Origin of the sequence: Neoactinobaculum massilliense (assembly GCF_900604955.1) — a bacterium.
GTDB lineage: Bacteria > Actinomycetota > Actinomycetes > Actinomycetales > Actinomycetaceae > Neoactinobaculum > Neoactinobaculum massilliense.
The window spans coordinates 1,439,664-1,497,334 of record NZ_UWPE01000001.1; the positions used below are offsets into that span (position 1 = coordinate 1,439,664).

The window sequence follows — 57,671 nt, forward strand, 5'->3', positions numbered from 1 at the left end:
ATGTCCACAAATCCGTCCGAATTGCTCCGTACTACCGCTGCTCGCATTGCTGTTCTACTTTCTCCCGGGTAGGGCGCCGGGCTTTCCCCGGGTTGCCAGGGCTTTCACCCGGGCTGGATGCCCCGGGCTCTCTCACGAGTGGGCCGCCCCGGGTCGCTCCCAGGCGGATTGACACCCGAGCTTGCCGGGTTGTCAGGTGGCGGACCACCCGCACCCGGGTCGCTTTACCGAGTTCACCCAGGCGGTACTCCCACCCAAGGTTGTCTTCTTTGACTTCCTCGGCATCAGTACCGGGCACATCTCACGTTGTAGCCCGGCATCGCTGCCGATCAGCACCGCTGCCGCGCGTCACGGAAGCGCCACTGATTAGGGCCCCGCCGGATAACCATCGGTCATCAGGCCTGCTACCAGGTGTGGCCCCTTGGACATCTCAAACGTTACCGAGCTCAGGCAGGCCGACCCCGGCCGCCTAGTCCCAAGGCCGGTGGAATATGAGCCCGCGGGGACTCGCACCGCCACTACCGCGCCGCGACGCACTCGCCACCATGCCCAACCCCGCTGAGTTGACGGAAAACTTTTCACATGACGAAAAACCTCCGGTTTCCGCCCCAATCCGGCTCCCAAACCGAACAATTTCCGTCAACTCGAAAGAATACTTAGGTCTCAGCACACGCAGGCAGAACCACCAATACCTCAGCACGTCCGCGCAGACCAGGATCGCCAATAGTCGCAGCCGTACACCCGGCCCCAATACGAAAAGTCCCGCGGCACAATTCATGCCGCGGGACCCAGAGCGGTGGCGGCGGGATTTGAACCCGCGGTGGCTATTAACCACACATCATTTCGAGTGATGCACCTTCGGCCGCTCGGACACGCCACCGCCGAATATGGTACCGAAACCGCACGTCTCCGCCAAACCCCCAAACGCGGATGAGGGCAATCCCACGCGCACCGAATAGACAAGTGTGTCCCCCTACGAAACGTGGCCTTCGCCCACCTAGCCCACGGCGTTACACCGCGACCACCCGGAACCTGGACGAAACGAACGACGGTGCCGGCGTCGTCGGACATAAACGACAGCAACTACCTGCCGAAGAAGGCACGCAATTGCGCGGCGGCGCGGTCCTCGAGCACCCCGCCCACCACCTCCACCTGGTGATTGAGCCGGGAGTCGCGGACGACGTCGCGCAAGGAACCGGCGGCGCCCGCCTTCGGGTCCCACGCGCCGAACACCAGGCGGCGGATGCGCGCGGCCACGATCGCACCGGCGCACATGGTGCACGGCTCAAGCGAGACATACAGGTCCGCACCCTCCAGATTCCAGCCGCCAAGCGCCAGACCCGCACCCCGCAGCGCGTTAATCTCCGCGTGTCCGGTCGGGTCGGCGGCGGCCTCGCGCGTGTTCCACCCCTCGGCCACGATCCGGCCGTCTCGCACCACGAGGGCGCCAACGGGCACGTCGCCGGCCGCAGCCGCGCGCTCCGCCAGCTCAAACGTACGCAAAATCAAGGATTCCCGGGACACGCCCCCATCGTCGCACGCGCGCTGCCCGGGATCTAGGGCAGGCCGCGTACCCCGCGAGCTAAGGCCCGCGCGCAAGGACGACGTCGCCGTCCCACGTCCCGGCAGCCCCACGCAGCCCAACCCCGCGCAGCCCGCACCACTGCCCCGTGCCAGCCTCACCCCAGTCCCGCGTCCCAACAACCTCGCCCACCCCAACGCGCGCACTAGAGCCGACGAAACCGCAGCCGCCCTAATCACTCCACGCCCGCCCCACTTGCGCCCACCCCACGCACAAAGCACGTAATCCCGCCCAACCCCACACCGCGCAACCCGCGAATGCCCGCGCGGCTGCGGTACCTTTGAACTATGCAGATTCAGGTAGTTGATCACCCGCTGGTAGCCCACAAACTCTCAATTCTTCGCGACGCCCAAACGCCTTCTTCCACGTTCCGCCAGCTGGTGGACGAACTGGTCACGCTCCTCGCCTACGAGGCCACGCGCGACGTCCCCACCACCGAGGTGGAGGTGACCACGCCGATTACCACCACCGTCGGCCGCAAGATCGCCGATCCGGCACCCGTGGTGGTACCGATTCTCCGTGCCGGCCTGGGCATGCTGGACGGCATGATGAAGCTGCTGCCCACGGCGGAGGTCGGCTTCCTCGGCATGAAGCGCGACGAGGACACGCTGGACGTGGTCACGTACGCCAATCGCCTGCCCCAGGACCTCAACGGCCGCAAGTGCTTCATCGTGGACCCGATGCTCGCCACCGGCCACACGATGATCGCGGCCTCCAACTACCTGCTGGATCGCGGCGCCACGGACGTGACGGGCGTGTGCCTGCTCGGTGCGCCCGAGGGCCTGCGCGCCGTCGAAAGCGAAATTGGTTCGCGTGCGGACGTGAAGATTGTGATCGGCGCGGTGGACGAGCGCCTCAACGAGCACGGCTACATTGTGCCGGGCCTCGGCGACGCCGGCGACCGCCTCTACGGCGTGGTCGACTAGTTTGACGGCGTCATTCCGGGTGGGCTCCGGCGCGGTTTCATGCGCGCGCGGGGTCCGCTTCGTTTTTGGTGCAGGGGTTGGGGGCTCGGACTCTAGGGACAACGATGTCCGCACCGGTAGTGCGCGCTCTAGTAACGCGCCGGGCGGCACTAATAGTGAAAACGCGGGTGTTCGCGCGGGTTCGCACGACGCCGAAGCGCGTAGCTCGGTCACACGTAGTTCGGTAACACCCCCCGGTAGTGAGGACGACGCCGAAGCGGGGCGCGCAGCCACGCGGGTTACGGAACCGGAAGCCAAGCCGGTTGTGGAACGGGAATGCGCAGCCCTACCAATTGCGGAACAGAAAGCTTCGCCCATTACGGAACCAGGACACGGAGCCATGCCGGTTGCGGTAGTAATCCCGGCGAAGGACGAGGCAGATCGTATCGAAGCGACCGTGCGCGCCGCGGCAACACTGCCGGGCGTGGACACCGTGGTGGTGGTGGACGATGGGTCCACGGATAATACGGCAACGCAGGCAGAGCGCGCCGGAGCGCGCGTGGTGGAGCACCATCGGAATTATGGCAAGGCGGCCGCCATGGAGTCCGGCGCACGAGCGGTGGCGGAGGCGGATACGCGCAACGGTGCCACTCACCTGCTGCTGTTTGCCGACGCGGACCTGGGCGATTCGGCCGGTGCACTCGCCCCGCTCATTGGGCCGGTGCGGGCCGGCCGCGCGGATGTGACCGTGGCCGTGCTGCCGAAGCAGGCGGGTGCGGGTGGCCATGGCTTCGTGATGGGCCTGGGCCGGCGCGCCATTGAGCGGGCCACAGGCTGGGTGCCGGTGGCGCCGCTGTCCGGTCAACGCTGCATGACGCGGGCAGCCTTTGAAGCAGCCACTCCCCTGGCGCCGGGCTGGGGCGTAGAGGTGGGCATGTCTATCGACGTGCTGGCGAAGGGGTTCACCGTGCAGGAGGTGCGGTGCGAACTGCACCACCGCGCGACGGGTAATAATCTACGCGGCTATTTACACCGCGCCGCGCAGTATCGCGGGGTGCTGCGGGCTGTGATGATCCGGCGGCTGCGCGGAGTGACCGTACCTGCGGCGCTTCGTACGGGCATGGCCTCCACGCCGTTTGAGCCCTACCGGGCGCGGCGCTAAGAAAGTCGAGCCCACCCGGGTAGAGCGGTTAGTAGGCGTCACCCGCGCCGGTAGGCTGCTTTCATGCCCGGGTAGGATGGTTAGTTCTCCGCCTGCCTCACCGTGCCGTTCTCCTCCGGGGCCGCAACGCTGCTCGCTGCGACATGAGTACAGCCTCCCGCTCCACGCACGCGAACAGCGCTGGCAGGATGATGGACATGCCCATGGCCAGGATCATGAAGCCGGAGTCATTGGTGAAGCTGGCAACCAGGAGTGCCACCGCAGCGGCACTGACGCCGCCACGAATTTCCGGCCGCTCCCACATGAGTAGCTCGGGCGTGCGCCGCGAGAAGTCCACGTGCCTGGACACCCATACTCCCGCCACCACGATCGCCGCCAATATCACCACGGCAATAAGGAGCGCCCACGGCCAGGGGGCGCCGAACATGGCAGCCTCTAGCTTGCGAAAGATCGTGGCCAAAGCGCCGGAATTGCCGCTGGCCACCTCGGTGCCGAACTGGCCCACGTGGCTGGAGCCGCCCCGATCCGTCAGCATAAATAGCACCACGCTGGCCACGCCCGCGAGCGCCACCACCGCACACCGCCACCAGTTCAGCGGAATCCGCCAGGTGTAGAGCGCCAGCAGCCCAAATCCGATGACCAGCGGTAGTGGCCCACCGAAGTCGGCGCCAATTTGTGGCAGGCCGTCAATCAGCACGGTGACCACACCAAGCGCGATTACCACCCAGCCGGCCAGCCGGCGCCGGCCCACGCTATCTCCACCGTTGGTGCCGACTTGCGCCGCATCGCCCTCGCTACCTACCGCATTACCCGCGCCACCTACCGCAGGGCCGTCGCTACCTCCTACACCACCAGCGTTATCCGTCGCACCAGTGAGAGCACTCGCACGCGCACCAACCCGAGAGCCGAGGCTCCCCGACGCAATCCATTCGCCCAGCGCCCCGGCGGCCACCATGCTGCCCGCGGCAAAAAGAGCAAATACCAGGTTGGAGACGCCATAGAACCGGCCGCCAACCGTCGGCTGTGCCCCCTGCACCGCCGTAATAATGAGCCCGGGCCGCCCCGACACACCAGCCACCAGCGCATCCAGCCCAATGGCCAGGGTGGTCACGGCACCGATACGTACCACCGGCGCGGCCACCCAGTGTGCCGGCCGCGCCTTCATCAGCCCCACCAGCCCGATGATCGCGGCAATGAAGGCCACGCCGGCCCACAGCCCCAGTGCGGCTCGGCTAAACCGCCACCAGCCGGCGAGGTTCACCAGCAGCATGGCTATCGGTACCGCCGATGCAAATACGGCAAGTTGCACCCAGCCCTGCCGCCCGTCGCCAAATTCGCGCCGCACAATCCGGGCGATGCCCCACAGCACAATGCCCACGGCCAGGATTCCCCACGCGGCATACAGTGCGGAGTAGCTCCCATGCAGTAGCGCCGCATGCACGTCCGCGTCCACCAGCGCGGCGCGGGTGGACGTCTGTCCGGTAGCCGCAATCGGTGAACTACCACCGGTTAGACCGGCCTGCGCCGCGGCTGTCACGTCCGTGAGAGTCACCAGTCCGGCCGTGCGCGTGGTGGTAGACCGCGCGAGCCCGGCCTGCCCGCTCATTGCGAACACACCCAAGCGCTCCTGGCCGACGCCGGCCACGGTCACCACCAGAACCGTCGCGTTACCGGGAGCGGCCGCAAGAGCCGCCCCCACGTTCGCATCCACCGCGGCCAGTTGCTTCTCCCGCGCCGAAGCCGCACTACTCCGTACCGAAGCCGCACTACTCGCGCGCTCCGAACCGTTACTCGCCGTCGCGCTGCTCCCGGCGCCCGTAGCTTTCGAAACGGACGGCGCAGTCACGCTCGGCGACGCCTGCGCGCCCGCGGATTCTTCCGCCATAGCCGATCGGATATCCTCCGGGGCGGCCGCCGACCCGGGCGTGGTGACCGTACCGGCGTCGGCAACAACCAGCTGTTCACTCGCGCCGCCCAGCGCCTCAGCGAGCCCAGAATCGGTGGGGATCGGCGCATTCAAGCCAGCCGAATCCGCCACCGTCACACGCCCGCCAGCAGCGGATAAATCCCCGGCCGCAAGCCACGGCGCCAAGCCACCGACCAGCCGTGCGTTCTCTGCCGCGCCAACCAGCCGACCCAGCTGCGCGTGGAACGCGGACTCCTTATTACCTGTAACCGCGGCTGCCCCCGCGGACTTCGTGTAGGCGTCCGTACAGCCATCGGACGCCGCCGCGCGTTCCCCAGCCGACAGCGTGAGCCAGCCCGCCACCGGGCACGTGCCATTCGCGAGCGCGCGCGTGGAAATATTCGCCACGGACATACTTGCCAGTAGCCCAGCAAGGTTGGGCGTACGTGCCTCAGATACATCCGCCCAGGTCACGCCGGCCATACCGATGATCCACACGGGACCGGCCCCATTGGTGTCCGCCCGCGCCGATCCCGCGGGCACGCAGGCACCGCCTACTACCGCCACCAGCGCCACTATCCACAGCCACAGGCGTTTCACCATTAGCTCATCACCACCAGGGCACTCGGGTCCACACTCACCCGCACGCTGCGGGCAAAGCCGAGCACATCGCCGTCGGCCTCAATCGGCTCAAACTCCTCAGTGTCCACGCGCGCGGACTTGGTGCGCCGGAAGCGTAGAGATGCCAGGTCCCGGGCACGCGTACGCCCGCCGACCGCCCGCACCAGCACCTGCCGGGCCAGCTCCACCCAGCCCAGCAGGCCCCCGCGGACGCGCATGGTGCCCACATCCAACCAGCCGTCATCAATGCGTGCATCCGGCACCAGAGCAAGGCCCGTGGGTAGCGTGCCGCAGTTGGCGAAGAGGATGGAACGGTAGCGCCCCTGCCCAGCACCCGCTTCCCTCGCACTGCCCGTGCGCCCGCTCTCCGCCGCGTACGCGGGGCCGTGCGCATTCATCCCCAGCGTCACGGTGGCGCGCATCGATTCGCCGCGCAGGTTACGCAGGCCCGTCATGACGTAGGCCACCCAACCAACCCGCCGTTTGAGGTCTGAATCCGTCTCCGCCATAATCCGTGCGTCAAATCCGAGCCCACCGATCACCAGGAATGGCTCACGCCCGCTGAAACTGCCCCCGGCCTCGGGTTCGGGCACACCAATTTCCGCGGCGCGCCGCCTAATTTTTTGGACGCGCCGCCGCAGCCGCTCCGTCTGGACCGTATCCGCCGGTTCCTCCACGGCCTCGATCCAGCCGACATCAATAGCCCACGGCCGCCCCGTCACAGCCGTGGCCACCTGCTCCTCCAGCCCGGCGGGAAGCCCCAGGTTGAGCCCAAGGAGATTCCCGGTCCCCGCCGGCACGATCCCCAGCGGAATGCCGGTGCCGGCCAGTACACCACCTACCACGCGCACGGTGCCATCCCCACCGGCCGCAATCACGCGCGAGGCGCCCATCGCCACAGCACGCCGAGCCTGCCCGGCACCCGGATCATCCACTGATGTTTCCAGCCATTCCACGTGCGGCAAATTCGCCGCCGCGCTCACGGCCTCCACCGTGTGCCGGAGCGCCCCGAGGTCCGTCACCTTCACCGGGTTATAAATCACCACCACCGGGCCGGCCTCGGCCTCTTTTCCAGCGGCCACCCCGTTCCGACCGCCAGCCGCGCCGCCCTCATCCGCGCCGCCCACCAGATGTTCGAGCGCATCAACCCGCCGCCGCGCCGCCCGAAGCGCGCGGTGATTCTCCCAGGCACCCAGCACCGCCGCAACCGCGGTAACGAGCGAAATAAAGGCGATCCACGTGGTCATGCCGCAAGCATACGGCAGGGTTCCGACAGCTTTTGGTTCGACGCCGCTAAGATTGCCGCCACTAGCCACGCCGCTGCTAGACTCACCGCCTTATGCGTGCCGTCCTCGCCCGCGCCGCGCTGTTTCGCTCGCGGCCGGACCATTCACCTCGCCGCCCATGCCTCGCCGCCGAGCCCGCGCCCTCAGCTAGCCGCCTCGTGCAACTCGGCCCGGCCGTCGGCATGCGTCGCCGCCTTCCCATTCTTCCGCGTCCGCCACACCATGTAGCTGGCCGCCGTTATCCCCGCGGCAGCTCCGCCTAGCAGCCACCACATCCACCCTTGCAGGTGGAATCCGCCCGCGGCCGCCTGCGCGCTCTTATCGGCCGCAGGGTCATACGGAATCCGGTGCCCGCGCACTAGGAGTCGGTGTGTGTTGACGGCGTACGGCGTGCACGTGAACAGGGTCAAATAATCCTTGCCGGCCACGGGCTTGAGATCACCAAGTTCGGTCGGTAGCACCACTTTGATCTGGTCTACCTGGTAGGCGAGCGTGTGGCCATACACGTCCACGTACATGACGTCGCCCTTCTTCACCTGGTCCAGGTTGTCGAACAGTGTGGCCGTGGAGAGCCCGGTGTGCGACGTGAGCACCGCGTGCGTCCCCTTCCCGCCCACCGGCAGCGACGTGCCGTACAGGTGCCCGGCGCCCGTGGCCAGCACGTCCGCGCTGGTGTCATGCCGCACAGGCAGGTCAATCCCTACCGCGGGCACCCGCACCCGCGCCATGATGTCCAGCAGGTTGAGCTGACTCAGGTAATCGCGGTACGGCGCGGATTCTGGATCGCCGGATACCTGGTGGAGGTAGGGGTCCAGCACCGGCACGCCGGAGATACGCCCGTTGTATTCCTGGGCACGCTTGATCTCCGCGTCCTGCTGCGCATTACTGAGTTTGGCACTCTGGGTGGAGTATTGCTCAGCAAATTGGTGCTGACGCATGTTGTTGTAATTCGTGGACAGCACCGGGTACAGCAGCAGAAGCACACCCACCAGCACAATGAGCACGGGGATCACGAAGTGGCGCGCCCGGCGTTTCCCCTTCGCGTCTCGCGGTGCCGCAACAGTTTCGGACGCCATATGCTTCGCCATCTACTGCTCCCTTTCGTTGCGCTGTATCCCCGACGACGTCGCCCCGCCCGGTCCCGCACCGGTAACGCGAGTTGTGGTGCCCGGTGCGGTATTGCTAGACGCGCGGCTGGCCGCACCGCCCCGGCGCGTGGCCCGATCGCGGCGCACCCAGGAGGCCGCAAAGACCGCCAGCAGTACCAGGGCCACCCCCGCAATCGCGATGCGCGGCCACATCCACTGCTCAATGTTGACGCCGCTCGGCACACTCACCGCCGAGTCCGCACCAAGATCCGCCACGCCCTGGGTGGGAATACGCTCCCCCTGTACCACCAGCCGGTAATAGTTAAGCGGCCCGCCCTTGGGCGTAATGCACGTGACCAGGCTGACCAGGTCCTTGCCGGGCACGGGCGCGACGGCGTCAAGCTCGGTGGGGCGAATGAGTTTCGTGCTCACCACCCGGTAGGTGAGCACCTGCCCGGCCACGTGAATCATGAAATCGTCACCCGGCGCCAGTTCCTCCAGCCCGGTAAAGAATGTGTATCCGGGAAGCGTGTGATGCCCGGCCAGCACCGCGTTGGTACCTTTCCCGCCCACCGGCAGAGCACTCCCGAAGAAATGCCCCACCCCGGTTTTCAGTGCGGCCGCGGTAGTGCCGTGCACAATCGGCAGGTTCGCGCCGATCTTGGGAATAACAATCGTGGCCATCGGATCTGTCCCGCCCAGCTGGGTGAGGTATTCGGCGTACGCGGGCGTCTGGGTCACGTCACTGGACTCGCCCCACGGGTCCGTGAGGAGCCTCGGATCCAGGTGCGCGTTGTAGCGCTGCGCGGCCTTAAACTCCGCCGACGCCGCCCCGCTCACCCGTTGCTCACGTTCGTAGGTGAGAGCCTTCCCGGTCAGGGTGCGGTCATGGAGAAGCGTTTCACCCACCGGCCAGATGGTGATGAGGCAGCCGGCCAGGAGCAACAGCGTGACGATGAGCCGCGATACTCCCTTTTTCTTCCGCACTACTCCTCCTCACCTTGCCCGCTCCGGTACGGGAACGTCCCAGCACCGCCGCGCCCCGGCGTCGTACCGACCCGCAATAAGCGCGTAGGCGAATCACCGAAGCACCCGCGCGGCCCGGGACCGCACACGTGTGGGGCGAGGACTGCTCCCCGCCCCACAGCGCTAACTACGGCAACCGTAGTTATCTGTTAGGCGTCCTGCCGCCGCCGGCTGGAACGCACGTAGTAGGCCACACCACCCGCAATGAACAGCACGCCGAGTGCGGACACCAGGGCCACGCCCTGACCGCCGGTCAGCGGGAGCTTGTTGCCGAGGTTATCGAGCTGATCCACAACCTCAATGTTGCCGCCCGCGCTGTCCTTCGCATTCGCATCACGCTCGGCATCCGCGAACGCCGTGCTCAGATCCGTCACCGTGCCGGCCACGGTCAGATCGAATTCGATCGGATCGGCCAGCAGCTGATAGCCGGAGGGCGCCTTCGTCTCTACCAGGCAGTAGGAGTGGAAGTCCTTGGCGTCCGTGATTGCGCCGGAGGTCTCGCCGTCGTTGTACCAGTTGGAGAGCTGGAGGTTCTTGAAGGAAGCCAGACCGTTGGCGTCCGTGGTGGACGTAGCGATCGCCGTGTCACCAAGAGTCTCGCAGGTGAAGGCACCCGAGGCGTCCTTGGTGGCGCGGTACACCTTGAACTCAGCGTCCTTCAGAGCAACGCCGTTCTCGCCGATCTTGTGCAGCACAATATCGCCGTACTTGGATGTCACCGTGTTGGACGTGGGCGGGTTCTCCGGCTCATCCTTCGGGTTGTCGCCCGGCGTCGGCGCCGCGGTGCCCTGATCGGTCCAGTAGCTGTTGTTCGGCTCGAAGTAGGCCGTGTTGTCAATCAGCCCGGAGCCTGGAACAGCGGCAACCGTGGCCACAATGTCCGTCTGCACGAAACTGCCGGAGTGAGCAGCCAGCACATTGAGACCGGCGGAGGTGAAGGACACCTGGACCCGATCGCCGTCGGACGTCAGGTTGTAGTCCGTACCCTCCGTAAGCGTTGCCACTTGCGTACCGCTGGCGTCCACCACGGAGAGCGTGGCGGCCTTGTAATCCAGGTTGGTGGCATCCAGCTGATCATTGATGTAGTAGTACCCCAGGTCCGCACCATTCACCGTGTTGTCCTGGTTTGCATCCGTAGCCGTGATGGAGGTCTTGATGCGGTAGGTGAGATCCTGACCCACCGTGTAGCCGTCCTGGCCCGACGTACCCACATTGCCGTCCAGCACCTGCTTGGTGATGGTGGCCTGCTGGTTCTTCGGGTACACCATGACGTCATACATCCAGGAGTTCCGATTGTCCGGATTCGTCATGGGCAGCGTCACCAGGAACGGGGCCGCACCGGTCAGCTCGCCGGCCGTCACGGGCTTGCCGGTGGCGTTGTTGACGGGGCTGGAGGAGGCGAGGTTCTCCACCACCACGTAGAGGGCAACGCCGCCATCAAATGTGGCCGTCCCATCCTGGCCCGTGGTCACCGTGCCCTCCTTGGTCACGGTGTAGACCGTGTCATCCGTGGCGGTGATGGTGCCGCTCGAGGCAGTGGAGAGATTGGCGCCCTTCAGCTTGGCGGCCGCCTCCCACCCCGCATTCGTGGTGAGGTCTACTCCGCTCACCTTGTACACATCGAAGTTGACGCCCGAAAGGGAATCACGCCCGGTCATATTCTGTACCGTGCCGTTGTTGGGCAGGTTCGTGGTGTCACCGAGATACTTCGTAATAGTCAGTCGCGTGGAGGCGGCATCGTTGATCAGTGCCGGATCCCCGGCCTGCTGCGACACACCGTTCACACTCCCCTGATCCGTGGTGTCAGCCATTGCCGGCGCGGCGGCAAAGAACGACGCGCCCACCATGGCGCCCGCCGCAAGCAGCGAGGCTACCTTTCCTGTGAACTTCATCAGTTTCTCCTACTCATGGATTACCCGGTCCCGATCGGCTATGCCGCAGCGGCGAAAGCCATCAACGTTCCGATCGGAAGTTCCTCATCATTAGCCCGGCCCCCAGGGCCATCAGCGCGGCCCCCAACCAGGCCCAGCGCCCATACCCGCCGTCACCGCCGGCTTGCGGTAACGCCATGGGCGTTTGGTCAACGATCTCCAGCGTGTACGGCTGCGTGAGCGTCACGTATGCCGTCTCTTGAGCCTCCGTATGTACGCCGGAGAAGTCCAATGTCACCTGCACCGGTGTGGCCAGCAGATTGTGGCCCGCGGGTGCGCGTGTTTCCACCACCCAGTAGGTACCCGGGGTGAGCCCCGCCGCCGTAAAGACGGCCCCGGTGCTATCCGCCGTGAGCTCACTGGCAATCGGACTTGCGCCCGTGCTGGGATCCGCGTCATAGAGCGCGAACGCCGCGCCCGGCAGCGCGCATGTGGGCTGGTTGGTATCGCAGTTCGTGCCCAGCTTGGCCACCTGGAAGCTGAGGCTGGGCGGAGTGACGGGCACGCACGCCTCATTGTTGGCTGTGCCATCCGTGTCACCGTCCAGCGTGACGCTGTTGTGCAGGCCACGGCCCGGTGTGCATTCGGCAAGCTTGTTCCAGTCCGTCGACGCCGGAGTGGTCACCCGGTAGGTGACGCTCACCGTGTACGTGGTGGTTGCTCCCGGCGTGAGGCTCTGCGCGCTTGCCGGGATGGTGAACGTTGCCGCCTGGCCGGACTGTGCGATCTGAACAGCCGCGTTATTAACGGATATATCCGCCACCGTCAGCCCGTCCGGCACCGCCACCGTATCCGTCACGGATGGATGCGGCGCGGATACCTGGCCGGTGTTTGTAACCGTTACCTGGTAGGTGGCAACAAGTTGCGGACCGTTCGCTCCGTTCGTCACCTCGATGGCGCTGCCCGTCTCGTTCCAGCCGCTACCGGCCTGGGCCAGCTTCTGCACGGCGAATTGGGCGGGGTGAACGGTCCAGGTGTCCGCGTCCGTCACCGGTGTGCCGGAGAAGTAGCCGACGCCGTTAGCGGTAGCCGTATTTGTAACGTCCTCGCTCACGCCGGCATCCGTGGTGCACCGGTACAGCCACACTTCAGAGGGCTGCAACAGTCCGTCCTCATTGCGATCACCCACGTTGTACCCGGTTGTGTCCGTAACGCTCTGGACATTCGAGCACTTATCATCCGTGACCGTCACGTTCTTCAGCGGCTCGGCACCGACTTCCTTGGCCGGGCTGGGGTATGCACCGTAGGTGTCCGACGCCGCGTCATACGGCTCCATACCTTTCGGTTGGTTTGGATCCGTGGACACCTGGTAGAAGTAGGTGATGGGCGAACCGTCCGCGACTACCTGATTATTTTTGGCGTACTTGTTGATACCGATTTGCGGATTCTTTACGTCATAGCAGGTGGGATCAGCGCCGCCCTGAACGGCGGGATCGTCAGATTTTACAACCGCGAGGGCACCGACAAATGTAGCCGTCGCCTGGTTGCACACGTGCGTTTGACCCGCGAATGGCTTGGTATCGAAAGTAACGGTGAGCACCCCGCTCGTGCCGGTGGTGACCAGCCCGCTAAACCCTGTATCCGGCGAGTGCACATCCGCCGCGGAGGCGAAGGGGAACTGCCCGCCCGCACCGTCCGGTACGGTCTGGCCATTCATCTTCGTGCTGCCCGGAATATAGGTGATGCCCTGTGCGGCGAGATCATCTACCAGCTGCACACCCGTAGCCTCCAGCTGACCGAGGTTTGAGATGGTCACGGTGTAGGTGACCACGCCATCCCCAAGCGCCGCGGTCTTCTCCACAGCGAGCTCCGGTTTCGGGAGGGCGCAGGAGCCCAGATCCTCAATTTGGAAGTTGGAGTAGGCGGCCTTCTGCGTGGCCTTGCCGGTCACCTTATTCACCTGCCACAGCTTTGAACCGCCCGTTACGTTGCCGTTCTTGTCTACATCGCGTGTAGAGGCCCACAGCGTTCCATCCTCCATGAACGCAATGCCGTTGAACTCGCCCTTCCCCATGGAGCCCACCAACTGTGCCTTGGGCTCGTCGGATGCCAGTGACTCCTTGGACACCGTGTAGAGGAAAGCGGTGCCGTCACTCTGTCGGGAGCCGATGATCCACATATTGCCCAGGCCGTCAAAAGCGAGATCGCCGGACGCCAACGTCATGGCCTGGTTAGGCGCGAAAGTGTAGCCGTTCGATGTGGAAAGCACGGCACCACCGGTCCAATTGGTGCCCCCGCGCGCGTGCCTCCAGATTGCTCCCTGGTTGTCCACGATCCATTCGGTGCCCTCAGCATCAACACCCATACGCACGGTAAACGGAGTATCACGCCAGAGCGTGAGCTGATCACTGACGGTGTTCGTGACGGAGTTGTAGGCGTGCAAGCCGCCCATGTCATAACTGCCATCCTGGTACACGTAGCGGGGTGCAAAGTACACCTGGGTGGGGTCAAGAGGATCCACCGCCAGTGCCGCGGTACCCGTTGTGGTCATGGTTTCGTTCGTACCGGGGGTGGGATCCACCAATCGGTCAATGGTGTACTTACTGGTGGCCGCGTAGGTAGTCGGATCAATCGTGCCCACGCGCCCGAAGTCCCCGTTTGCCCGTTGGCCGGACCCGAACCAGAGCGTGTTGCAGGAGGCGGCACCAGACGTGCTGCCGATGCTTACGGTGACGGCCGCCTGCACCTGTCCGTGAATATTCGTTGCATGGTAATCGCTGTAGCGCAGGGTGGCCGTGCTTGTGGTGGTCACGGTGACGCGGCTGGTGCACGTGTAGGTAACCGTCCCGCCCGCCGCAAGCATGCCTGAACCCACCGAGAGATCGCCCGCGTCCTTGATATCCACCGGAGCGCAGCGGTTATCAGAGAAACCGTCGAGGAAAATCGAATGGGTGGCGAGGTTCGTCACCGTATACGTGTAGGTGACGTCACCGCCGCCCGCCGGCAACGAGGTAGTGCTGGCACTGATGGTCAGCTTGACCGTTCCGTTCGACGTCGAATTAGACAGTTGCGCAGCCGCCGCACTGACCTGCGCCCCTTGGGAGGACGTCACAGGGTCCGCCGTGGACGCGCTGAGCGGAGCAACGCCGGCAATCAGAGCCCCACAAAGCACAAAGACAAAGACCAGGGCCGTCACTGTTCTCGCATGTATCAGGCGCTTCATTCCATATCCTTTCCGGCAAGAGCCCATCTACACAACTCCGGCATTACAATCACTTAGTCCGTTAGTCCTTCTCTTTTGCTGATATATACAGGTATAAGTACGTGGGGAGGTAATGCAAAATTAACCAACATGGTTATTTTAAAATTATTAAATTTTCAACTGTTAAGACTGTGTGTGAAGTGTATTTATGCATGGAGCCCCCCCCCCGCGCGAAAGTGCGGCTTTAAGCCGATGAGGCGTCCGATTTAACAACAGAGAATGTTTGCGACACCCCGCAGAAAGTTACGAAACCACCCCAAATGTGATATATCTCACTTATTTTAGGGGACTTGTGGCCCAGATATATCCGCGTTGGGCAGATACCACGCTTGCGCTTCTTCATCCCACGCAGTGCGTGCCCACCCCGCACCACAAATCTGCGTTCTCCGGCGCACAGAAGACCGCCCAGCCCGCGTAAGCTGAACCCATGCTAGATATTCGCTTTGTCCGGGAAAACCCCGAAGTTGTACGCGAGTCCCAGCGTCGCCGCGGCAATGACCCCGCCAGCGTGGACGCGCTGCTGGCCGCCGACGACGCCCGGCGCACCTCCCTCCAAACGTTTGAGGCCAAGCGGGCCGAACAAAAGGAGGTGTCACGCTCCGTGGGGAAGGCGTCCAAGGAAGAACGCCCCGCCATCCTGGAAAAGGCCAAGGCACTGGCCGTGGAAGTAAAGACCCTCGAAGCAGAGGCGGCCGCCGCGGAAGAAGCCTACAAGAAGGCCAATATGGCCATCGAAAACATTGTGCTTGACGGCGTGCCGGCTGGCGGCGAAGACGACTACGAGGTTGTGGACGTTATTGGCACGCCACGCGATTTCGAGGCCGAGGGCTTCACCCCCAAAGATCACCTGGATGTGGCCGAAGGACTGGGCGCCGTGGACATGGAGCGCGGCGCAAAAGTGTCCGGCTCCCGCTTCTACTACCTGACGGGTATTGGCGCACGGCTGGAACTGGCCCTCCTCACCATGGCCTGGGACCAGGCAGAAGAGCACGGCTTCACCGTGATGACCACCCCCACGCTCGTCAACCCGGACATTATGTCCGGCACCGGATTCCTGGGCGAGCACTCCGATGAGATCTACTACCTGCCGGCGGACAACCAGTACCTGGTGGGCACCTCCGAGGTGGCGCTGGCCGGATTCCATAAGGACGAAATCCTCGACCTCTCGAATGGCCCCGAAAAGCTGTCCGGCTGGTCCGCCTGCTACCGCCGCGAAGCGGGCTCCTACGGCAAGGACACCCGCGGCATCATCCGCGTCCACCAGTTCAACAAGGTGGAAATGTTCGTCTACAGCCGCGAAGAAGATTCCGTGGCGTGCCACCAGAAGCTCCTCGCCATGGAAAAGGAGATGCTGGCCAAAGTGGAGCTCCCCTACCGCATTATCAACACGGCCGCCGGGGACCTGGGCTCCTCCGCCGCGCAGAAGTTTGATTGCGAGGCGTGGCTACCCACCCAGCACCGCTACCTGGAGCTCACCTCCACCTCCAATTGCACCACCTACCAGGCGCGCCGCCTGGGTATTCGCGAGCGCCGGGAGGATGGCTCCACCCACCAGGCGGCCACGCTCAACGGCACGCTGGCCACCACACGCTGGCTGGTAGCCATGCTGGAAAACCACCAGCAGGCTGACGGTTCGCTCTACATTCCTAAGGCGCTGCGGCCCTACCTGGGCGGGATTGAGAGCGTGGCGCCAATTAAGCGCGCGGGCAAGCAGGACGGCGCCAAGCCCGGCAGCACGTCCGGGGCCGCCAAGTAAGCCATATGCGGGATCCCTCGGCGCGCACCGCACCTCCCACCCGGGCGCAGGCACTGGCTCGGGTGGGTGAGGCGTTCGCCGTCGCCGGTATCCCCGGGGCGGGCCCGCACCTGCAGGTGTGCCTGGACGTGGATGGCACTATTTTTCCACGCCAGCGCACCATATCTCGGCGGGTCAAGCAGGCCATCGCGGATCACCTGGCCGCCGGCACGCACGTGGTCATCGCCACCGGGCGCGGACGGCAGGCCGCCCAGTTCATCCTGGATATGCTCCCATTCGATTCCACCGTCCTGGTGTGCTCGAATGGGGCGCAGACACTCTTTACCGGCTCCACCCGTATTCCCGGCGTGCCCGTGCGTGAGGTGTCCACGCCGGGCGTGCCGGATGGCACCCACCATGTGGCGAATCTTCACACGTTCCCGCAGGATGTCCTGGTACGCGCTATTGAGGGGGTGCGCCGCGCGCTGCCGCACAGTTTCCTGGCCGTGGAACCCATCGACGGCCTGCGCCGCGTCTCCCCGGGGCTCACCACCGGCTACCTGGTGGAACCGCCCTATCTTGAGGAACCCGATTCCGGCCTGGCGCTGCCGGACGTCATGCGCATGATCGTGGTGGATCCGGTACTGGATACACCCTCCATGCTGTCAGCCATCGCCGCGCAGCACCTCACCGGCGCGCTCTTCGCCGCCTCCGGCCCATCCTGGCTCGACGTGAGTCCAGCGGGCGTCACAAAGGCCAGCGCCGTGGAGCAATTACGCAGCCAGTTCGGGGTGGCCCCCACCGCCACCGTGGCTGTCGGAGATGGCGGGAACGACGTCGCCATGCTTCAGTGGGCACGCCTCGGCATTGCGATGGGCAGTGCACGGAACTACGTGAAGGACGCAGCGGATTTAGTGACCGCCACCGTTGAGGACGACGGCGCCGCGATCGTACTGGAGGCCCTCCTACAGCGCGCCTAGCCACCGGCAACATGCGGGGCGGATACCGGCGGATACCTTGACCGCGGGAATGCCGGACGCGCGGGTGGCGGCGTCGTCGGAATACCACGCCACGAAACGCGGGCCCGGACCCCTACTCGATGCTGAGCATGGACATCAGCGCCATATTCACAACGCCGTTGAGCACCCATGCAGCCACCAGCATGCCCACCCAGGCGCCGGCGAAGGGGCGGGACGTGCCGGAGTACCAGCGCTGACCCTGATAGCCCACCACGTAGCCCCAGATAATGATGGCGACCTCAGCGAACGCGGCCAATACCCCCAGAATCACCGCCAATGACGGCGAAACCAGGGCGGCCAGTGCAGCCAGGATGCTAGCCCCAACAACCAGGACAACCTCGAGCGGGATGATCAGTGCCATGACTCCCATCCAGATAGTGAGCGCATCCGTATATGTCACGTTCACGTGCTGGGCGCGAAGTGTCGCAAACACGGCGAGGGCAATGAGCAGCAGAGCCGCGACCCGCCCCAACCCCAGGTAGAGCATGCCGGTAACGGGAGTGAAACCGGCAAAAGCGTCAAAAAGCGGAGCCAGGGTGGGATCGAAATCCGCCTTAACACTCCACATGACGCCGGCCAGCAGGCCCGCGACGGCGTCGACCGCCACCACGATAGCGAACGCGATCCAGCTGAAGTTGCGGCCCGCGAACGCCCAGGCGAAACCCGTGCCCGTCCGGCCGTGGACCAGGTTGGTGAACACGTGCACCATGGCGGTCCAGGGCGAAACGGTGCCACGCTGCGGGGTGGAGGGGTCCACGTCCCACTTCGGGCCACGCAGCGGCGGATAGTAGAAGGGCTGCTGGTAGGCGGGGGCTGGCGGATAAGGCGCCGGGGGATACGGTGCTGGCGCGCCCGGGTAGGTGGGGCCGGATTGGGGTGCCGGGGCGGACTGGTACTGGGGCGTTGAACCAGGCTGGTACTGGGGCGCCTGGCCGGTCTGGTATCCGGTACCCGTGTAACCGGAGCCGCTATAGGAGCCGGCGTACCCGGAACCGGTTCCGTACGACGTCGAACCCGGCTGGTACGTAGGTCCCGCAGCAGGGCCGGACTGGTACGACGACGGACCGGCGGCAGAAACCGGGCCGGCCACATAGGGCGGATACTGCGCCGAGCCACCCGAATAGCCGCCGGTTGGAACACCCTGGTAGCCCGCACCATTCTGGTAGTTCTGACCGTTCGGGTAGGGCGAGCTCCCCGAGTATGCGGTGGTGCCCGGGTAGGACGGGAGGGACCCGCTACCTGTGGCGGACGAGCCGGCAGCGCCCGAACCGGTAGCTCCCGAATCCGCGGGCCCGGCGTTCGCTTCGCTATTGGGCATATCGCTCATGATGCTCCTTACCTCGTGGAATCGAGCCAAGCACCGCCTCGGCGATGCGTCAGGGCTGATTGTATCGACGCTCGCTGAACACAAGCTGTCCATAGCGCCTATCTTGCGTAACGGGTCCGACACTTCGGTGCGTGTGCCTTGCGTCGTGCCCACACTGCTCTCCGCCATCGAGACGGGCTCCACTCCGCATGGATCGATGCAACTCGGCTAAGATGGCCCAGCAGGAGAGTTGTCAGAGCGGCCGAATGAGACGGTCTTGAAAACCGTTATGCGGTTATCCGCATCGGGGGTTCGAATCCCCCACTCTCCGCCAACCACGGGCTCACCCTGACCCCGATTACCCACTGGAGAGACCTGTCCAGGCTCTTATACCCACTAGGGAGCCCACCGGGCTCGGATCCCCCGCTGAGCGGAGCTTGCCGGCCAGCGTGACCCGCTGAAACCGCAGAAAACTTTTCAGTTGACGCAAAACTTCCGCTTTCCGCCCCTCACAGGCCTCCAAACCGGAAGTTTTCCGTCAACTGAACAAAAAACCATCAACTCAACACACCCGCATGGCCCATCCACCCACTACTGCCGCCACATCCACCCACATTGGTCTGCCACCCAACTGCCCCATCGCCGCTCACCCGCCGTCTCATCCACACACTGCCAAAAGTAAGCGACTGAATAGCGAAAATTTTCGACGTACATAACTCACAACAGTTATAATCACTGTGTAAATATCCACGTCCAGGCACGAGAATCCGAGCATCACCACCGCGTTTTGCCCAAAATCTCATGCCTGGTGTTTCTGAAGGGACCTTCATGTCCACACCTGAAAACAATATTCCTACTCCCCCCCCGGGGTAGGCGACGGCACCCAGCCCGCCGACGGCGCGGCTAAGCAGCCCGAATTTGGTGCGGCACCTCAGTACGGCCAGCAAGCCCAGTACGGACAGAACCAGCAGCCGAAGCGCAGCGGTCTGGCGATCACAGCCCTGGTGCTCGGAATTATCACCCTACTACTCTGCTGGGTACCGATCTTCAATAACATCATTTTCATCGTTGCGATTGTGGGCCTCATATTCGGCATCATCGCAATGGTCATGGTAAAGAAGAACCCGACCAAGCGCCGCGGCTTCGGCATGGCCCTGGCAGGCCTAATTCTTTCAGTCGTCTCGATCGCGGGCGTGCTCATTACGCAATCCATCTACAGCAAGGCACTGGACGCAGCTTCCAAGGCGATCGATGACACCTACAGCAGCGCAGCAGCAGAAAATGCCCCCGGCAGCCTCTCCGGCCGCCACCGACACCGCATCCGGTAATGACGGAGGTGTCGCAATCGGTTACACATCCATGGTTCTTGGCCCGAACGATTATGAAGGGAAACCCACTGCTATTCTCACTTATACCGTGACGAATAACACCGATAAAACCTATGACATGCTAACCGAATTAGAGGTGCAGGCCTATCAGAACGGCACTTCGCTTGACAACTTCCCGATCTACACCACCGATCCAAAGGGCTATGACAGCAATTCAAGTCACCAGAAAATCCAGCCCGGTGCTACAGCAACTGTTACGCAGGCATTCGTGGTGAGCGACCCAGCGGCAACAGTAAAAGTTGAAGCAACGCCGCTTTTCGATTTTGACAACGAGGCCCAGCCCGTTTCCCAGGAGTTCAAGCTGCAGTAACTACTAACGACGACGCCGGGGCCCGAGTAATGAACTGCTCCTGTTTGTTGGACTGAGTAATTTTCCGATGAGCAGGGCAGTTCAAATCTCGGGCCCCGTTCGCATGTGTCAGCGGCTAAAAACGCGCCGCGAATGAGTAAGGCCGGTGGGAACCGGCCCTACCACTCCAGTATTTGAGCTTCTCCGATCATACCGGCCACCACTCCCCACAAGACCAGCGCCAGTGGCCCGGGCCCGAGCTCGGGCGACGCTCTTCAGCTTCCGAGGGCCACTCCCACAAGTCCCAAAGGCCGGCATGCGGGAACGAGAAAGCACGGGCCATTTCCCACGAGGCTCGAATCGGCCGTGCGCCAGAGACTAACCGTCGGGTAGCACAGGGGGCACGCGGCATTGCCGCGTGCCCCCCGCCTGCACTTTTTCTAGATCAGTTCAGATTCGGAGAATTCTCCTGGCAGCCACGGCCGCGCCTGGCCTGGACTACCCGCGGCATCCCCCGCAGCCCCAGTACCGAACCCACCGGTGAAACCAGCCGCAGACTGATCACCCGGCTGGCCAGAACCCGCCTGCGTGGCACTGGCCTTGCCAGCACCAGCTGCACCAGCGCTCACACCGAATGAGCCGCCAACCTGTCCGGTATCAGCGCCAAATTGCCCAGCCCCAGCGCCGGATCCAGTACCGGCCCCGGCGCCATCCGCCTGGAACTGTGCAGCGTTAGCCCGCTTTACCTTCGCCGCCCGCAGGGCAGCCGCGATCCTCTTGCGGAAGATCAGCACCAGCACAATGGCCGCGAGAACTAGTAGCGCCACCACACCCCAGATGATGAGCGGAATGAGCGTGATCCCGTTTCCAGCAGCAATCAGCGAAATGGAACCATCCACTGCCTTAAGGGCGCTGCCCGCAGTATCACCGCTCGCCGAAGCGCCACCGTCAGATGAACTGCCAGCTGTATCCGAGCCACCCGCGGCAGCCGAACCACTCGAGCCACCCGACGCACCGTCGCCCGCGGCGTCGCCGGAACCATCCGAGCTATCCCCGGCCTTGAACGTGGCCGTGCGGCCCTTGATGGTCCACCCGGATGCATTGGACTTATCCGCATCAAACCTGTTGCCGAACGGAAGGGTGACCGTGGCCTCAACGCTCCCCACAGAAGCATGCGGCACCAGGTCATACACATTGACGTTCCAGACAATCGCGTAATCCGCGATTGTCCGCCCCAGCTGCGTATACGGCTGCAGCAGCTGCCCGGCCGCCGACGAATCCGCCAGCCCCAGGTTCATGGTCAACAAATCGCTGACCGTATCCTTCCCCTTGGTGCCGGCCACGGAGACCGTGTAGGTGACGTTCTTCTTGTCGCTGTCCTGTTCGACGTCGTCCGCACCCGTGCTCTTCTTCAACGCGTCAGGAATCGCGTCCCCGAACGCATCCGCATCCTCCTGCGGCACCGTGAACTGGTACTCGCTGGTCAGGTTGCGGCTGAGGTCCATGGAGAGATCGGCCGTAAGCTTGCTGACCGACACGCCGCGCGTGAAGGAAGCAGTCCCACCGCCATCCAGCGTCACCTCGGTGCGGCCGGAATCATTCGCGCTACCATCCGCGGACGTCCAGCCGGCGGGTGCAACCACGTGAACGGCAAGATCGTCAGAACTGGACACTACGCCGGCGGCGTTCACGTGCACCGTGTAGTCCGTGCCGATCGTCAGCGCCTGTGCGTCCGGCTTCTTCTCCTTGACGGCCAGCGTGGCTGAGTCATCCCCCAGGGCCGTGCGGAGCCCCGCCTGCGCGGCCTTGAGATCGGCGGCGTCGAAGGAAATCGAGTAGCCGGCCGTGCCGTGGGGCGAATCCTGCTCGGACACGTCCGCACGTGTCCCGCCCTCCGGCGTGGCGCCCTTGAGGAACGTCTGCTGTGCCTCCTGCGCGGGACCGTTCACGTCATAGCTGGGCGTGTACACAACGACCACACCGTAGGTGCCGTTCTCCTTCACATCCAGCGTCACGTCCACGTACTTGAACGTGTAGTCCTTCGCGTCATCAACGCTCGCGGAATCCGTATCCGAGGCGGAGTACTCCTTGCCAGCGATGGTCACCACCGTTGAGCCGGGAGAATCAAATACGAGTGTCTCATTCTCCTGGTCCACAACGCCGTCGGCCACGAGGTATTGCGGTAGCCACGCGAGCAGATCACGAGAGGTGAAGTTCTCCTTCAGCGAGTCACCCTGGAGGAGGCCGTTATCTCCGGTTGAGAACGAAACCGTCGGCTCCGTATCATCGCCCGACGCCGCCAGCAGCGCGGCCGCCTTTTCCTGGTAGTCCGCGATCGAGCTGAATGTGAGCGTAAAGGTACCGGTGTAGTTGGTGCCGTCGTTCGTCATCCCCGAGTAGCTGAGCCCCGCCGGCACGTGCTGCTTAATCGAGGCGTCCACGGCGTCCATGCCACCGTGGATATATCCCGTGTCCGACGACGTCGCATCCGCCGCGTCCTGGGTGGACATGGTGAGTGTCATGACGCGCGAGCCGGCGCCCTTTTCATCGAGCGTGAGTTTGGTGTCCACTTTCGCGCCGCACGCCGTGAGGAGCACGAGTGCCAGCACGACGAGGAGGGCCAACGCGAGCTGCTTGACGCGTTGAGGAAGGGGACGGCCGGTATGTCCGCCGGCACGTTCAAGTCCGGCCACACCGCGAAAGAGCCCACTTCCACTTGCATTTCTAGTCATGATTCCCCCTAGAGCAGGCTGGAGACGGTGTTGATGCCCACCGCGTTCCAGCAGCCCATGGCCACCCGTACCTGAAGGATTACCTGAAGGATGATGACGCCGCTCCAACCGAGCACCATGGGGAGCATCGGAGAACGGGTGAGCCGCGCCGCGCGATTCATACCCACGTATGCGGTGAACACCTGGAAGAAGAACAGCGGCAGTGCGATCACGCCGAGCACCACCGCCATCACGACGGCTAAGCCAGCGGAGGACGTGAAGGCATAGACCAGGTCGGCCAGGATGTAGTAGGCGATGTACGGCGAGGATACCGCCGCCACAATCCGCAGTGCGTCACCGTAGGGAGTTTGAGCGCCGCGTACGCGCAACGCAAGGGTGATCACGCCGGCCAAGCCGAAGTAGCCGATCGCGCTCACCACCACCACGAGAAGAAAAATCTCCACGTTTGCACCGAAGGAGAGGCTCATATTGTAGGTGCCGCCGCCGAACTGAGACTTCACGGCGCGGATGCTCGCGGCCGTGATAAACGGTCCGAGCAGCCCCTGGAGCAGCCCCAGCAGAATCGCATTCACCCACCAGAAGTGGGGCGTGGCAAAGGCTTCGTGCAGCGCCTCCAGCGGCCTGCCGCTCACCACTCGAGCCAGCACCACGAATTGAGCCTTAAGCGCGGCCAGGAGCGTTGCGCCAACTGAGGGGCCTGCGGCGACGCCGGGGCGGCCCAGCTGGCCGAGTTGGCCCGGTTGACCTGGCTGCTGGCCAGGTTGGGCCGGGTGCTGGCCCGGCTGGCCGCTGAACTGGTTCGGCTGCGGATAAGGCGCGGCGTGGTTCGTTGGCTGTGGGTAGGGTGCGGTGGGCTGGCCAGGCTGCGGCATCTGACCAATCTGCTGCGGGAGGGGCTGCGTGCGCTGGTAGGCCGGCGGCAGCGGTGCCGTGGGCTGATAGTTTCCCGCCTGCTGCGCGTAGCCTCCCGGCTGAGGCGGGAGTGGGGCGGTGGGCTGGGTTCCCGGTTGCCCGTATACCTGCTGCGGGGTGCCCTGCGGTTGGAATACCGGCGGCTGCGAAACCGCCTCTTCCGATTGCGCTGGGTTCACCTGTGCTGGATTCGTTTGCGCCGAGTCCGATCGCTCGCCATCGCCCGCATTAGGTGGCGTGGAGGCGATTCCTTCGTTGTCGCCCATGGGATTTCCTTTCATTGCGTGGATTCAATAGTGGTGAGGCTATTGATGAGAGGAGGCCGCATCGTCACGGTGCGGGCAGTCCCCTATTCACTCTATGCCCTGCCGGTACAGCATCCTCAACACTTTCTTACCCCCATTTGTCCGCTATCTCGCGGCGCGTGCACATGCTGGACAGGTCGATTCGCGCCCGCCGCGGCGTCGTCGGAAACGGATCCCCGGAAGCACGGACCACAACGACGTCGGGAACAGACGGAAACCAGGCAGGAGAGACGGCGTCGAATGCACGGTTTATGCAACAGATTGCGCGCACAAATCCGCGCTACGGTCCGCGCCACGTACCTTGGCAATATGACCATGAACACACACCCGTACGGGGCAGGATCGCCGATCACAGTGTCGCTGGCCCCATATTCGCGGGATTTCGAGCGCTTTGAACAGGACCTCAACGGCGAGGCCATCAGTCCCATCCCCACCACGGTGCGGCGCATTGACCGGCTGGCCAAAGCACACGACGCCTCGCACTACCTCCTCATTCCACAGGGCATCGTCAAGCCAAAAAATGCGGAGGACGTGGCGGACATTATGCGCTCCGCCTTCCACACTGGCATGGGCGTGACGTTCCGGAGCGGGGGTACGTCGCTGTCGGGCCAGGCGCAGTCCGATCAGGTGCTGGTGGATACGCGGCAGAACTTCCGCGGCATCAAGGTGCTGGACGGCGGGGCGCGCGTGCGCGTACAACCGGGCGCCACCATCGGAATGGTGAACGCCGTGCTGGCGCGCTACAAGCGGAAGCTCGGGCCGGATCCGGCCAGCTCGGCGGCGTGCACCGTGGGCGGCGTGGTGGCCAACAACTCCTCGGGCATGCACTGCGGCACCCAGTTCAACACGTACAAAACGCTTGATTCCCTGGTATTTATTCTTCCCGACGGCACCATGATTGACACCGCGGATGCGGACGCCAATGCCCAGCTGCGCGCGAAGGAGCCGAAGCTGTTTGACGGCCTACTGCGCATTCGTAAAGAAATTCTGGCCAAGCCGGCGCTGGTAAAGAAAATCGAGCACCAGTACACGATGAAGAACACGATGGGCTACGGGATGAACTCGTTCCTCGATTATGAGGAACCCATCGATATCTTCGCCCACCTCCTCATTGGTTCCGAGGGGACACTCGCCTACATTGCCTCCGCCACCTTCAACACGCTGGAGATCAAGCCGAAGGTGTCCACCGGACTGCTGGTGTTCAACAACCTGATCGACGCCGCCTCCGCGGTGCCGCAGCTGGTCGCGGACGGCTTCGAGACCGCGGAACTGCTAGACGCAACATCCATCAAGGTGGCCCAGCGCAGCGGTGCGGTGGCCGAATCTCTCGCCAAGATCGACGTAACCGAGCAGGCCGCGCTGCTGGTGGAGTTCACCGGCGAATCCGAGGCGGAGCTGGCGGACCGGTTTGCTAAGGCGCGCCCGCACCTGGAGCGCATGCCGCTGAATTCTCCGGTGGATATGACGTCGGACCCGAAGGAGCGCACCCTCCTATGGGCCGCCCGCAATAGCCTGTACGCGGCCGTGGCCGGCGCCCGCCCCACCGGCACCAATGCACTCCTCGAGGATGTGGCCGTCCCGGTGGCGGAGCTGGGTGAAACCTGCCAGCAGCTCTCGGATCTGTTCACCGACCACAACTACCCGGGTTCCGTCATTTTCGGGCACGCAAAGGACGGCAACGTTCACTTCATGCTCAACGAGCAGTTCCGGGACGCGGAGAAGCTGCAGCGCTACCGCCGCTTCACCGAGGACATGGTGGATCTCATCCTCGGGCACGATGGTTCCCTCAAAGCCGAGCACGGCACCGGCCGCATCATGGCACCCTACGTGGAGCGTCAGTTCGGGCCGGAGCTGTACGGGATGATGCGGCACGTAAAGGCGCTCGCCGATCCGCACGGCATGCTCAACCCCGGCGTGATTATCACCGATGATCCAGATCTCTACGTGGAGCACCTCAAGGTGGCCGAGGAGATCGAAAAGGTGGCAGACCGCTGCGTGGAGTGCGGCTACTGCGAACCGGTGTGCCCGTCCCGCGATCTCACGCTCACCCCACGCCAGCGCATCGTGATCCGCCGTGAGATGGCCGCCGCGAAGATGCGTGGAGACACGGATACCTACAACGAACTGGCCAAGGACTGGCGCTACGACGGCGAGGACACCTGCGCGGTAGACGGCATGTGCCTCACCCGTTGCCCCGTGGGTATTAACACCGGTGATCTCATCCGCGAACTGCGGGCCAAGGATTCCTCCGCACTTGGAAACAAGGCCTGGGCCGCGATGGTGGGCGCCTGGAGCACCGCGAACCGGACGCTGGGCGGAGCGCTGTCCACCGCCGGCGCACTGCCTGCCGCCCTACCGACGACGGTCACGAAGCTGGCGCGCAAGGTGCTGCCCACCGAGCTGGTACCCCAGTATTCATCGCAGCTTCCGCGGGGTGGCACGGCTCGGCGCCCGCACCACGACGCCGAGCCCAGCTTCGTACTATTCCCCGCCTGCGTGAATTCCATGTTTGGCGGCGTGAATGGGCGCGGGGAGGCTAAGCGCATGAATGCCTCCGCAGCCCTAGAACGGTTGGCGCGGCGGGCCGGGATCCGGTATGAGATCCCCGACGGCATCGCCGGACTATGCTGCGGCACCCCATGGAAGTCCAAGGGCATGCTGGACGGCTACCACCTAATGAGTGACAAGGTGCTGGATGCACTGTGGACCGCCAGCCGCGGCGGCACGCTGCCCATCGTGTGCGACGCCGCCTCCTGCACCGAAGGGCTCATGGTCATGCGTAACACGGTCGCCGAGGCGATTAGGAGCGGTTCTGCCGCTCGCGGCGGGGCTGGGAGCGGCAGCGCGGAGGCCGCAGGCGGCTCCGGTTCCAGGCACGACGACGCCGCAGCACGCGCAACCACGGTAACAGGCGCCCCGGAGTCACGTAGTAGCCGTGGTGGCTCGGGCGACACGCGCGACTTCTCTAAGCTCCGCTTTGTGGATTCCGTGCAGTTCGCGCTGGAGGAACTGCTGCCCCGCCTGAAGATTCGGCGGAAGGTGCCCGTGCTCGCCCTCCACCCCACGTGCTCGCTCACGCACATGGGGCTGAACGACGTGCTGCAGAAGCTCGGCGACGCCGTCGCCGATCATGCGGAAGTCCCCGTCGGCTGGGGCTGCTGCGGGTATGCCGGTGATCGCGGCATGCTGCACCCCGAGCTGAACCACTCGGCCACCCGGCAGGAAGCGGCCGAACTGGCGCGGGATGAGGCCGAGGGCCACGGCTTTACGGCTTACGCGTCCGTCAACCGCACCTGCGAGCAGGGTATGACGGAGGCCACCGGCCACACCTACCAGAATCTGCTCCAGTTGCTGGAGTGGGCCACGCGCGAGCACGCGGACCTGGCCGAGATCCAGAGCAAGTAGGTAGTTGGCGCGGCGGGCGGCCGGCCGGGATTCCCTGGCTGGCCGCCCGCTTTGCGTTTGCAGGTGGTTAGGGTCGTTTGCAGGTGACCCAACCACCTGCAAAGGACATTAAAGGCCATTAAACCCGGTGTGGAAGGGGAGAGCCAGCCGGCAGAAGCACGTTGGCGGGCGGTTAGGGCCGTTTAAAGGTGACCCAACCACCCGCAAACAGCATTAAAGGCCTTTAAGGCAGTCATGATGAAGGCCACCAACCGCTTTAAAGGCCATTAAAGCGGCACAGAGAAACGGCGGCCGGACCAAGCAGCCCGGCCGGTGGGCTACCTGGCCCGGTGCGAGCAGACAGACTACTGGCCGGGTGGGGATTCCCCACCCGGCCAGTCCGCCATTCCGGGCCGTTAGCCCGTTCACCGTTCCGGGCCGTTAGCCTGCCCGGCCCAGGGCCTCAGTTACTTCCGCCGACGCCCGCTCAACGCAGCCGCCCCGGCGCACGCCAGCAGCAGTGCTCCCACGGCCAGCACCGGGCCAACGCCCGCGCCACCCATGTTGGGCAGATCGCCCTTGGTCACGTCGGCAATCCGCAGCGTTGCCGTACCGCCCCACGTGACAGTGGCGCTATCCACGCTCACGAACGGCTGGCTCGCGGCCGTTGCAACCACCAGCGTCCCGCCGGACTTCTCCATGACCGCCACGCTGGCCGTGCCGTTGCCGTTGTCCTTGATCTGGATGAACAGGGAGGACGGCAGCAGCGAGTAGCCCTCGGGCGCCTTCACCTCGTCAATGCCGTAGTAGCCGGCGCCGAGCTTGTAGCTCCCATCCGCCTCCACCGTCAGCGCGCTGGAATCCGTCTGGTTACCCTTCGCGTCCACCGCATACACCCGGAAGTCCGCACCCGCGAGCGCCGTGGCGACGTCGTCGGCAGAAACCTTCTGCAGCTGCAGCGACACGTCCTCGGGAGTGGAGGGCGGCTCAATGGGCACGCAATCCTCGTCCGTGTGGACCTTGGAATTGTTGACATCATTGAGGCTGGCCGTGTTGAACAGGCCTTCCTGTGCCGTGCCGGAGCCCTTCGCACCGATGCACTGCAGGTGGCCCCACTGGTTGGTGTCGCTCACCTTGGCCTCGGGCCGCATCGTGTAGAGGTAGACCACTTCCCAGTAGTCATTCGTGCCAGCTGCGAGCGTCATCTGGTCCGACGACGTCGTTCCCTTCTGCGCGTTGTAGGTACCGGTGATGGAGATCGGGTTACCCGTGGGATCAAACGCCGCACTGCCCGGATCATAGGCATCGCCGAGCGCGATGGTGCTGGACGTCCAGGTCACATTGGCGCCGGCACCGGCCGCGTCCTTCTTCTTGATGATGACGTAGGCGGGCTTCACGTCCTCGGTGAACTGCGGGGTATCCGTCAGGACGTACGGCAGTGCCGTATTGCCCGGGTTCTTGGCGATGAGGTCGTAGCGCACCGTCTGATAGGTGGTGCCGTTCACGGTCATGGTGCCCGCACTGTCACCGGTATCAATACCGCCCGAACCGTTGGCGTCCACGGCCTTCTTCTCCAGCCCCAGGCTGCATAGGCTCGCCTCGGAGGTGTTGTTGGCCGTAATGTCATCCGCATCATTCGGGATGAGCGTCATAACGTTCGTGACGCACTGGTTATCGGACGCCTCCATGGCCGCGCTGAACTCCACCTCCACCGTGTGGTGGGCGGGGAGACGCCCGAACTGAAGCTGCGCGGTGTATTGGTAGGTGACGCATCTCTTAATGAGCCACCCGGTGTATTCAGTACATACCGATGCACCGCTCGAAGTCATCGCCACGTCGAAGGTGGAATCCGTAATGTCCGTAGCACTACCCACCTGCACATCGCTGAAGCTCGAATCGAACTGGTCGTTTACCAGGAAACCGGAGGAACCGACGTCGGAATTATTGGTGACCGCCACCTTCCAGTACATCCGGCCGTTCTCATACCGTTCGGCTGTCTTCTCGATGCTGAGATCCGGGTTGAGGCCCGTCACCAGGCCGGTGCTGGTGCCGTCGGTGTTATATGACTTCGGCGCGTTGGACTGCACACCCACCAACTCGAATGTGGGCGTGGTGGCGGCCGGATTTGTCACCTTGATCTGGATACTGGTGGAGTTGGCGCCGCTGGAACCCGTACCGAATCCAAGGTTGCCGTTGCCGTAGGTCCACGCTTTGCCCCACTGGTACCCGGTGGGGATGCTCACTCCCGCTATTGTGGTCAGGCTCGTGATATCCCAGGTTTTCGTGGCGCCCGTGGTGAGGTCGATGCGCTCGATATACACCTTGCTAGTCCCGGACACCCAGGAGTGCTGGATGCCCCAGGCGTACTTATTGGCACTGGCGGAACTATAGGCACTGTTCGGCAGAATCGCGTGGTCCTCGGACCGTGCACACCAGGTGGCACTGGAGGTCTGCTGGCACCGCGCCGAGGTGGAGCGCTGAGCCGTGGCGGTCACATTGTTAATGTCCACCTTGTAGAGCGCCCCAGAACCGGACATGGACGCGTTCGCCACCCACAACTGGCCGTTGGCGTCGAAGAAACCGGTGGAGATGCCGCCCCACAGGTCGTTTGGCCAGGCACCGTTGCGCTGTCCGGCAATGCCGTAGCCGGTGCCGTTCGCGGCCGTGATCTGGCCGAGGTCATACACATCGCCCGTCACCGGGTCGATCTGGAGCAGATGACCGGCCGGGAAGCAGGGATCCTCATCGGTGATGGTGTTGCCGTCCGATCCCTTCCACACGCCGATACGCCCCTGGGACACGCCGTAAATCCAGTTGTCCTGTTGGTTGTAAGCGATCGCGTTGACGATCCAGCCCGTGGGACTCCCGATGGGAATGAACGCGTCGGAGGCGGAGCCCTGATAGTAGAGCTGCGTTTGGCTGCGGTTCTGGCCACCGGACGGCGTACCGTCCGCGTTCAAGCTACTCACCACGTAGGTGCGGTTGCCCTGCGCCTTCTCCCAGTCCGTGAGCGTGCGCGCCGGCTGCTTACCGGACACCGAGTAGTTGGTCATGGCCGGCACGGTGCCGCCATTGATGTCCGTCAGGTTCTGCCCCGTGCACACCGAAGGGTTCTGCGCTGTCTTGTTCTTGATATAGGCGCCCATGGTGGGGCACGCCTCGTTCTGCATGCCGGGCACGGTTACCCAAATCTGGGTCTGGGTGTCCTCCAGCGCGAATCGCACGATCGGCTGCTTCATCATGAGGTACATGACGTTGCCGTCCACCACCACGTCAAAGTCACTGCCGGCGTTGTAGGTCACGTTGTTGTACTTAACCGAAATTTTGGACGTGTCCAGGGACGAGGGGATTGCGTTCGCGTACGTGAGCGTGAGCAGGTCCACCTGCGTGCCCTTCGTCCAGTAGCCGAAGCTCCGCGCGATTGCCTGGCCCTGGTACATGCCGCGGTAGCACTGCACGGTATTCCAGTCGAAGGTGACGGGTGAGTAGTTCCCCATCGGCACGGGTCCCGTTTCACTTGGGGACGACGACGCCGACGCGCTCGGCGTAGGCGTGGCGGATGGCGACGCGGTGGTGGCGGTCGGGCTGGGCGTCGCCGTGGTGGGCGTGGCCGTCGGGGTTGCCGACGTGGATGGCTGGGTGGTGGTGGGCGCCGACTCCGTACCCACGTATGTGGCCGTCACGCTTGCATTGCGGCTGTATTGCCCCGCCCATGGCCACACCACCCGGAGCGTATCGCCCGGGCTCATGGTGATGGGTTTGGCAAAGCTGACGGTCACCGAGCGCTTGTCCGAACTCAGTGAGAGCGACGGCGAGTATGCGGAGACCGAGCTTCCGTTGAGTGCAAGCGAGCTCAGGTACGCACTCGCCAGCGAACTGGTGCCGGTGAACAGGAGCGTTTCGCTGGACGCCAGTGTCACGGTGGCGGAGGAGATGGTGGCCTGCTGACTCACGCTGAGGTTCATCTGCTCGGCGTCCATGGTGGTGTAGTAGGACGCGGTGGCGCTCATGGTGCCGTTAGCTTGCGCGGCCGTATTACCCAGCGTGATGCTGCCAACGGCCACGGCCAGAACGGCCAGGATTGCCACGAGCAGCCGGCGGACCTTGGATACGTTACGCATGCGAAACCTCCCGATTCTTGCGGCGGAGGAGGAAGCCAGCGCCGAGCAGTACGGCCGCGATAATGACCGCACCGGTTACATTTGCACCGGTCCACGGCAACTTTCCGGATGGTGAGCCCGGCGTAGCGGACGGCCCTGACGTAGTGGGTGTTGCGGACGCGCCCGGTGAAGCCGGCACGTTCTTAGCATCAACCACCACGCGCCGGTTCCATGCCGAACCGTTGGCGGTGGGAAGCAGCAGAAGCATGGGCTCCACCGCGAAGTAGGAATGGGTGGGATCGGCGGGGGCGGCCGTGCGCACCAGGTAGAGGCCCGGCGTGAGGTTGGAGAACTGAACCGCGCCCGTACTGCTTGTGCGCGCACTCGTGGCCTCCACCAGCTGGCCGTCCGAAATATCACCCACATTGAGCCCCGCTGCCGCGTCAAGCCCGGCCGTGGTGGATAGATCCACACCGGTCACCCGCGCAACGGTCACCGTGTATCCGTCCACCCCGCCATGGGGCAGCTCCCCCGGCAGCGGATCGTTATAGGGGTTGGGTGGTGTGAGCTGCACCGTGAGGTCCACCGGCGCCGCACTGAAGCGCGTCACCTCGGGCCATGCTTTCCCGGGCTCCTGTCCGGTCACGGCCGCGGCGTGTGCGGACGGCATCCCAGCCAGCCCGAGCAGCAGCGCTAGCAGCACCACCGCAATCCTCCGCTTCATCATGAATGTTCTCCTTCGGCCGAGTCCCCCGCGTCCTTCACGTCGTCCTCGGTACCTAAACCTGCGCGCGGCACATCCGTGCCCGACACGCCACCTGCCCTATCGGTCCCGTCGGCACCGGCCGCACCGAACCCGGAACGTTCCGCTTCGGCGTCGGCGGACCCCGGGCCCGCACTACCGGCACCAGCCGCACCTACGGTAGCGAGCATGTGCTTCGGCGTCGTTGCTACCACTACCTTGGCGCCAGCACGCCGCGCCGCCTTCACCTGCCGCACCATCCACCACACCACCAGCACCACGGCCACCAGAATGGCGATCATCCACCACTGCCATACCAGGCCGGGAGCGTCGAAGGCCTGCTGAGCCTCGGTGGCATCAAGCGGTGCGCGCTCCCCCGTCACCAACAGACGATGTGTGTTAATGCCGTAGGGCGTGCACGTGATGAGTGTGAGAAGATCCTTGCCGTCCTGAATCTTCAGGGAATCGGTTTCACTGGGCAGGACCACTCGAATGTCATTGACGATGTATTTGAGCTGCTCGCCGTAAACGGACACGTAGATCGCATCCCCCTTCTTCACCTTCGGCAGGTTGTCGAAGAGGGTGGCGGTAGAAATACCCGAATGGCCGGTGAGAACTGCATGCGTACCCGTACCGCCAACAGGTAGCGAGGTGCCGTAGAGGTGTCCAACGCCCTTCTGCAGCACCTCCTCCGTGGTGCCGTGGTAGACGGGCAGATTGACCCCGATGGAGGGGATGGCCACCTGGGCCATGACGTCCTCCTCGTTGAGCATGGACAGGTACCGCTGATAATCGGCATTGTCCTCGCTCACGCGCGCCAGCCACGGGTCAAGGATGGCTCCACGCGCGAAGTTCTTGTTGTAATCTCGCGCCGAGGCGAGGGCGCTCTCGAGTTTCACGGAGGGCACGGATTCAATTGCGCGCCCGTAGCTCTGCGACACTCGGATCTGCTCAAGGTTCTTAAGCTGAGTCACTACTACCGGGTAGAGGAGGACAGCAATAGCCGCAATTGCGAGCACCAGCGTGGCCACCAGGTTGGTGGTACGCGCCTTACGTTCTGCCTGCTGCATTGACTGTCCTCCTCTCCGGACTTACACGGTGCCGCACCTACGTACGAACCGCGGGCGACGTCGTACACCAACGCCGCGGCGAACCGGCGTGGGCGGAGACCCCGCCCACAACCGGCCCGCGCTAGTTAGTTAGGCAACCTTCTTGTTGCGACGGGACACCACATAGGCGCCGCCGAGCAGAGCCGCACCAATCACCACGATGAGGGCGATGCCCTGACCACCGGTGAGCGGGAGGGACGGGGTGCTGGACGCGGTGTTCGTGATGGCCGGGAGGGCCTTAATGTTCACCGGCGTAGCCGCATCCTGGAGCTCAGCCTTCGTGAGGGTGAACTTCGTGATGGCTGCGTCGCCCTCGGGGAGCACGTAGCCCGCAGGCGCCGCCGTCTCCTTCAGGCAGAAGGATGGCTGCGTGGCGGCCGCATTGTCCGCGAAGTCGGTCACGTGGAGGCCGTCAATGACAGCCTGGCCGTTGGTATCCGTGGTGAAGCTGGTGGCGTTGTTGACCGTGAGAGCATTGCCCTGGAGACCAGCCTCGGTTGCATCCGTGCACTGGTAGAGCTCGAAGGTGGCGCCGGAAAGCGCCTTGCCATCAAGACCGGTCTTGTTGATCTGGACCTTGCCCAAGTAGGTATCCACGGTGTTGCCCGGGACCGTAATATCCGTATCGGAGCCGGAGGCGTTCGGGTTGTTGTAAATGAGCGATGCCGTGTTCTCAATCTTGCCATTGGAATCTCCAATGGCCTTGATCTTGGCGGTGATCGTGGTGGTCACCGTGGCGCCGTTCGTCAGCTTGGCGAGGCCGGCCTCAGTGAAGCTGATGGTGAACTGCGGGGCCGTGGCACTCGTAGTAACCGTGTAATCGTCACCCTCGGTGAACACCGTGTCACCCTGAACAACCTTCGCTACCGCACCATCAGACACGTCAGTGTTGTTCGTGTTGGCATCGCCGGCATTAATAGAGTCGGTGATCACGTACTTCGTACGCTTGGAGTTATCAGCAACCGAGGGCACCGAAGTGTTGATCGTGTAGGTGATTGTGTCACCAACATTCTTGCCGGCATCCTGCACGGACTTCACAACCGTGGCGTTCGTATTCTTCGGATACACGTTGACGTCATAGTTCCAGGACTTGCCATCCGAGGACGTCATCGGGACACGCACCACGAACGGGGCGGACTTGGCAATACCCGTCACGGCCTGACCGTTCGCCGTGGCGCCAGATACGTCAGACTCCTCCACCAGGTACACGCCCACCGGGACGGCCTGGGAGACGGACCCATCGGCACCCGTAGTCACCGTGTAGGTGGTGTCAGTGGTGAGAGCGGCGGCATCATCGGCCGTCAGCGTGGAAGCCGTCTTGAGATTCGCCTGATTGGACAGATCAAGGTTCAGCTTGGTGATCTTGAACTGGACTCCAGCAAGCGGAGTACCGCTCACGTTGTCCTGTACCTCGCCATTGGCGGCGCCACCCACCGCGGTGGGATTGAGGTACTTGTGGATGTTGATGGAACCAGTCTTGGTTACGTCAATATTTCCGGCACCCAGGGTGCTGGTGGTATCAGCACCCGACGTCTCGCCCGCGGCAAACGCCCGCGTGGACACGCCCAGGAGTGCAAGAAGTGCGGCCAGCGCGGTTGCGACGAGCAACCGAAGCGTGGACGTCCCCTGCTTCTTCATCTTTGCCCCTTTTCTACTTTCTGTAGGACAGATTTCTATAAGCCAGCCGATTCATCCGGCTGGGGTTACCCGGGCCTCAGAACTGGGTGACTGAACTCAGCCACCGCCCTACGTCCAGAAGACGCATACGATGTCCGGCTGATTATTCATGAGGAGCGGAGATTCACCGCCCCTCTGAGATAGAAGAATAAGATTTCCTCGGCCAGTTTTCTAGTAGTTCTAATTTTAAATGCCCAATGTTGCACAATTCACGCGCGAAAGTACTTTCCACTGGTTTAGCAGGGAAAATGCCCCCCCCGCTACAAATGTTTGGTCCACTTGGGTCGGGTGAACATTCTTTCTCTATCCGATATTCACATAATTGCGCAGACCTTTGTTAACGACGTGGAGATATAACTTTTCTATTCACATAGCGAAATTTCATTTCAGGAATTAGGCCTGCACCTTTTAGCGTCAGTGACCCGCACCACTCCACCTTGTTGGGCCATCGGAGTCTGCGGCACAGCTATACGGGCTCAACCCTCCCCAATGCGCGTTCGCAGGCGGTTAGTGCGATTTAAAGGTGACCTAACCACCTGCCAACCGCATTAAAGGCCTTTAAAGCAGCTATAGGGCGAACTGACCACCCGCTAAATACACCAAAGACCTTTAAAGCAGTCCTTACGGGACCGCCAACCGCACTAAAGGCCTTTAAAGCAGACACGGTGAGGGCCATCGAATCCACCGACTGTGAGTTTCCCCCGCGCCCGCGCACAGGACTGGCACCGACGGCTTAAATGCGGGTAGGCTCAGGAAGTCCAGGAGACGTGCCTGAGTGGCCGATAGGGGCACCCTGCTAAGGTGTTAATCGCATGAGCGGTTCGAGGGTTCGAATCCCTCCGTCTCCGCCCCTGGTTCCCCGGGTCTCAATGAGATCCGGGGTTTCCTTTTGTTTCCAACGGTTTCACGCCATTTGCCCAACCTAGACGGTGTGCCAGTAATACCCCGTTCGGTCCTGTTTAGTCCTAGAACCCGATACCCGTGTCATGAAGCCGTCCAACGCTAACGCCATGATGCTCATGGACGAGGACGAGTGGGCCCCCGCCCGGCTCCGGTCCCCTGCTGGAGGGACCTGTCCAGGCTCAAGATATCCACTGGGGAGCCCACCGGGCTCGGATCCCGCACTGAGTAGAGTTCGGCCGACCCCGGCGACCCGCTGAGCGGAGCTTGCCCAGCCTGGGTGACCCGCTAAGTGAAGTTCGCCCAGCCTGGGTGACCCGCTGAAACCGCAGAAAACTTTTCAGTTGACGCAAAACTTCCGCTTTCCACCCCTCACAGGCCCTCAAACCGGAAGTTTTCCGTCAACTGAACAAAAAACCATCAACTCAACACACATCAACCCGTCCCCCAGAACGACGGTGGCGAACGGGGAGCTGACGGCGTCGTCGGAAAATATGCGGTAATGCGGGAAGAGCCACGCGAAACGGAAAAGCGTGCGGCGAAGCCGTGAGCACTAGTCGCGTAAGAATGCGGAATAAACGTCGCGAGAAAATTCCTGGCGCGTCGTCACCGCACCCACCAATACAAAACTAGCTCTTGGCAGGGAGCGAATCACCGGCCAAGAGCTTGTGCGCCCGAAGGGATTCGAACCCCCGACCCTCTGATCCGTAGTCAGATGCTCTATCCACTGAGCTACGGGCGCAACCGCCGCGGTGTTCCGCAACGACGGATAAAAGTATAAGCGGTCTGCGGTAAACAGCCAACTATACGCGTGGGAGATTGCCATCACATTACAATGCCAGTCTCGGAGAGGGACCCGGGCGAGCGAGTGCGGTGAGGGACCCGGGCGGACGTGAAAGAATGCCCGCATGAACGAGCAGGCGGAAGCGGACGCCCAGGCATGGCACGCATGGCACGAATATCGCAACAAAGATTTGGCGAGCCCGCACGGTTGGCTGACGCTGACGTCGTACACATGGTTGGGGGACGCGGCCGCGCGAGTGCCCGGTTTCCCCGGCGAATGGCGCGCGGACGGAGCCTTGGACCTTGGTATCCAGCGGGACGACGCCGTCGTGGGCGCCTACGCGACAGGCAGCGGCGCGGGGTGTGGCACGGACAGCAGTGCGGGACACAGTGCGAGAGCCGTCGCAGTGCCGGGCGATGCGGGCGTGGACACCCCGGCGCTAAAAGATACAGCAACCACACCGACGTCGGGCGACACGGTAGTAACCCAGACCCCCGACAACACGGCAGTCATCCCGGCCCCTGACCACACTGCCGCCCCGGTGCCCGCCGGCGCACCAGCCATCCTGCCCGGAGATACATCGCTCACTCCGGTGCCCGGCGACGCGGTGACCATGGCGGACCGGCCGGACCCGAGCGCCGTCGGGTACCCCGCTGTCGAGGTGCGATTCGCCCCCGAGGACGGCGTGACGCAGAACGGCCAGCCGGCCACCAGCGTGCGCATCACCCTGGGCGAGGACGAGTCCGACTTTTCCCTGAGTTGGCAAGGAAAAGTTGCCGAGGTGGGGATGCGCGGCGGACGCTACATGGTGCGTGTGCGCGATCCTGAGACGCCCGTGCGGCGTGAATTCGTCGGCGTGCCCACGTTCCCCTACGATCCGACCGCGGTGGTGGAAGCTGCGTTCACGCCGTATCCCGCCCCGCGTCACGTCTGCATTGGCACGGCGCGGCCGGGTCTGGGTGGCGTGGCCACGCTGGTGGGTGAGGTGCGCTTTACGTACGACGGCGTCGCGGTCACGCTTGCGGTGTCCGGCGATCCGGCGGACGAGCTAACGGCCATTTTCTATGACCGCACGAATGGCCAGGAAACCGCGGCCTGGCGATTCGTTTCGTTCCCGGGGCCAAATGCCGTTGGTACGACGCCGACAGGGCCCGCCGGCGCGCCGCCAAGCGACGAGGTGCACTCGGCGGGTGACGCGCACGGCCGGGCACCTGGGAAGGTGTGCGGGGACGCGACTGGGAAAGCGCGCGGCGGCGTGGCGCAGAGGGTGCAGATTGATTTCAACCGCTCGCTCAATTTCCCCGCCGCCTTCACGGATTTCGGCACCTGCCCGCGACCGGTGCCGGCCAACGTCGTACCGGTGGCGATGCGCGCCGGCGAGTGTCGCTATCGCTAGCACTTGAATCTCCACGGCCCAGGTCGCTTCGATGACCAGGCACTTTCGCTAGCGCTTAGCCATTCGCGTAGCGCCTGGCCCTTCGCGTAGCGCCCGGCTATTCGTGTAGCGCCTGGCCCTTCGCGGAACCTATCCCGCGGGCATCTCCCAGGCACCATTGCTTTCGCTAGCGCCCGGCAGTCCGGTGGCTGATTCGCCCTGAGACCGGGTTCCGGCCGGTGGTGGCTCTACTACTGCCCGGTTTAAAGGCCATTAAATCGGGTGGTATGGACCGTGTTGCCAAATTGCAGGTGGTTAGTGCAGTTGGAAGGTGGATTAGTCACCCGCAAACGACACTAATCACCCGCGGACCGGTTTAAAGGCCATTAAACCACCTGTCAAAGCCACACCGGCCCCGCTTAATCACCTGCAAACAACGCTAACCGCCTGCGAATCCGCACCAGCCTCACCAACCACCGGTGTGCCCGCCGGAATGGCCCCGGCCTGCCGCTCCGGCCATACTCAGTTGAGGGCGCCCGCCACCACGGTAAAGCCAGGCACCCAGCCGACCGCACCTTGCGGCCACACGGAGGAGCATGATGAGCACACGAGATTCGGCCAATGGCGCCGGCACAGCAAATTTGGCTTATGGGCCCGAGACGACCAATCCTGCAACCCGCGCAGCCCGCCTTCGCCCGGGCCTGTCCCCCTGGCGGATGGTGACGGGCCTGGGCATGGTCTCCCTGTTCGCGGATATCGTGGCCGACGGCGGAAAATCCATTTACGGTCCGTTTCTTGCGTCGCTGGGCGCTTCTGCCCTCGTCGTCGGCGTAGTGACCGGTCTGGCGGAGGGCGCCTCGCTGGTGCTGCGCCTGGCCACCGGCCCGCTGGCGGATAAACGCGGCAATCACTGGTGGTGGACCATCGCGGGGTATCTCCTCACGGCCGTGTGCATCCCACTGCTGGGCGTGGCGCCGTTCGCGGGCGCGGCAGGGGTGACGCTGGCGTCCGTGCTCATCATCGTGGAGCGGGTGGGGAAGGCGATGCGCAGCCCGTCGAAGTCCACCCTGCTTGCGCACGCGGCGAAGGCGGTGGGGCGCGGCAAGGGCTTCGGCGTGCACAAGTTCCTCGACATGGTGGGCGCGTGCACGGGCCCGATCATCGTCTCGGCGGTGTTGGCAGCAACCGGCCGCATGTGGCTGGCGCTCGTGGTGTTGGCGATCCCCGCGGTGATCACGATGGGCATTTTGGTGTGGCTGCGCGGCCGCGTCCCAGATCCGTCTGTGTACGACGCCGCTGCGTCCCGCACTGCCACGTCCAGTTCTAGTTCTGGGGACGACGACGCGGGCGTGGGCGTCGCGCAACAGACGACCACCCAGAAGCTGCGTCATTTCGCCGAGGCGGCCGTGGGCGTTGGGCTGCCCGGCATGTTCTTTGTGTACGCGCTGGCCGTGGGTCTCACCTCCGGCGGACTGGTCACGTTCGGTATCGCCTCCTACCACATGGAGAAAGCGGGGCTGGTGGCCACCGCCCTCATTCCGCTGGTATTCGCGGCCGCCAACCTGGCCGGGGCACTCGCGGCGCTGGTGAACGGTTGGGCATTCGACAGGCGGGGCGCCCGCGTGCTCTACATCCTGCCGTTCCTCGTGGCAGCCGTGCCGCCCCTGGCGCTTGGCCACTCGACGGCCGGCGCACTGGTGGGTATGGCCGTGTGGGGGTTTGCTACCGGCCTGCAGGATTCCACCATCAAGGCGGTGGTGGCTGAACTGGTTCCGAGCGAGCGCCTCGCCGGCGCATACGGCGTGTTTGCGGCCGTGCAGGGGGCGGCGGCACTGATCGGCGGCATTGTTATTGGCGCGCTGTACGACGCCTCCATTCCCTGGCTCATTGGCGTTGTCGCCGCGGTCCAGGTGGTGGCGCTCGTGCTGCTGGTGATTTCTAACCGGCACCTCCGCCAGGAGCGTGCATAGCTCCGGTGGCGGGTCGTGTCCACGCGCCGCGCCCCGGCCGCACCAACGCCACGGGCGAAATGTCGCCGCAGCTGGCCCCGGGCTCGGCGCGCGGCCGTACACCCTCAGTGGCCAGCTTCAGGCCCGGGCGCGTGCGCTTCGGCGTCGTCGCCGGAGAGCCTTCCACCCCGCCCGGGTGCCGCCCTACTTCCCGTTCTCGTCAAACTCGCGGATGTCGCCCACTTTCTCGCGGAAATGCTCGCCGCACAGCGGCACGTAGTGGACATTCGGGGTGTCCGCGATGGTCACCTGCTCACCCTGGCGCACGAAGCGGCCATCCACCTCGCGGCCATTAAGCACCGCCTTCCGCCCGCAGCCAAGCCCGCACATGGTCCGCTCCTCCAGGAGGTTGTGCGCCACGGCCAGCAGCCGCGCCGAGCCGGGGAACAGGTGCGTCTGAAAATCCGTGCGCAGGCCGTAGGTGATGACAGGGATATCAAACGTGATAGCAACATTGAACAACTGATCGACCTGCACGGGCGTGAGAAACTGCGCCTCGTCCACCAGCACCATGGAGAGCCGCTTGCCGTCCTCCTCAAGGTGCGCGGCCACCGTGGCGTAGGCGTCCGCGTCCGAGCTCAGCAGAATATCCGCCGAACGCTCCACCCCCATCCGCGAGAGCACCGCCGCCCCGCCCTTCGTGTCCACGGCAGGCTTGAGTACAATCACGCGCCCGCCCGTCTCCTCGACATTGTGGGCGGTCATGAGGAGCGCCGCGCTCTTGCCGGAATTCATTGCGCCGTAGCGGAAGGTCAGTTTTGCCACGCGCCCATCTTAGGGGCCGGGCATGGGTAGATGCGTACCCGGCACACCTGCCGTATCTGTCACGGCCCAACCCCGCCGAGGGAGTGCCGGCCGCCCGAAAGGGCGTTACCCACCCGTTGAGTTGACGAAAAACTCTTCAAATGACGCAAAACTTCCGGTTCCAGCCCCGATCCCGGCCCCCAACCGGAAGTTTTCCATCAACTGAACAAAAAACCATCAACTCAACGCGCCTGCGGGGCCGGAATCATTGACCGACCACCTTCCAACCGCCCGATCCGCTCGCCAAACGCTACGGAACACCTAGCGGCAACCCGCACTCGGCGTCGCCCTGCACAATGCCTCGCCACACCCAGCGCCTCGCCACACACAGTGTTGACCGTGCAGCCTACTGGCCACACCCTGTTAGCCGTTTCATCTCGCCCGCGCAGCAATTTGTCCTCAGCCACCCCACCCGCGTGCGATACTTGGGCGCAAGAGCCACGGAATTCCGCGGTGCAATGACAAGAACAGCACCGCGCACTAACCGTGAACGCGCAACAGCCGCAGAACAGGGCGCAACAGCCGGGAGGAACAATGAGCCAGAACCCAGCCTGGGATGCACGGTCGTCGGACGCGAGCGCATCCGGCACAGACCCGTCCATTCAGGCCGCATCCAGCGGATCGGAGTCCGGCCAGCCGAACTCCGATCAGTCCCAGCCCAGCTCCGGCCAATTCACCCCCGTATGGGCGGATCGCAGTCGATTCGCCAGTGCACAGTCTCAGCCCGTATGGGACACGAGTACTGGCTCGAACTACCAGCCCACAGGCACAAGCCAGCCCGACGCGAATGCATACAGCCAGCAAAATCCATACAGCCAGCAATACGTATGGAGCGACGAGCACCAGGCACCGGACACCTATGCCCAGCCCGCCACCGGCACGCCCTATAGCCAGCCCAATTCATACGGAGAGCCAGCCTTCCCCCAGCCGAATTACGCGCAGCCGGCTTCCCAGAGCTATTCGCAACCGGCTCCACAGCAGCCATATGCTCAGCCGGGTCAGCCGAGCTTCGCAAACCAACCCAACTACGCCGGCTCCAACCAGCCGAGTTTCACAAATCAGCAAATCCCCTACGCGCAGCCAAATACACAGCCAAATCCCTACGCGCAACCGAATTACTCGCAACCCGGCTCCCAGAATTACGCCGGGCCGAACCCCTACGCCCAGCCTGCATACGTCAAGCCGAAGAGCCGCCTGGTGGCCGGCCTGCTCGGCATCTTCCTCGGTTGGCTTGGGATTCACCGTTTCTACCTGGGCTATCCCGGCGTGGGTGTCGCACAGATTATCGTCTCCGTACTGACCTTCACCACGGTCGGCTGGCTGTGGGGCTTCATCGAGGGCGTCATGATTCTCGCCGGCGCGCGCACGTTCCAGACCGACGCGTTCGGCGTCCCGCTCACGGACTAACCACCACGGCCCGGCCCCACCGACGGCGTCTCAGCAGTTCGAAGGAGTACCGCCGGCGCCACCCACCCCGCTGAGGGAATGCCGGCCACCCGAAAGGGCGCCACCCACCCCGCTGAGTTGACGAAAAACTCTTCAGTTGACGCAAAACTTCCGGTTCCAGCCTCAATTCGGGCCCCCAACCGGAAGTTTTGCGTCAACTGAACAAAAAACCATCAACTCAACGCACCTGCGGGGCCGGGATCATTGACCGACCGCCCTCCACCGCCCAGACACCAGAACCACCACCACCTGCCAACCGTCCGATCCGCTCACCAAACGCTACGGAGCGTCCACCGGCCGCGCCGAGGTTCCGCCAACCCGCTTTACAAACCGAACCGTCCGGAACTACCCAAAACCATCGGCCATCGCCCAGACACCAGAACCGCCACCGCCCAGGCCTAGTAGCCGAACGTCAACGTCGACGAGTCCCGCTCCGCACTCACTTCCTCCCGGATCGCGCTCGCCCCGGCGGCGAAATGGAACAGCGCGGTCCGCAGCGCGCCCACGGTCAAACCGGCCATTGGAACGGTAAGCCGCAGCCGGAGATCCGTGCCCGAGATGACTACGTCGCCCTCAAGCAGCCGCCCCGCCTTTTCCATGACCGCCCGCGCGGTACTCTCCGTTGGGCTCTCGATGATCGGCGCCTCGAAGTAGGCGAGATTCCCCAGCCCGGCCACCTTGGCATATGTGGCCACCAGTTCCTGCGCCTCGGATTCGGCCTTCCAATTGATCCGGAAGCGGTAAGCCGTGGCCTCGGGATTATTTCCGACGACGCCGTCCGCCCCGCCCCGCTCACCCTCACCTACTGAATGGGTAGCGGAGGTACCGGTGACCGGGTAGGCGGCTGATCCGATATCGACCGCATCGGCATCGCTACCGCTAGCCGAGACGCCCGACTGGTAGCCCGGATTCCCCGCCTCCGCGGTGCCCGCGAGCGCCGCACCGGTTCCCGCGCTTGCCAAGCTGGCCGAACTATCCGAACCAGCCGCAGCACTGCTGCCCGAACCACTCAGAGCCCCACCGGCCAAACTATCCGCAACTCCACCGGCCAAACTATCCGCAGCCCCGCTGTCCGTGGGGTACTCGCGCCGGGCGCCGAATTCGGCGATAAGCGCCTCGTATAGCTCCGCGCCGGTGGTGACAGGAATGCGGTCCTCGGCCCGCTGGTGCCGCTTACGCATGGGTGCTCCTTTCCGCGGTCAGCGCCGCACATTCGGCCGCAATGAGCAGGGTAGCCTCGGCCAACCAGTCTTCCTCGACGGGCAGCGGGGCCGCGTGATGCAGATGCGGAATATCGCCTAGCACGCGCAGCCCACCCAGCGGCAATTGTTCGGCCGCCCGCGCCAGTTCCACCAGATCTGGCCCGTTGGGGTCGATGCCGAAGTGCTTGAGCAGCTTGGCGGCAGGCTCGCGTACATCCCACGTGTCGCCACCGGGCCGACCGGCCGTATCACTCTCCCCGAACGCATCGGAGCGAACGCCGGCGCTGCTGGCGGCGTCGTCGGCCCCCGCACCAGCCCCTACGAGGAAGGGTGAGGCGATATGGACCACCGTGCCGCCGTCGCGCCGGGAGGAGGTACCCCGCCACACGAGCACGGGCACGCCGCGAAGACGGAGGCGTAATTCGCCGGCGGTGCCGCGCGTGGCGCCAGGGTAGGCGCGCTCAAGTTCGGCCACGGCCGCATCCCAGGAGAGAAGTGTAGTCACGCAGTCAGTGTAACCACAGCGCACACCGCTTCCGGGAGCCGTAAACTAGCGACATCGAACCGAAAGGAAACCAAGGAAACCATGGCTCTGTTCTCTCGTGACTCCAAATCGAGCCACCGGCGAGGACCGGATTTTCTTCCTCCCGCCGCGCCCGCGGATGCGAACCGCGTGGACGCGCTACTGCTGCGCACATTGGAGCATGCGGGGCCGGGGGATGGACCGCGGTATTGGCTGAATCGCGTGAGTTTCGATTCGATGGAGGCGGCGCGGGCGGCGGAGTCTGAGCTGCACTATCGCGGCTGGCCGCAGCGCACGTCGGTGGTGCACGCGGTGGATAACAGGGCGTGGGTGCTCGCGGCGTGGTCGGATTCTATTCTGGCGGCACACCTGCTGGAGGATTCCCGCGCCTATTTCGACATGCTGGCCGCCCGGCACCATGGCACATTCCTGGGGTGGAGCGGCTCGTTTGGCATTACCTCGTATGATCCGGGCAGCGAGTTCGGCAATTTCGCCGGGCGTACGCTTGGCTGGCCAACGGACGCGGATCTACATTTCCTCGAGCATGCCCGCGAGGGCGCGGAGCGCTGGGACGTGGATTCGCCCGCGGACCTGGAGCGCGCTGTTCGCGCCGAGCGCGGGGTGAAGCGGCGGCGCGCCTTTGGCCGCAATAATTTCAGCGCCGTCCTCAATGCGGCGGGCGCCCTCACGGGGGATTATTGGTGCAACCATACGGGCGCGCTGTGGATGACGTACGGCGATTCGGAAAACTACTACCTGTGCGTGCTTGATCCGCACACACTCGAATTGCGGTGGCCCTTCGAGATGGCCGCTCGCATGTGGGAGGCCGGCGGCGAAGGTTTGGCGGCGCAGCTCGGGTAGTGCGGGTGAGGCGGCCCGGTTCAGTCCCAGCAGTACGACGCCGTCTGCCCGCCTAAGTACGACGCCGCACGCACACGCCCGGTAGGCAGCCGGAGTTCCGTGCGCCCAGTCACCCGCGCCTAGCACTCGCACCCAGTTCACCCCGGTGCCCAGCACACAAGTCGCGCGCGTCGGCACGCCGAGGGCCGGGGATATGCTCTACTTTCTCCGCTTGGCGCGGCGCGTGGGCTCGGCGTGGGCGGCATCCTCGGGCCATGGGTGGCGCGGATAGCGGCCGCGCATCTCCGCCCGCACCTGCAGGTAGCCGTCCCGCCAGAAGGTGGCAAGATCATCGGTGATAGCCACGGGCCGCTGGGCTGGGGAGAGTAGCTCCAGCGTGATTGGTACGCGGCCACCGGCGACGCGTGGAGTGGCTCGCCAGCCGAATGCTTCCTGTACGCGCAACCGCACCGTGGGGTGCGCCCCGGTGTAGTCCACCCTGCGGTAATCCCCGGTGGGAATTTCTATACGGGCCGGCGCCAGCTCGTTGAGGTGCGCGGCCTCGGGCCAGGGCAGAATGCGCTCCAATTGTTCCTTACCCAGCTTCCCCCAACGGCCCCCGCGCATCAGCGCGGCCAGTTCTGGGCCCGCAATCTCCTCGAGCCGCACAGCAAGTCCGGCATCGGACACATCCGGCCACGGCTCTCCCACGTGCGCATGCAGGAAGGCGAGACGGGAGCGGAGGGTGGCGGCGTCGTCGGACCAGGAGAGCGGAAGCCTGCCGGCGACCAGGGCCTCCGTGAGCCACGCTTCAGCGGCGGGGCGCGTCACTTTCGCGGGGCGTTCACGCAGCGGAATACTCCCCAGCTCCACCGTTTCTGTGGCGGACAGCCGGCCGTCTCGCAGCGCCACCTCCTGCCGCGAGCGCTCCAGATGGCCGGCGGCCAAGCGGGCGTCCGCCTCAGTGATTGGCAGGGCGGAGCGGATGAGGGCGTCCGCCCGCCCCTGGCCGCGATCCATGCCGGCCACGGCCAGCCACTGTGCGCCCATGAGTGGGGAGCCCTCGGGCAATTCCGCGCCCATGCCGGAGGTGAGGAGGTAACGCCGGGAGGGATGGGCCGGATCGCCGCCGTCTCGCTGCCGCGCCACCCGGTCCGGGTAGGCGAGCGCCATGACCAGCGCGGTAGCCGCCTCCTCATTCCGGGTGGTGACAGACGAAGTGGTGGATTGACGGGATTCCCGGCCCGCATGCGCTGCACTTTCGGATCTACTGACTGCGCTGGGCCCGCCGGCCGCCCGCGATCCGCTTCCCGGCCCACCGGCCGTACTCGTTGCACCACCATTCGCGTCCGGCGCGGCCTGCGCCACGGCACGCACCGCCTTGCGCACCCGCTCCACCCGCCGCTCCCAGCCGTGCGGGGCAAAGCGCCGCCACCTGGAAAAATCTGCCCCGGGCACCCGGATGTCCTCGCCGAGCGCCGCCGCAACCTCAGCGGCCCGCCCGGCACCCACCAGCGGGGTGGCGCGCACGGCGGCAACGGCCAGGCGGGCATCGAGTGGCAACCGCGCGAAATCTGCCGCGCCGGGGAGGGCCTGTCCCACGGCGTCGACCAGTCCGAGGCCGCGCAGCGTACGTACGGCAGAATCCACCGCCACCGGATCCAGTGAATCCACCAGGGCCAGGCCGCGGCCGCGCGGCGCACCCCACACCGCCGCCTCGAGCAGAAAGTCCGTCAGATCCGCGGTGGCCAGTTCGGGCAGCGCGTGCTGGCGAAGGCGCGCCCAGGTTTGCTCGCTCATCACGCGGTAAGCCACGCCGGGACCCTCGCGGCCCGCGCGGCCGGCCCGCTGCACACCGGATGCCTGCGATTCGAGCACGGTAACCAGCCCGCCCACGCCGCGCGCATAGTCCGTGCGCGGCTCCCGGGACAGTCCCGCATCCACTACCACGCGTACGCCCGGCACGGTGAGGGAGGACTCCGCGATGGCCGTGGATACAATCACACGACGCCGCGAACCGGGCTCCGCTTCGACGTCGTCCGTGTGGCCCGCCTCCCCCGCGTGACCCGAAAGTACACGGTCCTGCTGTGCGGCGGGAAGCGAGCCGTGCAACGTGAGCACTTCGGCGTCGGTATGGATTGCCCCGGCAACCGCCTCTACCTCTCGCACGCCGGGCAGAAACACCAGCATGTCCCCGGTGGTCTCCGCGAGCGCTTGCTCTACCGTGCGCGCCACGTGCGCCAGGAATGCGCGCTGCACCCCGGTGGCACCGCTGCGTCCAAGCGTGCCGAGTGGTTCCGCACCACGTGGAGGCGAAGCAAAGCGCACCTCCACCGGGTGAATCGCGCCCGGAATGTCCACGATCGGCGCGGGCGCGCCGTCCTCCCCCATAAGATCCGCAAAGCGCTGCGCATCGACAGTGGCGGACATGGACAGGACAGCCAGGTCAGGACGGAGCGTGCGCACCACGTCCAGCGTGAAGGCGAGTGCGAGGTCCGAATCGAGGTGACGCTCGTGGACCTCGTCGAGAATCACCGCGGCCACACCGGCCAGCTCCGGATCCGATTGCAGCCGGCGCACCAGCACGCCCGGCGTCACCATTTCGATGCGCGTATCCCGGCCGACGCGCGAATCACCGCGCACCGCGTATCCCACCGTGCGCCCCACCGGCTCGCCCAGGAGCGCGGCGATGCGCCGGGCCGCCGCCCGCGCCGCCACACGACGCGGCTGAGTCACAATGACGCGGCCGGACACGCGCGTGGCCACGTACGGCGGGATAAGGGTGGTTTTTCCGGTGCCCGGCGGCGCCTGCACCACAGCCAGCGGGAGCGCCCGGCCCACCGCGGGGAGTCCCGCCGCAACCGGGAGCGCGGGCGGGGCGGCCACCAGTTCATCGAGCGTGCGGGTCACGAAGCAGCCACACCGTCCTCGCGGCCGGAATTCTCCAACTCATCTTCCCTGACGTGGATCGCCTCCGCGCTTCCTTCCGTCGAGCGGCCCGCACCAAGCTCAGCGCCCATACCGCGGATCGCCTGCTCCATCGCGTTCATGGTGGCAGCCGTATCCGCGCCCTGCGCTACGCAGCGAAATGCCTGGAAAATAATGACGCGTGTAAAAGCGGCGCGCAGTTCCGGATCCGGGGCGCCCGCCTCCCGCCAGGCGGATTCTATGAAGCCCGTGATGAAATCGTGAATACCACGCACGTCCGCGCGTGCCCGCTATGCTTCACCATCGTGCGCACCATGCGTGCCGTGTGCACCATGCGTTCCGCCCCGTCGCGGCGCTCGGTACAAGCCCACCAGCCACGCATGCGAGGTGTTGCTCTTCGATTCGCGCACGGAGGCGCGCGCGAAGGCCACCAGCCGGTCCAGGGGCGCCAGATCCTCGGGGATGCCGCTGAATACGGCCGCGCGCCAGCGGGGTACGTTGCGTTCCAGGACGCGCAGGCGCAGATCGTCCACCGAGTCCACGTACCGATAAATCGAATTTCTGGCGATGCCCGCCTCCTTGGCCACCGCCCCGGCCGTCAACGCCCGTACGCCGCCCTCACGGAGGATGTTTTCAGCCGCGTCCACCAGCCGTTCGTTCATGCGCGCGCGGTGCTCATGAACGGTTGGCGCCGTAATCTTCGGCATACGTCCTCCCCTCGCGATGATTGCCTCGATTCTACGACGCCGTGGTGGCCCGGCTTGGCCCCGCACACGTCCCAGCCCCGCACGGGTATCGACTACTCGGCAGGCCCCGCACTCACCGCGCACCCGCCGCGTGGTAAAGGATCCTCGTTTCTCGTCTCCTGCCAGGCCGCACTCACCGCGCACCCGCCGCGTGTGCACAGAAACTCCCGCGTCCGCTCTATCCACCACTCGCTCCCGGTTCGTCGTGAGCAAGGTCCACGGTTTACCCTGGTACCAATCGCAGGTAGGGCCCACGGAGACCGGCAGCAGCCGGCGGGGTGGCGCCGGCAGAGAGAGGACGCATGATCGGATTCGACCGCGAAAAGTACATTCGCCTACAGTCGGCGAAAATCAAGGAGCGCCGGGAGCAGATTGGCGGCAAGCTGTACCTGGAAATGGGCGGCAAGCTGTTTGACGACTACCATGCCTCCCGCGTACTCCCCGGGTTTACGCCGGATAACAAGATTGCCATGCTGGGCGAGCTTCGCGATGAACTGGAAATCATCGTCGCGGTCAATGCGCATGATCTGACGGCAAAGCGACGCGCGGACACGGGCATCAGCTATGAGGGTGAAGTGCTCCGCCTGGTGGATGTATTTCGGGAAGCCGGTTTCCTGGTCAACAACATCGTCATCACCCAGTACGAGGAATCCAACCAGGAGGCCAAAGCATTCCGCCGCCGCTGCCTGCATTCGGGCCTCAAGGTGTCCCGCCATCGCCGCATCCCCGGCTATCCGTCCAACACGGATCTCATCCTCTCGAAGGACGGACTGGGCCGGAACGAGTATGCGGAGACGGAACGGGACCTCGTCGTCGTCACGGCGCCCGGGCCGGGGAGCGGAAAACTGGCCACGTGCCTCTCGCAGATCTACCACGATCATCAGCGCGGCATCACCTCCTCCTACGCCAAATTTGAAACGTTCCCGGTGTGGAACCTGCCGCTGGATCATCCGGTGAACCTCGCCTATGAGGCCGCCACCGCGGACCTTGACGATCTCAACATGATTGACCCCTTCCACCTGGTCGCCTACGGGCAGCAGGCCGTCAATTACAACCGCGACGTGGAGGTGTTCCCGCTGCTCGCGCTCATGCTGCGGCGTCTGCTTGGGGAAAGCCCCTACAAATCGCCCACGGACATGGGCGTGAACATGGTGGGCTACTGTATTTCCGACGACGACGCCTGCCGCGCCGCAGCTCAGCAGGAAATTATTCGCCGGTATTACAACGCGCTGGTCTCGGAGGAGAAAAAGGGCGACGGTAACGATCATGATTCAACGCGCATTGCGTTAATCATGGGGAAGCTCGGCCTGGCGCGCACGGACCGGCCGGTGGTGGAGCCGGCGCTGGCCGTGGAGAAGCGCACGAAGGCACCCGGGAGCGCCATACAGTTGAAAGACGGCCAGATTATTACGGGCAAAACGTCGGAACTGCTCGGATGCTCGGCGGCCATGCTGCTCAACGCGCTGAAAGTGCTGGCCGGCATTGATGACAGGGTGCAACTGCTGGCGCCCTCTTCGATCGCCCCCATCCAGACGCTGAAAACCGAATATTTGGGGTCCAAGAATCCGCGGCTCCACACGGACGAGGTACTCATAGCCCTCTCCGTATCCGCCGCCAGTGACCCAAATGCGGCCCACGCGCTTGAGCAGCTCCCTGAACTGCGCGGGTGCGACGTGCACGTCACCACCATCCTCGGCACCGTGGATGAGGGCGTGTTCCGTCACCTGGGCGTCAACGTGACCACGGAACCGGTGTTCCGCAAGAAGGGGCTGTTCCGCAAGAAGTAGGTGGGGATGGGCCGATCTTCGGCCGCGGGTCCGGCACGCCCCGGGTAGTCATGCCCGGGGTTACCCTGCCGGGGGCTTACTGGTCGTTGCTTGGAGCTCTTCGCGCGTGTCGCGCTGATTCCCGCCACAGGAAGATCGCGACAGCAATGAGGTTGAGACCGAAAATTCCGATCCATGCCACGGGCGATAGTCCCTCCGCCGGTGTCGGCTGATTAGACAGGAGCATCCATACGCCACGGCCAATTCCATAAAGGTCCACGGCGATAGTCGCGGCGATAATAATGCCTTTTACCAATCGCGTCATTTCCCGCCTCCTACGCACACCTGACAGCGACACCAAGAATCGCTTCAGCACTATCCCGCAGCCGCACTCATTAATCGACTGCCGAGCGTCCTCTAGGCATTCCACCATCAATTACTAACGTTCGGTGGATCACATTATAGCGGTGACGGCCGCCGTTCCTATGCAGGTTTCGCATGATGAAAACGCTCTACAGTGCGGTCAACCTGAGGCGCCTTAAGCGCGCCCTCGTTAATGCGTCGGGTTGTTTGCGCAGCTAGCACAGAACTGCAGAACCGCTGAGCGCCCCGCGCCGACCTACCAATCCGGCACCGTCATGAAAAGCACCCCGCACCTGCGTCCGAGTTTCCCCACCCCGCCGTCGATGACAGAATGACCGTATGACGGCAATGGGATGGGCGCTACAGGTGGCCAGCGCGAACCCGGAACTCCGGGACGCCGTGGTTGATGCCAACGGCGAGTGGCTAGATATTCTCCTCGCGGACGGCCGTACCTTCCGCTTCCGCCCCTTCGAGATGATCTCCGAAGACGCCCCCGAACCCGTCCGGGCCCGGCTCCTCGACCAGCTCATCCACATCGGTATCACCAAAGCCACCACCGGCACCTCGGACGGTAACAGCTCCGCCACCAATACCGCTGCCACCGGCTTCGAGACCCCGGGTGACCACCCGGCCAAACCCGCGGACTCCAGTGCATTCCCACCCACCGCAGCATCCACCAGCGCGCACCCCGCAACCACCCCCACCGGGAACGCGTCCGGGAATGCGGGGCGGACGGCGTCGTCGGGAACGAAGCGAGGACTGAGCGGATTCTTCAGCAGTCTGTTCAACCATGCCCCGGAGCAGCCGCAACTGGAGACACCGCCGGAGGTGGGCCCGGACTCCACGATTGTGCCGATTGTGCGCGCCGCGGACTATTTCTTCCGCAGCGATGACGGCCGCGCCAACGATTCCATCGTGTACATTCCACTCACCAATTTTGTGGGCGCGGGGCTGGCGGCGGATACGCCGGACATGATTGTGCCCGTGTTCTTCTCGGACCTGAACCTGGAGCGCGGGGAGATCCCCGCCGCCGAGCTGTTCGGCAAAGCCATACAGACCCTGCGCACGCTCAACCTGGAGCAGGGGCACAAGGGCGTGGAGTTGCAGCCGGTCACGGTGGGCGGCGCCTCGGCGGTGGTGTTCGCCTCGCCGGCGGCCTACCAGTCCTCCTGGTTTGCGGACATGGACATCATCCAGCGCATTACCACCGCCACGCAGGCCAACCCCAGCGATTTCACCCCGCTGTTCGTGCCCGCCACGCGCACCTCGCTGTTCATCGTGCAGGACAATGATCCGCTCCTGCCCTCGTTCTTCCAGGCACTCGCGCGCAACATCACGCCTGAGGAGGCCGTCTACCCGCTCCCCCACACGGCCGCCGCCGACGGCTGGCGCGAATGGATCCCGCTACCCGACCATCCGGCCGCACGCATCCTCTCCTCGCTCCGGGCGGACTTCCGCACGCGCATCTATGCCGCCCAGGCGCGCACGCTCCGTGACTGGCCCACAGATTTCGGCGCCATTGAGGAGGCCTCCGTTGAGCATCTCACCACCGGGGCGGTGACGGCCACGCGCTGGCGCCGCTCGCTGGGGTACGGGACGCTCCCGGATGCGGAGTTCATCGCTTTTTGGGACGACGTCGCCGCTGCGCCCACCGAACCCGTTGTGCTCCGCTTCTCCGTGGCCCGGGAAGTATGGCCGGAAGGGTTCCAGGAGATGGACGGGATTTGGCCGCGGCGGTTTGCTGTGACCGGTTTCCCGGACGCGGATACGCTGCGCCGCCTGCGCGAACAGGCGGGCCGGGCGTTCTAGAGCTTTACCAGTACCAGCGGAAGTAGAAGGCGGCCACGCTGGGATCGAGCACCGTGTACTGCGCGTAGCCGTCCACCAGCTCCACGGGCTTGGGCTGCTCGGAAATGCTACGGCGGCCGCTGGTACGCATTTCGCGCACCCGCACCTCAACGGCCTGGATAACGGCGGGCTGGATACCCAAGAAATGCACGGAGGATGAATAGAACACAACCGGCTGCGCGAACCAGCGCCGCAGCGTATCCACCACGCGTTTGGGGTGGCTGAATCCGCACGAGTACTCCACCCGGTAGAGGTCACCCCGCTTAAGCGAGGAGGGCATCTCCAACGGGGTCATGCGCAGGCTGCCGTCGCCACCCAGCACGGCCTCACCGAGCCGGGCGAAACGCACATCCCGCACACTCATTGCTTCGTCGCCCTTATCCCACGTATCGATGATGTGCATGGTGGTGGCGTCATCGGCCATGATGCGCACGGTCTTATCGGTGATCGCGGACGATGTGCGCGCGTCCTCCGCAATAATGCTGTCATCGCGGAGCACAACGGTCACCGGTTCCGTACGCGGATCAATCCCGAACTCCTCCAGACTGCTGTTACCCAGCATGTGACTGGAGTGGTACATCATGGATTTCTGCGCACCGCGGTCCTCGGCCAACACGCGGGAAAGCGTGCCCGGCGTTGTGCCCAGAACCTGTTCCAAAACGTCAATGGAATCGAGGGAGGACTGTCGCCGTGGAGCGGACCGGCCCGACTGCCAGTAGGAGAGCGTAGCCTGCGTAACCTTCACGCCCTCATCCGCCATGGCGTCCACAATTTGGGACAGGGTCATACCTGATGCCGCCACCGCTGAACGAAATACGGTAGCGAACTGGCCCAATTTGGGAGTTGTCATCGTTCCTCCACTGCTTAAAGTAACTTTGGATGCTCTGGCATCCGACCCTATCTTAATTCTTCTATCTCCGGCCCCAGCCACCCGCATAGAACCTATTTAGCGTTTCTTTCTTAAATTCGTCATACGTGCCAGACTCAATGCTTGCTCGGATGTCATCCACGAGATGCACAGTGAAGTATTCATTGTGAATGGTTGCTAAAGTTGCGGCCAATCCCTCATTCGCCTTAAACAAATGATGAAGATAGGCGCGCGAATAATGCGTGCACGTATAACATTCGCAGTCGGGGCACACGGCATGGAAATCCCGCGTGAACTGAGCCCGAGTAACGTTAAAACGCCCGTCCTCAGAGTAAATGGCGCCGTTACGCGCCACCCGGGAGGGATTCACGCAATCAAACGTATCCGCACCCGCCTCGATTGCCGCAAAAAGATCATCCGGCTCCGAAATGCCCAGCAGGTGCCGGGGCGCCTCGTCAGGCAGCTCCTCCGTCATCCAGCCAACAATGGCGCCCAACCGTTCCTTCTCCAGTGCACCACCCAGCCCAAAGCCGTCAAAACGCTGGCCGTCAATCTCCATGCCACCCAAATCGTGAGCGGCTTTCCGGCGCAGATCCTCATACTGGGCACCCTGAATCACGCCCCACAGCTGCTGGTAGGGCTTACCCACCCGCGCCTCGGTGAGCCGTCGATGCTCAGCTAGGCAACGCTCGGCCCAGCGGCGGGTACGCTCCACAGATTCCACCTGGTAACCGCGCGAGTTGAGAAGCGTGGTGAGCTCATCGAAGGCAAACATGATGTCCGCACCCAGCTGATGCTGGATGCCCATAGATACCTCCGGGGTGAACCGGTGCTTCGAGCCGTTGAGATGCGAGCGGAACCACACGCCGTCGTCGTCCACCTGGGCCAGCCGCTCCCGGTCCGCCTTCGCCGTGCTCACATCCGCACGGCCCGCACCCTTATTTGCGTACTCGGCGGTGAGCACTTTCTTGAAACCGGAACCGAGCGACAGCACCTGGAAGCCGCCCGAATCCGTGTAGGTGGGCCCCGGCCAGTTCATAAACACGCTCAGGCCGCCGGCCTCATCCACCACGTCGGCACCCGGCTGAAGATACAGGTGGTAAGCATTGGCCAGCACAGCCTGTGCCCCCAGATCCGCCACCAGCTCCGGAAGCACGGTTTTCACCGTCGCCTTGGTCCCCACGGGCACAAAAGCCGGGGTGCGGATATCGCCGTGAGGGGTGTGAACGACGCCGGTGCGCCCCAGGGGGCGGCCCGTCCGCGCCCCACGTTGCGTTTCCAGCCGTGTACCAATCTCAAACGTACTCATGCTTCCTTCCCTGGCCACCCGCAGCCCCTGGCTACCCGCGGTGGGCAAAGCCGAGCCCCGGCCGGAGCGTCACGCATCCCCAACGGACCGCTAGCTGCGCGTAGTCACCCCACGGCAACCCGGCGAGCCACTCTAAGCGCCTGAGCCACTCTAGGCGCCTGAGCCACTCTAGGCGCCCAGGCCGGCGTCGACCTAGAACCTAGCGACACCTACGCGCGCACCTCAGCCCGCTTGACCGCGGCCACCACCGCGTACGTGATGGGTAGTAACACTACCTCTACCCCCACCTTGTACGCCCAACCGGTGAGCCCCAGGTTGACGATAGTGCCCACAGTCTGGTTGCCGGCCACCACGTCCGCGCCCCAGGCGACGGAGCAGAAAATCGCCGTATCCAGCAGCTCCCCCACCACCGTCGAGGAGATTAGCCGCACCCACAGATGACGCTCCCCGAAGCGGCGCTTCACCCACACCAGCACGTAGGAATTAAGAAGTTGCCCGAACAGGAATCCCAGCACGGAGGCGGCCACGAAGCGCGGCACCACGCCGAGCACGGCCTCGAATGCGGCCTGATTCTCCCACCCCGCGTTCGCCGGCGCGATCTGCACCAGCCAGAAGCAGAAGGAGGCGAGAATCTGGGTCACGAACCCCGTCACAATGACTCGCCGCGCCCGCGCGAAGCCGTATACCTCGGAGAGAAGGTCGCCAATGATGTACGTGAGCGGGAAGAGGATCGCACCGCCGTCAAACACCAGGTGGACAGGCCCGATATTCCAGCCGATCAGCTTCGTGGCGCCGATATTGGAGATCAGCAGGAACGCCACAAAGAACACGGCCACGTAGGTGAACAGCCGCGGCGGAGTGGACGAGGCCGGGCCGCCCACGCGGATTTCTCCTCCCGCCTGATTCCGGTACGGCTCCGCGGTGTGGGTCCGGGTGGTGTCGTGTAAGTCCGACGACGCCGAGTTCAGCGCCACGTTCGCTTGCGTTTCATTGGAGTGCGCGGTGGATTCCATTATGTTCTTTCGTCAGTGGGTTCGTGCGGCCGGGTCGCCCCTCCCGCTGGCAGCGTGCTCCACGCTGAGCCAATTCACCCAGCATCTGCGTTATCGCCACCATGTCCGGCCCTGCCACCGCGCGGACAGGGAAAGTATAACGGGCGGCCGCGGCGGGGAGACGTGGCAGGTGCGACGTCAGCCGTGTTCGCAGCCACCCTGCAGGTTTAGAGGCCGCTAGTGCACTCCCGCCACCACCAGCCACCGCCCCCGCCATCACCGGTTTACAGGCCTTTAAAGCAACCCTCCGATGGTTTGCAGGCCATTAATGTCGTTCACAGGTGGTTTAGCCACCCGACAATCGCACTAACCACCCGCAAACGTTTTACAGGCCATTAAAGCAGCCTTAGTACACCCCGCCACCACCAGCCACCGCCTCATCACCGGTTTAAAGGTCTTTAAAGCACCCCAGCCACCCGTTTACAGGCTGCTAGCACAGTCCCGCAACCGGTTTACAGGCCTTTAAAGCAGCCCTCCGATGGTTTGCAGGCCATTAATGTCGTTCACAGGTGGTTCAACCACCTGACAACCACACTAACCACCCGACAACCGCTACCTACCAACCGCACACAGAGCTGAGCCGGCGGCAGACACAGCGACAGCGGGACCTCCCTGCAGCCCCTACAGCTCCCCCCCCCGCAGCACTACTCCCCCGCAGCGCTAATAGGAGATGTTAAGAATTGCCTCGCCCTTTTCGTCGTGCCCCTGGGAGATGGGGAGGCGCTCCGCTTCGGACTGCCCAAGGGTCTGACCCGGCATGAGTGTGCCTGAATCAAGGATGACGTAGGCAGCCGTGTTTGCGAGCATGTTGTACACGTCTGAGCCCGAATGCGCCGAACCTGCCACCTGTAGATCCAGGTGCCCAAATAGCGGCAGTCCGCGAGTGCGGCCCACGGTGGCGTCCCCCTCGGATACCGCAACGTAAACCCACTCGAGGAAGCGGGCGTCGTCGTTCAAGCTATTGAGTACATCCGCGGGGTAGACGATGCCCAACTCCGGATGCGCCACACCGACGGCCGCAGGCTCAGGCATGAGCGCGTGAATGAGCCGCGAATAAGCCCTGTGCACCGCCACCATTGCTGCCCGGCGCTGAGCCGCAAATTGATCCGTGACAGGATCCGGCATATCTGCCCCCTCGCGAGCCATGGAGGAGAACAGCGTGATCATGGTGTGGAATGCGTGGGGCGGCAGTACACCGGTACCCACCTCGGCCTCACCGATCACAGGCGTCACCAGCACCGTGACACCTGAATCCATGTAGTGGTAAACATCCCCACCGTCCATATGATCCAGGCCTACCGCAGTTTCCAGCGTGTCCTTGGGAACTCGGCTCAGCGCCGCCGCCACATCAATGGGTGCGCTAAACAGGGCCATTGCCGAAAGATGATCCGGCGCCGTCGGGTGGACCGTGGAGATCGGGAGCTGTGTGGTCATGTGCGCAAGCCTAGTGGTCTCAGAACGGACGTGGTGTGGGTAGGCGACAAGACCTGACGATATGAAA

39 protein-coding genes and 4 tRNA genes (1 of these 43 only partly in view) are annotated in these 57,671 nt (G+C 64.3%); 15 read left to right on the forward strand and 28 right to left on the reverse strand.

What is annotated here, in order from left to right:
* The 3 genes from adhP to tadA form a co-directional block, all read right to left on the reverse strand.
* Nucleotides 1–47, reverse strand: the beginning of a protein-coding gene (adhP, locus tag EIH27_RS06215) for an alcohol dehydrogenase AdhP (RefSeq protein WP_124040020.1). The gene continues 970 nt to the left of window position 1, outside the view; only the first 47 of its 1,017 coding nucleotides appear in the window; its start codon is at nucleotides 45–47; the stop codon falls past the left edge of the window.
* Between the two features lie 747 nt (nucleotides 48–794).
* Nucleotides 795–880: transfer RNA gene (locus EIH27_RS06220), tRNA-Ser, on the reverse strand.
* 203 nt (nucleotides 881–1,083) lie between these two features.
* Complete coding sequence (gene tadA, locus EIH27_RS08145; protein WP_124040021.1) at nucleotides 1,084–1,524, reverse strand: tRNA adenosine(34) deaminase TadA; 441 nt, start codon at nucleotides 1,522–1,524, stop codon at nucleotides 1,084–1,086.
* A 345-nt stretch (nucleotides 1,525–1,869) separates the two neighbouring features.
* On the opposite strand from tadA, the gene upp reads away from it, so the two are divergent.
* Both upp and EIH27_RS06235 read left to right on the forward strand, forming a co-directional pair.
* Nucleotides 1,870–2,508: a uracil phosphoribosyltransferase gene (gene upp / locus EIH27_RS06230; protein ID WP_124040022.1), complete on the forward strand. Its 639-nt coding sequence runs from the start codon at nucleotides 1,870–1,872 to the stop codon at nucleotides 2,506–2,508.
* A 379-nt stretch (nucleotides 2,509–2,887) separates the two neighbouring features.
* Nucleotides 2,888–3,649 (forward strand): glycosyltransferase family 2 protein, encoded by a 762-nt coding sequence (locus EIH27_RS06235; RefSeq protein WP_124040023.1) that lies wholly within the window; start codon nucleotides 2,888–2,890, stop codon nucleotides 3,647–3,649.
* 97 nt (nucleotides 3,650–3,746) lie between these two features.
* Here the strand turns inward: EIH27_RS06235 and EIH27_RS06240 are convergent, their stop codons facing one another.
* The 6 genes from EIH27_RS06240 to EIH27_RS06265 all read right to left on the reverse strand — a co-directional run bounded on the left by EIH27_RS06240 (nucleotide 3,747) and on the right by EIH27_RS06265 (nucleotide 14,670).
* The gene (locus EIH27_RS06240) at nucleotides 3,747–6,158 is read right to left on the reverse strand and encodes a hypothetical protein (RefSeq protein ID WP_124040024.1); all 2,412 of its coding nucleotides are present in this window, start codon (nucleotides 6,156–6,158) and stop codon (nucleotides 3,747–3,749) included.
* The gene (locus tag EIH27_RS06245; RefSeq protein WP_124040025.1) at nucleotides 6,158–7,423 is read right to left on the reverse strand and encodes a diacylglycerol/lipid kinase family protein; all 1,266 of its coding nucleotides are present in this window, start codon (nucleotides 7,421–7,423) and stop codon (nucleotides 6,158–6,160) included. Before EIH27_RS06245 ends, EIH27_RS06240 begins: the two co-directional genes overlap by 1 nt.
* 182 nt (nucleotides 7,424–7,605) lie before the next feature.
* Nucleotides 7,606–8,550 carry a class C sortase gene (locus tag EIH27_RS06250; protein ID WP_124040026.1) on the reverse strand — a complete coding sequence of 315 codons (945 nt, stop codon included), beginning with the start codon at nucleotides 8,548–8,550 and terminating at the stop codon, nucleotides 7,606–7,608.
* Nucleotides 8,551–9,537, reverse strand: a complete 987-nt coding sequence (locus EIH27_RS06255; protein WP_124040027.1) for a class C sortase — start codon at nucleotides 9,535–9,537, stop codon at nucleotides 8,551–8,553.
* Between the two features lie 188 nt (nucleotides 9,538–9,725).
* Nucleotides 9,726–11,468, reverse strand: coding sequence for a SpaH/EbpB family LPXTG-anchored major pilin (locus tag EIH27_RS06260; protein ID WP_124040188.1), 1,743 nt, complete (start codon nucleotides 11,466–11,468; stop codon nucleotides 9,726–9,728).
* Nucleotides 11,469–11,529: 61 nt separating this feature from the next.
* On the reverse strand, nucleotides 11,530–14,670 hold the full coding sequence (locus EIH27_RS06265; protein ID WP_164461615.1) for a SpaA isopeptide-forming pilin-related protein: 3,141 nt from the start codon (nucleotides 14,668–14,670) through the stop codon (nucleotides 11,530–11,532).
* A 466-nt stretch (nucleotides 14,671–15,136) separates the two neighbouring features.
* Here EIH27_RS06265 and serS point away from each other — a divergent pair, with 466 nt between their 5' ends.
* Both serS and EIH27_RS06275 read left to right on the forward strand, forming a co-directional pair.
* On the forward strand, nucleotides 15,137–16,465 hold the full coding sequence (gene serS / locus EIH27_RS06270; protein WP_124040029.1) for a serine--tRNA ligase: 1,329 nt from the start codon (nucleotides 15,137–15,139) through the stop codon (nucleotides 16,463–16,465).
* Between the two features lie 5 nt (nucleotides 16,466–16,470).
* On the forward strand, nucleotides 16,471–17,424 hold the full coding sequence (locus EIH27_RS06275; protein ID WP_124040030.1) for an HAD family hydrolase: 954 nt from the start codon (nucleotides 16,471–16,473) through the stop codon (nucleotides 17,422–17,424).
* Nucleotides 17,425–17,536: 112 nt separating this feature from the next.
* Here EIH27_RS06275 and EIH27_RS06280 read toward each other — a convergent pair whose 3' ends face one another.
* On the reverse strand, nucleotides 17,537–18,790 hold the full coding sequence (locus EIH27_RS06280) for a hypothetical protein (protein ID WP_124040031.1): 1,254 nt from the start codon (nucleotides 18,788–18,790) through the stop codon (nucleotides 17,537–17,539).
* Nucleotides 18,791–19,013: 223 nt separating this feature from the next.
* On the opposite strand from EIH27_RS06280, the gene EIH27_RS06285 reads away from it, so the two are divergent.
* The 3 genes from EIH27_RS06285 (at nucleotide 19,014) to EIH27_RS06295 (ending at nucleotide 20,467) form a co-directional block, all read left to right on the forward strand.
* A tRNA-Ser gene (locus EIH27_RS06285) sits at nucleotides 19,014–19,103 on the forward strand.
* A 658-nt stretch (nucleotides 19,104–19,761) separates the two neighbouring features.
* Nucleotides 19,762–20,097, forward strand: a complete 336-nt coding sequence (locus tag EIH27_RS06290) for a DUF4190 domain-containing protein (RefSeq protein WP_277424097.1) — start codon at nucleotides 19,762–19,764, stop codon at nucleotides 20,095–20,097.
* On the forward strand, nucleotides 20,021–20,467 hold the full coding sequence (locus EIH27_RS06295; protein WP_124040033.1) for a DUF5067 domain-containing protein: 447 nt from the start codon (nucleotides 20,021–20,023) through the stop codon (nucleotides 20,465–20,467). Before EIH27_RS06290 ends, EIH27_RS06295 begins: the two co-directional genes overlap by 77 nt.
* 419 nt (nucleotides 20,468–20,886) lie before the next feature.
* On the opposite strand, the gene EIH27_RS08065 is transcribed toward EIH27_RS06295, so the two are convergent.
* On the reverse strand, nucleotides 20,887–23,178 hold the full coding sequence (locus tag EIH27_RS08065; RefSeq protein WP_124040034.1) for a hypothetical protein: 2,292 nt from the start codon (nucleotides 23,176–23,178) through the stop codon (nucleotides 20,887–20,889).
* 8 nt (nucleotides 23,179–23,186) lie between these two features.
* On the reverse strand, nucleotides 23,187–24,356 hold the full coding sequence (locus EIH27_RS06305; RefSeq protein ID WP_124040035.1) for a Yip1 family protein: 1,170 nt from the start codon (nucleotides 24,354–24,356) through the stop codon (nucleotides 23,187–23,189).
* A gap of 348 nt (nucleotides 24,357–24,704) precedes the next feature.
* Between EIH27_RS06305 and EIH27_RS06310 the strand changes: the two genes are divergently transcribed.
* Nucleotides 24,705–27,800 carry an FAD-binding and (Fe-S)-binding domain-containing protein gene (locus tag EIH27_RS06310; RefSeq protein WP_206424897.1) on the forward strand — a complete coding sequence of 1,032 codons (3,096 nt, stop codon included), beginning with the start codon at nucleotides 24,705–24,707 and terminating at the stop codon, nucleotides 27,798–27,800.
* A gap of 446 nt (nucleotides 27,801–28,246) precedes the next feature.
* Here the strand turns inward: EIH27_RS06310 and EIH27_RS07835 are convergent, their stop codons facing one another.
* From EIH27_RS07835 to EIH27_RS06330, 4 genes are all read right to left on the reverse strand, one after another.
* Nucleotides 28,247–31,900 carry a DUF6923 family protein gene (locus EIH27_RS07835; protein WP_164461617.1) on the reverse strand — a complete coding sequence of 1,218 codons (3,654 nt, stop codon included), beginning with the start codon at nucleotides 31,898–31,900 and terminating at the stop codon, nucleotides 28,247–28,249.
* A complete protein-coding gene (locus EIH27_RS06320; protein WP_124040036.1) occupies nucleotides 31,893–32,606 on the reverse strand; it encodes an LPXTG cell wall anchor domain-containing protein in 714 nt (237 codons plus the stop codon). Before EIH27_RS06320 ends, EIH27_RS07835 begins: the two co-directional genes overlap by 8 nt.
* Entirely contained in the window at nucleotides 32,603–33,691 is a 1,089-nt protein-coding gene (locus tag EIH27_RS06325) for a class C sortase (RefSeq protein ID WP_124040037.1), read from the reverse strand. The genes EIH27_RS06320 and EIH27_RS06325 overlap by 4 nt, the downstream gene beginning before the upstream one ends.
* Nucleotides 33,692–33,820: 129 nt before the next feature.
* Complete coding sequence (locus tag EIH27_RS06330; protein ID WP_124040189.1) at nucleotides 33,821–35,368, reverse strand: SpaH/EbpB family LPXTG-anchored major pilin; 1,548 nt, start codon at nucleotides 35,366–35,368, stop codon at nucleotides 33,821–33,823.
* An 800-nt stretch (nucleotides 35,369–36,168) separates the two neighbouring features.
* Here EIH27_RS06330 and EIH27_RS06335 point away from each other — a divergent pair.
* Nucleotides 36,169–36,255: transfer RNA gene (locus EIH27_RS06335), tRNA-Ser, on the forward strand.
* 721 nt (nucleotides 36,256–36,976) lie between these two features.
* On the opposite strand, the gene EIH27_RS06340 is transcribed toward EIH27_RS06335, so the two are convergent.
* Nucleotides 36,977–37,049, reverse strand: a tRNA-Arg gene (locus tag EIH27_RS06340).
* A gap of 166 nt (nucleotides 37,050–37,215) precedes the next feature.
* On the opposite strand from EIH27_RS06340, the gene EIH27_RS07895 reads away from it, so the two are divergent.
* Together EIH27_RS07895 and EIH27_RS06350 are read left to right on the forward strand one after the other, a co-directional pair.
* The gene (locus EIH27_RS07895; protein ID WP_124040038.1) at nucleotides 37,216–38,487 is read left to right on the forward strand and encodes a DUF1684 domain-containing protein; all 1,272 of its coding nucleotides are present in this window, start codon (nucleotides 37,216–37,218) and stop codon (nucleotides 38,485–38,487) included.
* A 575-nt stretch (nucleotides 38,488–39,062) separates the two neighbouring features.
* Nucleotides 39,063–40,436 carry an MFS transporter gene (locus tag EIH27_RS06350; RefSeq protein WP_206424898.1) on the forward strand — a complete coding sequence of 458 codons (1,374 nt, stop codon included), beginning with the start codon at nucleotides 39,063–39,065 and terminating at the stop codon, nucleotides 40,434–40,436.
* Between the two features lie 183 nt (nucleotides 40,437–40,619).
* On the opposite strand, the gene EIH27_RS06355 is transcribed toward EIH27_RS06350, so the two are convergent.
* Nucleotides 40,620–41,240 (reverse strand): thymidine kinase, encoded by a 621-nt coding sequence (locus EIH27_RS06355; protein ID WP_124040039.1) that lies wholly within the window; start codon nucleotides 41,238–41,240, stop codon nucleotides 40,620–40,622.
* A gap of 573 nt (nucleotides 41,241–41,813) precedes the next feature.
* Between EIH27_RS06355 and EIH27_RS06360 the strand changes: the two genes are divergently transcribed.
* Nucleotides 41,814–42,686 (forward strand): TM2 domain-containing protein, encoded by an 873-nt coding sequence (locus tag EIH27_RS06360; protein WP_124040040.1) that lies wholly within the window; start codon nucleotides 41,814–41,816, stop codon nucleotides 42,684–42,686.
* 437 nt (nucleotides 42,687–43,123) lie between these two features.
* Here EIH27_RS06360 and EIH27_RS06365 read toward each other — a convergent pair whose 3' ends face one another.
* Complete coding sequence (locus EIH27_RS06365) at nucleotides 43,124–43,906, reverse strand: hypothetical protein (RefSeq protein WP_124040041.1); 783 nt, start codon at nucleotides 43,904–43,906, stop codon at nucleotides 43,124–43,126.
* Entirely contained in the window at nucleotides 43,899–44,432 is a 534-nt protein-coding gene (locus tag EIH27_RS06370) for a hypothetical protein (RefSeq protein WP_124040042.1), read from the reverse strand. Before EIH27_RS06370 ends, EIH27_RS06365 begins: the two co-directional genes overlap by 8 nt.
* Nucleotides 44,433–44,513: 81 nt before the next feature.
* Here EIH27_RS06370 and EIH27_RS06375 point away from each other — a divergent pair, with 81 nt between their 5' ends.
* Nucleotides 44,514–45,311: a DUF3806 domain-containing protein gene (locus tag EIH27_RS06375; RefSeq protein WP_124040043.1), complete on the forward strand. Its 798-nt coding sequence runs from the start codon at nucleotides 44,514–44,516 to the stop codon at nucleotides 45,309–45,311.
* Nucleotides 45,312–45,509: 198 nt separating this feature from the next.
* Here EIH27_RS06375 and hrpB read toward each other — a convergent pair whose 3' ends face one another.
* Genes hrpB through EIH27_RS06390 form a run of 3 tightly spaced genes read right to left on the reverse strand, consistent with a single transcriptional unit; the run spans nucleotide 45,510 to nucleotide 48,925 of the window.
* On the reverse strand, nucleotides 45,510–48,200 hold the full coding sequence (gene hrpB / locus EIH27_RS06380; RefSeq protein ID WP_124040044.1) for an ATP-dependent helicase HrpB: 2,691 nt from the start codon (nucleotides 48,198–48,200) through the stop codon (nucleotides 45,510–45,512).
* Nucleotides 48,197–48,493, reverse strand: a complete 297-nt coding sequence (locus EIH27_RS06385; protein ID WP_124040045.1) for a hypothetical protein — start codon at nucleotides 48,491–48,493, stop codon at nucleotides 48,197–48,199. Before EIH27_RS06385 ends, hrpB begins: the two co-directional genes overlap by 4 nt.
* A gap of 15 nt (nucleotides 48,494–48,508) precedes the next feature.
* Nucleotides 48,509–48,925, reverse strand: coding sequence for a TetR/AcrR family transcriptional regulator (locus EIH27_RS06390; RefSeq protein WP_124040046.1), 417 nt, complete (start codon nucleotides 48,923–48,925; stop codon nucleotides 48,509–48,511).
* 341 nt (nucleotides 48,926–49,266) lie between these two features.
* On the opposite strand from EIH27_RS06390, the gene EIH27_RS06395 reads away from it, so the two are divergent.
* Nucleotides 49,267–50,751, forward strand: coding sequence for a DUF1846 domain-containing protein (locus EIH27_RS06395; protein ID WP_124040047.1), 1,485 nt, complete (start codon nucleotides 49,267–49,269; stop codon nucleotides 50,749–50,751).
* A 76-nt stretch (nucleotides 50,752–50,827) separates the two neighbouring features.
* Here EIH27_RS06395 and EIH27_RS06400 read toward each other — a convergent pair whose 3' ends face one another.
* The gene (locus tag EIH27_RS06400) at nucleotides 50,828–51,055 is read right to left on the reverse strand and encodes a hypothetical protein (RefSeq protein WP_124040048.1); all 228 of its coding nucleotides are present in this window, start codon (nucleotides 51,053–51,055) and stop codon (nucleotides 50,828–50,830) included.
* Between the two features lie 377 nt (nucleotides 51,056–51,432).
* On the opposite strand from EIH27_RS06400, the gene EIH27_RS06405 reads away from it, so the two are divergent.
* A complete protein-coding gene (locus EIH27_RS06405; RefSeq protein WP_124040049.1) occupies nucleotides 51,433–52,902 on the forward strand; it encodes a hypothetical protein in 1,470 nt (489 codons plus the stop codon).
* A gap of 4 nt (nucleotides 52,903–52,906) precedes the next feature.
* Here the strand turns inward: EIH27_RS06405 and EIH27_RS06410 are convergent, their stop codons facing one another.
* The 4 genes from EIH27_RS06410 to EIH27_RS06425 form a co-directional block, all read right to left on the reverse strand.
* A complete protein-coding gene (locus tag EIH27_RS06410) occupies nucleotides 52,907–53,791 on the reverse strand; it encodes a hypothetical protein (protein WP_124040050.1) in 885 nt (294 codons plus the stop codon).
* Between the two features lie 61 nt (nucleotides 53,792–53,852).
* Nucleotides 53,853–55,118, reverse strand: coding sequence for a tRNA guanosine(34) transglycosylase Tgt (gene tgt / locus EIH27_RS06415; RefSeq protein ID WP_124040051.1), 1,266 nt, complete (start codon nucleotides 55,116–55,118; stop codon nucleotides 53,853–53,855).
* Nucleotides 55,119–55,327: 209 nt separating this feature from the next.
* Nucleotides 55,328–56,131 (reverse strand): queuosine precursor transporter, encoded by an 804-nt coding sequence (locus EIH27_RS06420; RefSeq protein WP_124040052.1) that lies wholly within the window; start codon nucleotides 56,129–56,131, stop codon nucleotides 55,328–55,330.
* Between the two features lie 699 nt (nucleotides 56,132–56,830).
* A complete protein-coding gene (locus EIH27_RS06425) occupies nucleotides 56,831–57,604 on the reverse strand; it encodes a DUF4261 domain-containing protein (protein WP_124040053.1) in 774 nt (257 codons plus the stop codon).
* Nucleotides 57,605–57,671 lie beyond the last annotated feature (67 nt).

Coding starts and splice junctions, on each gene's coding strand:
- serS (WP_124040029.1), top strand. CDS start 15,137: ATGCTAGATATTCGCTTTGTCCGGGAAAACCCCGAAGTTGTACGCGAG.
- EIH27_RS06330 (WP_124040189.1), bottom strand. CDS start 35,368: ATGAAGAAGCAGGGGACGTCCACGCTTCGGTTGCTCGTCGCAACCGCG.
- tgt (WP_124040051.1), bottom strand. CDS start 55,118: ATGAGTACGTTTGAGATTGGTACACGGCTGGAAACGCAACGTGGGGCG.
- EIH27_RS06360 (WP_124040040.1), top strand. CDS start 41,814: ATGAGCCAGAACCCAGCCTGGGATGCACGGTCGTCGGACGCGAGCGCA.
- EIH27_RS06365 (WP_124040041.1), bottom strand. CDS start 43,906: ATGCGTAAGCGGCACCAGCGGGCCGAGGACCGCATTCCTGTCACCACC.
- EIH27_RS06400 (WP_124040048.1), bottom strand. CDS start 51,055: ATGACGCGATTGGTAAAAGGCATTATTATCGCCGCGACTATCGCCGTG.
- EIH27_RS06410 (WP_124040050.1), bottom strand. CDS start 53,791: ATGACAACTCCCAAATTGGGCCAGTTCGCTACCGTATTTCGTTCAGCG.
- EIH27_RS06390 (WP_124040046.1), bottom strand. CDS start 48,925: ATGCCGAAGATTACGGCGCCAACCGTTCATGAGCACCGCGCGCGCATG.
- EIH27_RS07895 (WP_124040038.1), top strand. CDS start 37,216: ATGAACGAGCAGGCGGAAGCGGACGCCCAGGCATGGCACGCATGGCAC.
- EIH27_RS07835 (WP_164461617.1), bottom strand. CDS start 31,900: ATGCGTAACGTATCCAAGGTCCGCCGGCTGCTCGTGGCAATCCTGGCC.
- EIH27_RS08065 (WP_124040034.1), bottom strand. CDS start 23,178: ATGACTAGAAATGCAAGTGGAAGTGGGCTCTTTCGCGGTGTGGCCGGA.
- EIH27_RS06405 (WP_124040049.1), top strand. CDS start 51,433: ATGACGGCAATGGGATGGGCGCTACAGGTGGCCAGCGCGAACCCGGAA.
- EIH27_RS06240 (WP_124040024.1), bottom strand. CDS start 6,158: ATGGTGAAACGCCTGTGGCTGTGGATAGTGGCGCTGGTGGCGGTAGTA.
- EIH27_RS06235 (WP_124040023.1), top strand. CDS start 2,888: ATGCCGGTTGCGGTAGTAATCCCGGCGAAGGACGAGGCAGATCGTATC.
- EIH27_RS06280 (WP_124040031.1), bottom strand. CDS start 18,790: ATGAGCGATATGCCCAATAGCGAAGCGAACGCCGGGCCCGCGGATTCG.
- EIH27_RS06260 (WP_124040188.1), bottom strand. CDS start 11,468: ATGAAGTTCACAGGAAAGGTAGCCTCGCTGCTTGCGGCGGGCGCCATG.
- EIH27_RS06350 (WP_206424898.1), top strand. CDS start 39,063: ATGATGAGCACACGAGATTCGGCCAATGGCGCCGGCACAGCAAATTTG.
- EIH27_RS06395 (WP_124040047.1), top strand. CDS start 49,267: ATGATCGGATTCGACCGCGAAAAGTACATTCGCCTACAGTCGGCGAAA.
- EIH27_RS06425 (WP_124040053.1), bottom strand. CDS start 57,604: ATGACCACACAGCTCCCGATCTCCACGGTCCACCCGACGGCGCCGGAT.
- EIH27_RS06320 (WP_124040036.1), bottom strand. CDS start 32,606: ATGATGAAGCGGAGGATTGCGGTGGTGCTGCTAGCGCTGCTGCTCGGG.
- EIH27_RS06250 (WP_124040026.1), bottom strand. CDS start 8,550: ATGGCGAAGCATATGGCGTCCGAAACTGTTGCGGCACCGCGAGACGCG.
- EIH27_RS06305 (WP_124040035.1), bottom strand. CDS start 24,356: ATGGGCGACAACGAAGGAATCGCCTCCACGCCACCTAATGCGGGCGAT.
- upp (WP_124040022.1), top strand. CDS start 1,870: ATGCAGATTCAGGTAGTTGATCACCCGCTGGTAGCCCACAAACTCTCA.
- EIH27_RS06310 (WP_206424897.1), top strand. CDS start 24,705: ATGACCATGAACACACACCCGTACGGGGCAGGATCGCCGATCACAGTG.
- EIH27_RS06245 (WP_124040025.1), bottom strand. CDS start 7,423: ATGACCACGTGGATCGCCTTTATTTCGCTCGTTACCGCGGTTGCGGCG.
- EIH27_RS06420 (WP_124040052.1), bottom strand. CDS start 56,131: ATGGAATCCACCGCGCACTCCAATGAAACGCAAGCGAACGTGGCGCTG.
- EIH27_RS06265 (WP_164461615.1), bottom strand. CDS start 14,670: ATGAAGCGCCTGATACATGCGAGAACAGTGACGGCCCTGGTCTTTGTC.
- EIH27_RS06375 (WP_124040043.1), top strand. CDS start 44,514: ATGGCTCTGTTCTCTCGTGACTCCAAATCGAGCCACCGGCGAGGACCG.
- EIH27_RS06275 (WP_124040030.1), top strand. CDS start 16,471: ATGCGGGATCCCTCGGCGCGCACCGCACCTCCCACCCGGGCGCAGGCA.
- EIH27_RS06295 (WP_124040033.1), top strand. CDS start 20,021: ATGACACCTACAGCAGCGCAGCAGCAGAAAATGCCCCCGGCAGCCTCT.
- EIH27_RS06325 (WP_124040037.1), bottom strand. CDS start 33,691: ATGCAGCAGGCAGAACGTAAGGCGCGTACCACCAACCTGGTGGCCACG.